This window comes from Stutzerimonas stutzeri (genome assembly GCF_002909485.1).
GTDB classification, from domain to species: Bacteria; Pseudomonadota; Gammaproteobacteria; order Pseudomonadales; family Pseudomonadaceae; genus Stutzerimonas; species Stutzerimonas stutzeri_AH.
Map to the genome: position 1 here is coordinate 282,222 of NZ_PPXG01000005.1, position 57,421 is coordinate 339,642.

The 57,421-nt window shown below is 59.5% G+C and carries 52 protein-coding genes (2 of these 52 only partly in view); 40 read left to right on the top strand and 12 right to left on the bottom strand.

From position 1 onward, the window contains the following. Positions 1-1,834 carry the 5' portion of a DNA mismatch repair protein MutS gene (gene mutS, locus CXK91_RS14030; protein ID WP_103456737.1) on the bottom strand. Its footprint begins 746 nt before the window's first position, so 1,834 of the gene's 2,580 nt are visible here — the first part of the coding sequence; its start codon is at positions 1,832-1,834; its stop codon lies beyond the left edge, outside the window. Positions 1,835-2,323: 489 nt separating this feature from the next. Between mutS and CXK91_RS14035 the strand changes: the two genes are divergently transcribed. The 4 genes from CXK91_RS14035 (at position 2,324) to recX (ending at position 5,637) form a co-directional block, all read left to right on the top strand. Next, positions 2,324-3,436, top strand: coding sequence for an acyltransferase family protein (locus CXK91_RS14035; RefSeq protein WP_103456738.1), 1,113 nt, complete (start codon positions 2,324-2,326; stop codon positions 3,434-3,436). Positions 3,437-3,539: 103 nt separating this feature from the next. After that, positions 3,540-4,037 (top strand): CinA family protein, encoded by a 498-nt coding sequence (locus tag CXK91_RS14040; RefSeq protein ID WP_103456739.1) that lies wholly within the window; start codon positions 3,540-3,542, stop codon positions 4,035-4,037. Between the two features lie 83 nt (positions 4,038-4,120). Continuing rightward, positions 4,121-5,164 carry a recombinase RecA gene (gene recA, locus CXK91_RS14045; protein WP_103456740.1) on the top strand — a complete coding sequence of 348 codons (1,044 nt, stop codon included), beginning with the start codon at positions 4,121-4,123 and terminating at the stop codon, positions 5,162-5,164. A 5-nt stretch (positions 5,165-5,169) separates the two neighbouring features. Further along, complete coding sequence (gene recX / locus CXK91_RS14050) at positions 5,170-5,637, top strand: recombination regulator RecX (protein ID WP_103456741.1); 468 nt, start codon at positions 5,170-5,172, stop codon at positions 5,635-5,637. 82 nt (positions 5,638-5,719) lie between these two features. Here recX and CXK91_RS14055 read toward each other — a convergent pair whose 3' ends face one another. Further along, entirely contained in the window at positions 5,720-6,811 is a 1,092-nt protein-coding gene (locus tag CXK91_RS14055) for a TIGR00730 family Rossman fold protein (RefSeq protein ID WP_103456742.1), read from the bottom strand. 116 nt (positions 6,812-6,927) lie between these two features. Then, positions 6,928-8,337: an MBL fold metallo-hydrolase RNA specificity domain-containing protein gene (locus tag CXK91_RS14060; RefSeq protein ID WP_103456743.1), complete on the bottom strand. Its 1,410-nt coding sequence runs from the start codon at positions 8,335-8,337 to the stop codon at positions 6,928-6,930. Positions 8,338-8,469: 132 nt separating this feature from the next. On the opposite strand from CXK91_RS14060, the gene CXK91_RS14065 reads away from it, so the two are divergent. Further along, positions 8,470-10,884: a xylulose 5-phosphate 3-epimerase gene (locus CXK91_RS14065; RefSeq protein WP_103456744.1), complete on the top strand. Its 2,415-nt coding sequence runs from the start codon at positions 8,470-8,472 to the stop codon at positions 10,882-10,884. Between the two features lie 54 nt (positions 10,885-10,938). On the opposite strand, the gene CXK91_RS14070 is transcribed toward CXK91_RS14065, so the two are convergent. Beyond that, complete coding sequence (locus CXK91_RS14070) at positions 10,939-11,337, bottom strand: PA3611 family quorum-sensing-regulated virulence factor (protein ID WP_103456904.1); 399 nt, start codon at positions 11,335-11,337, stop codon at positions 10,939-10,941. A 127-nt stretch (positions 11,338-11,464) separates the two neighbouring features. Here CXK91_RS14070 and CXK91_RS14075 point away from each other — a divergent pair, with 127 nt between their 5' ends. After that, positions 11,465-12,181, top strand: coding sequence for a tRNA-uridine aminocarboxypropyltransferase (locus tag CXK91_RS14075; protein WP_103456745.1), 717 nt, complete (start codon positions 11,465-11,467; stop codon positions 12,179-12,181). Between the two features lie 12 nt (positions 12,182-12,193). Here CXK91_RS14075 and CXK91_RS14080 read toward each other — a convergent pair whose 3' ends face one another. Then, positions 12,194-13,105, bottom strand: coding sequence for a DMT family transporter (locus CXK91_RS14080; RefSeq protein ID WP_103456746.1), 912 nt, complete (start codon positions 13,103-13,105; stop codon positions 12,194-12,196). Between the two features lie 246 nt (positions 13,106-13,351). Here CXK91_RS14080 and erdR point away from each other — a divergent pair, with 246 nt between their 5' ends. After that, on the top strand, positions 13,352-14,002 hold the full coding sequence (erdR, locus tag CXK91_RS14085; RefSeq protein WP_103456747.1) for a response regulator transcription factor ErdR: 651 nt from the start codon (positions 13,352-13,354) through the stop codon (positions 14,000-14,002). A 28-nt stretch (positions 14,003-14,030) separates the two neighbouring features. Here erdR and CXK91_RS14090 read toward each other — a convergent pair whose 3' ends face one another. Beyond that, positions 14,031-14,957, bottom strand: a complete 927-nt coding sequence (locus CXK91_RS14090) for a LysR family transcriptional regulator (RefSeq protein ID WP_103456748.1) — start codon at positions 14,955-14,957, stop codon at positions 14,031-14,033. Positions 14,958-15,069: 112 nt separating this feature from the next. Between CXK91_RS14090 and fpr the strand changes: the two genes are divergently transcribed. Next, a complete protein-coding gene (gene fpr / locus CXK91_RS14095) occupies positions 15,070-15,846 on the top strand; it encodes a ferredoxin-NADP reductase (protein WP_103456749.1) in 777 nt (258 codons plus the stop codon). Between the two features lie 60 nt (positions 15,847-15,906). On the opposite strand, the gene CXK91_RS14100 is transcribed toward fpr, so the two are convergent. Together CXK91_RS14100 and CXK91_RS14105 are read right to left on the bottom strand one after the other, a co-directional pair. After that, positions 15,907-16,392: a YchJ family protein gene (locus CXK91_RS14100; protein WP_103456750.1), complete on the bottom strand. Its 486-nt coding sequence runs from the start codon at positions 16,390-16,392 to the stop codon at positions 15,907-15,909. A gap of 1 nt (position 16,393) precedes the next feature. Next, positions 16,394-16,891 carry a DUF6231 family protein gene (locus tag CXK91_RS14105; protein ID WP_103456751.1) on the bottom strand — a complete coding sequence of 166 codons (498 nt, stop codon included), beginning with the start codon at positions 16,889-16,891 and terminating at the stop codon, positions 16,394-16,396. 166 nt (positions 16,892-17,057) lie between these two features. On the opposite strand from CXK91_RS14105, the gene CXK91_RS14110 reads away from it, so the two are divergent. After that, positions 17,058-17,660, top strand: a complete 603-nt coding sequence (locus CXK91_RS14110; protein ID WP_103456752.1) for an OmpA family protein — start codon at positions 17,058-17,060, stop codon at positions 17,658-17,660. A gap of 58 nt (positions 17,661-17,718) precedes the next feature. On the opposite strand, the gene CXK91_RS14115 is transcribed toward CXK91_RS14110, so the two are convergent. After that, on the bottom strand, positions 17,719-18,183 hold the full coding sequence (locus CXK91_RS14115) for a CopD family protein (protein WP_103456753.1): 465 nt from the start codon (positions 18,181-18,183) through the stop codon (positions 17,719-17,721). 86 nt (positions 18,184-18,269) lie between these two features. Between CXK91_RS14115 and dinG the strand changes: the two genes are divergently transcribed. The 4 genes from dinG to pdxH all read left to right on the top strand — a co-directional run bounded on the left by dinG (position 18,270) and on the right by pdxH (position 23,270). Next, positions 18,270-20,414: an ATP-dependent DNA helicase DinG gene (gene dinG / locus CXK91_RS14120; protein ID WP_103456754.1), complete on the top strand. Its 2,145-nt coding sequence runs from the start codon at positions 18,270-18,272 to the stop codon at positions 20,412-20,414. Positions 20,415-20,526: 112 nt separating this feature from the next. Next, positions 20,527-21,675, top strand: coding sequence for a serine hydrolase domain-containing protein (locus CXK91_RS14125; RefSeq protein WP_103456755.1), 1,149 nt, complete (start codon positions 20,527-20,529; stop codon positions 21,673-21,675). A 137-nt stretch (positions 21,676-21,812) separates the two neighbouring features. Continuing rightward, a complete protein-coding gene (locus CXK91_RS14130) occupies positions 21,813-22,439 on the top strand; it encodes an OmpA family protein (RefSeq protein ID WP_103456756.1) in 627 nt (208 codons plus the stop codon). A gap of 183 nt (positions 22,440-22,622) precedes the next feature. Continuing rightward, complete coding sequence (pdxH, locus tag CXK91_RS14135; protein WP_103456757.1) at positions 22,623-23,270, top strand: pyridoxamine 5'-phosphate oxidase; 648 nt, start codon at positions 22,623-22,625, stop codon at positions 23,268-23,270. Positions 23,271-23,505: 235 nt separating this feature from the next. On the opposite strand, the gene CXK91_RS14140 is transcribed toward pdxH, so the two are convergent. Continuing rightward, positions 23,506-23,742 (bottom strand): hypothetical protein, encoded by a 237-nt coding sequence (locus CXK91_RS14140; protein WP_103456905.1) that lies wholly within the window; start codon positions 23,740-23,742, stop codon positions 23,506-23,508. A 166-nt stretch (positions 23,743-23,908) separates the two neighbouring features. Between CXK91_RS14140 and CXK91_RS14145 the strand changes: the two genes are divergently transcribed. From CXK91_RS14145 to CXK91_RS14175, 7 genes are all read left to right on the top strand, one after another. Next, on the top strand, positions 23,909-24,370 hold the full coding sequence (locus CXK91_RS14145) for a glycine zipper 2TM domain-containing protein (protein ID WP_103456758.1): 462 nt from the start codon (positions 23,909-23,911) through the stop codon (positions 24,368-24,370). Between the two features lie 217 nt (positions 24,371-24,587). Further along, positions 24,588-27,380 carry a monovalent cation/H+ antiporter subunit A gene (locus CXK91_RS14150; RefSeq protein ID WP_103456759.1) on the top strand — a complete coding sequence of 931 codons (2,793 nt, stop codon included), beginning with the start codon at positions 24,588-24,590 and terminating at the stop codon, positions 27,378-27,380. Beyond that, the gene (locus CXK91_RS14155) at positions 27,380-27,709 is read left to right on the top strand and encodes a Na+/H+ antiporter subunit C (protein ID WP_103456760.1); all 330 of its coding nucleotides are present in this window, start codon (positions 27,380-27,382) and stop codon (positions 27,707-27,709) included. Before CXK91_RS14150 ends, CXK91_RS14155 begins: the two co-directional genes overlap by 1 nt. Then, positions 27,706-29,205, top strand: a complete 1,500-nt coding sequence (locus CXK91_RS14160; RefSeq protein ID WP_103456761.1) for a monovalent cation/H+ antiporter subunit D — start codon at positions 27,706-27,708, stop codon at positions 29,203-29,205. Before CXK91_RS14155 ends, CXK91_RS14160 begins: the two co-directional genes overlap by 4 nt. Next, on the top strand, positions 29,202-29,702 hold the full coding sequence (locus CXK91_RS14165) for a Na+/H+ antiporter subunit E (RefSeq protein WP_003285749.1): 501 nt from the start codon (positions 29,202-29,204) through the stop codon (positions 29,700-29,702). Before CXK91_RS14160 ends, CXK91_RS14165 begins: the two co-directional genes overlap by 4 nt. Continuing rightward, entirely contained in the window at positions 29,687-29,956 is a 270-nt protein-coding gene (locus tag CXK91_RS14170) for a K+/H+ antiporter subunit F (RefSeq protein ID WP_103456762.1), read from the top strand. The genes CXK91_RS14165 and CXK91_RS14170 overlap by 16 nt, the downstream gene beginning before the upstream one ends. Positions 29,957-29,965: 9 nt before the next feature. After that, on the top strand, positions 29,966-30,295 hold the full coding sequence (locus tag CXK91_RS14175; RefSeq protein ID WP_003285752.1) for a Na+/H+ antiporter subunit G: 330 nt from the start codon (positions 29,966-29,968) through the stop codon (positions 30,293-30,295). 43 nt (positions 30,296-30,338) lie between these two features. On the opposite strand, the gene CXK91_RS14180 is transcribed toward CXK91_RS14175, so the two are convergent. Together CXK91_RS14180 and map are read right to left on the bottom strand one after the other, a co-directional pair. After that, the gene (locus CXK91_RS14180) at positions 30,339-33,041 is read right to left on the bottom strand and encodes a [protein-PII] uridylyltransferase (protein WP_103456763.1); all 2,703 of its coding nucleotides are present in this window, start codon (positions 33,039-33,041) and stop codon (positions 30,339-30,341) included. 36 nt (positions 33,042-33,077) lie between these two features. Continuing rightward, entirely contained in the window at positions 33,078-33,860 is a 783-nt protein-coding gene (map, locus tag CXK91_RS14185; protein ID WP_103456764.1) for a type I methionyl aminopeptidase, read from the bottom strand. A gap of 288 nt (positions 33,861-34,148) precedes the next feature. Here map and rpsB point away from each other — a divergent pair, with 288 nt between their 5' ends. The 20 genes from rpsB to kdsA form a co-directional block, all read left to right on the top strand. Beyond that, entirely contained in the window at positions 34,149-34,889 is a 741-nt protein-coding gene (rpsB, locus tag CXK91_RS14190; protein ID WP_038661667.1) for a 30S ribosomal protein S2, read from the top strand. A gap of 127 nt (positions 34,890-35,016) precedes the next feature. Continuing rightward, positions 35,017-35,880 (top strand): translation elongation factor Ts, encoded by an 864-nt coding sequence (gene tsf, locus CXK91_RS14195; protein WP_103456765.1) that lies wholly within the window; start codon positions 35,017-35,019, stop codon positions 35,878-35,880. A 199-nt stretch (positions 35,881-36,079) separates the two neighbouring features. Continuing rightward, positions 36,080-36,823 (top strand): UMP kinase, encoded by a 744-nt coding sequence (pyrH, locus tag CXK91_RS14200; RefSeq protein WP_103456766.1) that lies wholly within the window; start codon positions 36,080-36,082, stop codon positions 36,821-36,823. Then, positions 36,820-37,377 carry a ribosome recycling factor gene (frr, locus tag CXK91_RS14205; RefSeq protein ID WP_003285760.1) on the top strand — a complete coding sequence of 186 codons (558 nt, stop codon included), beginning with the start codon at positions 36,820-36,822 and terminating at the stop codon, positions 37,375-37,377. Before pyrH ends, frr begins: the two co-directional genes overlap by 4 nt. Positions 37,378-37,515: 138 nt before the next feature. Further along, positions 37,516-38,277 (top strand): polyprenyl diphosphate synthase, encoded by a 762-nt coding sequence (gene uppS / locus CXK91_RS14210; protein WP_103456767.1) that lies wholly within the window; start codon positions 37,516-37,518, stop codon positions 38,275-38,277. Further along, the gene (locus CXK91_RS14215; protein ID WP_103456768.1) at positions 38,271-39,086 is read left to right on the top strand and encodes a phosphatidate cytidylyltransferase; all 816 of its coding nucleotides are present in this window, start codon (positions 38,271-38,273) and stop codon (positions 39,084-39,086) included. The genes uppS and CXK91_RS14215 overlap by 7 nt, the downstream gene beginning before the upstream one ends. Then, on the top strand, positions 39,083-40,273 hold the full coding sequence (gene ispC, locus CXK91_RS14220; protein WP_181003959.1) for a 1-deoxy-D-xylulose-5-phosphate reductoisomerase: 1,191 nt from the start codon (positions 39,083-39,085) through the stop codon (positions 40,271-40,273). The genes CXK91_RS14215 and ispC overlap by 4 nt, the downstream gene beginning before the upstream one ends. A 59-nt stretch (positions 40,274-40,332) precedes the next feature. Further along, on the top strand, positions 40,333-41,685 hold the full coding sequence (gene rseP, locus CXK91_RS14225; RefSeq protein ID WP_103456770.1) for an RIP metalloprotease RseP: 1,353 nt from the start codon (positions 40,333-40,335) through the stop codon (positions 41,683-41,685). 69 nt (positions 41,686-41,754) lie between these two features. After that, entirely contained in the window at positions 41,755-44,106 is a 2,352-nt protein-coding gene (gene bamA / locus CXK91_RS14230; RefSeq protein WP_103456771.1) for an outer membrane protein assembly factor BamA, read from the top strand. 48 nt (positions 44,107-44,154) lie between these two features. Then, entirely contained in the window at positions 44,155-44,658 is a 504-nt protein-coding gene (locus CXK91_RS14235; protein ID WP_003285768.1) for an OmpH family outer membrane protein, read from the top strand. 1 nt (position 44,659) lies between these two features. Next, positions 44,660-45,718 (top strand): UDP-3-O-(3-hydroxymyristoyl)glucosamine N-acyltransferase, encoded by a 1,059-nt coding sequence (lpxD, locus tag CXK91_RS14240; protein ID WP_103456772.1) that lies wholly within the window; start codon positions 44,660-44,662, stop codon positions 45,716-45,718. Between the two features lie 103 nt (positions 45,719-45,821). Beyond that, positions 45,822-46,262, top strand: coding sequence for a 3-hydroxyacyl-ACP dehydratase FabZ (gene fabZ / locus CXK91_RS14245; RefSeq protein WP_103456773.1), 441 nt, complete (start codon positions 45,822-45,824; stop codon positions 46,260-46,262). Further along, positions 46,259-47,035: an acyl-ACP--UDP-N-acetylglucosamine O-acyltransferase gene (lpxA, locus tag CXK91_RS14250; RefSeq protein WP_103456774.1), complete on the top strand. Its 777-nt coding sequence runs from the start codon at positions 46,259-46,261 to the stop codon at positions 47,033-47,035. Before fabZ ends, lpxA begins: the two co-directional genes overlap by 4 nt. A gap of 1 nt (position 47,036) precedes the next feature. Next, positions 47,037-48,170: a lipid-A-disaccharide synthase gene (gene lpxB, locus CXK91_RS14255; RefSeq protein WP_103456775.1), complete on the top strand. Its 1,134-nt coding sequence runs from the start codon at positions 47,037-47,039 to the stop codon at positions 48,168-48,170. Continuing rightward, on the top strand, positions 48,170-48,808 hold the full coding sequence (gene rnhB, locus CXK91_RS14260) for a ribonuclease HII (RefSeq protein ID WP_103456776.1): 639 nt from the start codon (positions 48,170-48,172) through the stop codon (positions 48,806-48,808). The genes lpxB and rnhB overlap by 1 nt, the downstream gene beginning before the upstream one ends. A 149-nt stretch (positions 48,809-48,957) precedes the next feature. Next, positions 48,958-52,479: a DNA polymerase III subunit alpha gene (gene dnaE / locus CXK91_RS14265; RefSeq protein ID WP_103456777.1), complete on the top strand. Its 3,522-nt coding sequence runs from the start codon at positions 48,958-48,960 to the stop codon at positions 52,477-52,479. 182 nt (positions 52,480-52,661) lie between these two features. Beyond that, positions 52,662-53,612 (top strand): acetyl-CoA carboxylase carboxyltransferase subunit alpha, encoded by a 951-nt coding sequence (locus CXK91_RS14270; protein ID WP_103456778.1) that lies wholly within the window; start codon positions 52,662-52,664, stop codon positions 53,610-53,612. 138 nt (positions 53,613-53,750) lie between these two features. After that, positions 53,751-55,040: a tRNA lysidine(34) synthetase TilS gene (gene tilS, locus CXK91_RS14275; RefSeq protein WP_103456779.1), complete on the top strand. Its 1,290-nt coding sequence runs from the start codon at positions 53,751-53,753 to the stop codon at positions 55,038-55,040. Positions 55,041-55,209: 169 nt separating this feature from the next. Continuing rightward, on the top strand, positions 55,210-56,841 hold the full coding sequence (locus tag CXK91_RS14280) for a CTP synthase (protein ID WP_103456780.1): 1,632 nt from the start codon (positions 55,210-55,212) through the stop codon (positions 56,839-56,841). Then, positions 56,838-57,421, top strand: partial view of a 3-deoxy-8-phosphooctulonate synthase gene (gene kdsA, locus CXK91_RS14285; protein ID WP_103456781.1) — the 5' portion only. Its footprint extends 262 nt past the window's final position; only the first 584 of its 846 coding nucleotides appear in the window; it begins with the start codon at positions 56,838-56,840; its stop codon lies off the right edge, out of view. Before CXK91_RS14280 ends, kdsA begins: the two co-directional genes overlap by 4 nt.

Consider the following 57,421-nt stretch of genomic DNA (forward strand, 5'->3'; position numbering starts at 1 on the left):
TGCGGGTTGCATCGTCGAGGCCCAGGTCGTTGGCGACGAAGGGCGTCTCCAGTACCTGCTCGACCACCGGATGGCGGCCCTGCTCGATGCGCATGCACGGCTGATCGACGAAGCGCGGACGATTGAGGTCGAGGTTCAGCGCTCGCTCGGCGAGGTTGCTCAGGACGTCCAGCTCGGCCAGCGCGCCGGCGCTTTCCTGCAGCGGCGCCAGGTGGCCAATGAGCATTTCCAGCAGCTCGTCGTAGAGCAGCTTCTCGCGGGCCAGGGCGCGGCTCTTGGCCGACAGTGCCTTGTCTTCGAACTCCTTGAGCTCGGGCGTGATGAAGCGCTCGGCGCCCTTGAGCGTCTGTCGGCGGATGTAATCAGCCGGAGCGGATTCGGCCTGTTTGCTCGGCAGTTCGATGAAATAGCCATGCACACGGTTATAGCCGACCTTGAGGTTGGCCAGGCCGGTACGGGCCTTCTCGCGGGTTTCCAGATCCATCAGGTACTGGCCGGCGTTCTCCGAAAGGGACTGAAGTTCGTCCAGCTCGGCGTCGTAGCCGGTCTTGAGCACACCACCGTCGCGGATCACCGCTGGCGGGTTGTCGATGATGGCGCGGGCCAGCAGCTCGGCCAGCTCCGGATAGGTGCTGATGCTCTTCGCCAGCTCGAGCAGATGCGGTGCCACCAGGTCCTGCATGCCGGTTTGCAGCTGCGGCAGCGCGGCGAGGGCGTCGCGCAGGCGCGCCAGATCACGCGGGCGGGCGTTGCGCAGGCCGATGCGGGCGAGGATGCGCTCCAGATCGCCGATATCCTTGAGTTGCGGCTGCAGCTGCTCGAAGCGGTAATGCTCCAGCAGACAGGTGATCGAGTCCTGGCGCGCTTCGAGAATCTCGCGGTTGCGCAGCGGGCGGTTCAGCCAGCGGGTCAAGAGGCGCGAGCCCATGGCGGTCTGGCAGCGGTCCATGACCGACTGCAGGGTGTTGTCACGACCGCCGGAAAGGTTGACGTCCAGCTCCAGGTTGCGGCGGGTGGCGCCATCGAGAATCACCGTGTCGTCGAGCCGCTCGTGGCGCAGGCTGCGCAGATGGGGCAGGGCGGTGCGCTGGGTTTCCTTGGCATAGCTCAGCAGGCAACCGGCGGCGCCGATGGCCAAGGTCAGGTTCTCGCAACCGAAGCCCTTGAGATCCTGGGTGGTGAACTGCTGGCATAGGCTCTTGAATGCCGAGTCGCGATCAAAATCCCAGGGCGCGCGCCGGCGCACGCCACGCCGTTTCTCCAGCGGAAGACCTTGCGGCCAGTCGTCTGGGATCAAGAGTTCAGCCGGGCTCAGGCGCTCCAACTCGGCGAGCAGGGTTTCCCAGCCCTTGAGTTCCTGCACGCTGAAGCGGCCGCTGGCGATGTCCAGCACCGACAGACCGAACAGGCGCTCATCGCCGACTACTGCGGCCAGCAGGTTGTCGCGGCGCTCGTCGAGTAGCGCCTCGTCGCTCACCGTGCCGGGCGTGATGATGCGCACCACTTGGCGTTCCACCGGCCCTTTGCTGGTGGCCGGGTCGCCGATCTGTTCGCAGATCACCACCGACTCGCCGAGCTTCACCAGTCGCGCCAGGTAACCTTCGGCGGAATGGAAGGGAATGCCCGCCATTGGAATCGCGGTGCCGGCCGACTGACCGCGCGCGGTGAGGGTGATGTCCAGCAGCGCGGCGGCCTTCTTGGCGTCGTCGTAGAACAGCTCGTAGAAGTCGCCCATGCGATAGAACATCAGCTGGTCTGGATGCTCGCGCTTGAGCCTCCAGTATTGCTGCATCATCGGGGTGTGTGCGGAAAGGTCGGCGTTAGGCTTGGTCATCGGCTTGCGGTGCGGCTCGTTGATGGGCGAAAGAACCCCAGGGGTGCGGTCAGGAAACGGCGTTTCGGGGCCGTCTGACGAATAGAGGGTTCCCGCTGAAAGCCGGCAAGGTTAACACGGGGTCGTAGCGATCAGCAGGTCGCACGATGCGTCGTACGCATGGAATGAGCCCAGTGTCATCTGTCGCCCCAGCCGAGGAATGCGTTGACAAGCGAACCGCTGCTGTCGATAACTCTGGCCTGTCGACAGGCTGCCGGTACGCCAAGAGCGTAACTTGCGTTCTACCTCCCGATTCCTCCGATCAATCAAGTGCCCAGGGCCATTCGGCAACTGTTGCGGTAGCTTGCCTGATCATCGTTCTTGCCTCGTCACCGTTCGGTCTGTTCCGCCAGTCGCCGATGGTCAGCGAGCCGTGTGTTTCCCCTCTCGCGTCAGTTCCCTGCAGTAACTCTGGCGACTTCCCCTTTCTGGCCAAAGTGAGCAGAAGACATGTCCCGACTACTCGGACTCGATGCCCTGCGTGGCGTGGCGGCATTGTGTGTCGCCTATTCCCATCTGATCGCAAAAATGAAGCGCGACGGCCATTTCGACGAAATGACCAGTCACCTATTTCTTATCAGCAAGGAGGTATTGGATGTTGGCAAGACCAGCGTGTTGGTGCTGTTTGCGCTGAGCGGCTACTTCGTCGTGGCGGCACTTCACAAGAGCCGCCATCGCTACGAGCGGCCTATCGCGGCCTTCGTCTATCAGCGCTTCTTCAGACTGTTTCCCCTATATTGGTTGTCACTGTTTCTTGGGGTGATGTTCCCTTGGGACGATCCGTCTAAGGTATTTGCTCCGCTCGTCATCGCTATCAACGCGACGATGCTGCAAGGCTTCGTGCTTGTCGAAAACGTGATTGGGCTTTACTGGACGCTGCAGATCGAGCTCACTTTCTACATTGTCTGCATTGCAATGTTTGCGCTGCGGCTAGGCGGCTCGGCCAAACGCGATCTGCTCTTTCTACTCGCCCAGTACGTTTTTACCCTGCTGCTCGCCTTCGTGCGCTACAAGCTGGAGATGAAGTTGCCCGTGGCCCTGCCATTGATGCTGAGCGTTTGTTTTCTCGGCGCGCTGTGGAAAACCACGGACAACGGCCGTGCAGCCGATACAGGGCATTACGCGCGCATCGCGGTAGGGCTGTTCTATTTGTTCCTGCTGCCAATCTGCTTACTTGCCTACTCGCGCGACACGGGTTTCGGCGAAACGTGGTACCGCTACTTCGTTAGCTACGCGGTAGGCGTTGCCGTCTTCATTGCCGCGACGCGTACTAGCGCCAAGGGGTTGGGCTGGATCGCACCGCTTGGCGGGATCGGCTACATCGTCTTCCTGTCTCATCCGTCGGTATTCGCGATTGCCGAGCGCCTTGGTTTCGGCGCTGGCGATGTGGATATTTCGGGCCCGCTGTATATCGTGGCCATGCTGATTCTGCTGACGCTGTTCGGGTTCTTCGTGAAGCGAACCCTTGCAGACCCCATCCAGCGCTATGGCGACGCCGTGGTCGCTCGTCACGGGCGGCGCGTTAGCGATCGCGGCGTTCTGCCGGTTCGCCAGGATGCCTGAAGGGGCTGGTGCCGCTCGGCCAGTCATGATCGAGGCCGGCTGAACTCGACGAGCTGCTGGTGTAGGGTATTGGCCACCTTCTTTCAGATCGTGCGGGGCACTGATGAATCTCACTGAACTGGCGGCGCAGTTAGGCGACGGGCTACAAAAGCTGGGTGCTCAGGTCAGCACTGCCGAATCCTGTACCGGTGGCGGGATTGCCGAGGCCATCACGCGAGTAGCCGGCAGTTCGTCCTGGTTCGAGGCGGGTTACATCACCTATTCCAACGTGCAGAAGACCCGCCAGCTTGGGGTGCCTGCCGAGTTGTTCGAACAGGTTGGCGCGGTCAGCTCGGAAGTCGTCCAGGCCATGGCCCGCGGTGCGCAGCGCAACAGTGAAGCGCGCTTTGCGGTAGCCGTCAGCGGAGTGGCCGGTCCCGCTGGCGGTACGGCTGAGAAGCCGGTGGGCACGGTCTGGATCGCCTGGGCCGATGGCGCTCAGGTATATGCGCGGCGTCACTTGTTCAGCGGTGATCGGCAGGCCGTGCGCGAGCAGACGGTAGCGGCGGCGCTGCAAGGGCTGATCGCACTGACCGCAGGAGAAAAACCAGTTCGGGGCTAGGCGAGCAAATTTGGCTATGTTCTAATACTGGCTACTTATACAGTTGTTGTGGCCTCCGGCCCTCTTGATCAAGTGAGGATTTGATGGACGAGAACAAGAAGCGCGCCTTGGCTGCAGCCCTGGGCCAGATCGAAAAGCAGTTCGGCAAGGGTGCAGTGATGCGCATGGGCGATCACGATCGCCAAGCTATGCCGGCCATTTCCACCGGGTCTCTGGGCCTGGACATCGCGCTTGGTATAGGCGGTTTGCCGAAGGGTCGTATCGTCGAGATCTACGGTCCGGAATCGTCCGGTAAGACCACGCTCACGCTCTCGGTGATCGCCGAAGCTCAGAAGTTGGGTGCCACCTGCGCCTTCGTCGACGCCGAGCACGCGCTGGACCCGGATTACGCTGGCAAGCTGGGCGTCAATGTCGATGATCTACTGGTTTCGCAGCCGGATACCGGTGAGCAAGCGCTGGAAATCACCGACATGCTGGTGCGTTCCAATGCGGTTGACGTGATCATTGTCGACTCCGTCGCGGCTCTGGTGCCCAAGGCTGAGATCGAAGGCGAGATGGGCGATACGCACGTCGGCCTGCAAGCGCGCCTGATGTCCCAGGCACTGCGCAAGATCACCGGTAACATCAAGAATGCCAATTGCCTGGTCATTTTCATCAACCAGATCCGCATGAAGATCGGTGTGATGTTCGGCAGCCCTGAAACCACCACCGGTGGTAATGCGCTCAAGTTCTACGCGTCGGTTCGTCTGGACATCCGCCGTACTGGCGCGGTTAAGGAAGGCGACGAAGTCGTCGGCAGCGAAACCCGCGTCAAGGTGGTGAAGAACAAGGTGGCCCCGCCCTTCCGTCAGGCCGAATTCCAGATCCTCTATGGCAAAGGTATCTATCGCAATGGCGAGGTCATCGATCTCGGCGTGCAGCAGGGGCTGGTCGAGAAGTCGGGTGCCTGGTATGCCTACAAGGGCAACAAGATCGGTCAGGGCAAGGCAAATGCCGCCAAATATCTGGAAGACAATCCGGAAATCGGCCGCGAGATCGAGCAGCAGATTCGTGACAAGTTGCTCATGGCCGCCGGTGGTAGCAAGGCGAACGTGGTCAGCGAAGAGCTGGTTGACGCTGACCTCTGATCCATATGGTTGCCGTGCTCGATAATCCCGTCGCGGTGCGGCGGGCAGCCATGGATCTGTTGGCTCGACGCGAACATGGTCGCGTCGAGCTGACTCGCAAGTTGCGTCAGCGTGGCGCTCCGCCTGACCTAATCGAACCTGCTCTGGATCGCCTCTGCGAACAGGGCCTTTTGTCCGAATCGCGCTATCTCGAAAGCTATGTCAGAAGCCGCGCTAACGCGGGCTATGGTCCCTTGCGTATCCGTGAAGAACTTGCCCAACGCGGGTTGCCTAGAGCGGATATCGAGCAGGCGCTGCGCGACAGTGGGTTCGACTGGACAGAGCAATTGCGTGATCTCTGGCAGCGCAAATTTGCCGGCCAACTGCCCGCAGATGCTCGGGAACGGGCGAAGCAGGGGCGTTTTCTCAGTTATCGGGGTTACTCACTGGAATTGATCAGCCGGTTGTTACGCAGCGGCGGCTCAGACGACTGAAGTCATACATGTCGCGTCGTTTCCGTCGGCGCAAAATAACACCGGCCTGTGCATATGCAACGGCCGTCATTTGATCAGGACATCAATCCTCACTTGCCAACGGTCTTGCCCAGTTCGCCGCCTCATTGACATAGTCGGTGAGCTCCCTCAGGCGACCGTGGTCACGACCATTGAACACGAAGCTCAGTCGTGGAAGGCGCTGTAACTCAGGTTCATCGAGCTCCGACTCGCAGCAGCTTTGCTGCTCGAATACTCCTTTCAGACAGAGGTCGGTGAACTCCGCGTTCAGATACTCCATCGCTTGCCCATTCAGCGCATGGTTCATGCGCAGGACGAAACGATCCTTTAGCCAACGGCTGGAGTGGAAATTGCGATAGAAGTTGGCAATCTCCTTAGCGGCCTCATCGGCGTTATCCACCAGGCGCATCAGACGCATGTCGCTGGGCAGGATGTAGCGGTTCTCCTCCAGCTGGCCACGCATGAATTGCAGCGCGTCTTTCCAGTAGCTGCCACCGGGTTCGTCGAGCAGAACAACCGGAACCAGCGGACTCTTCCCTGTCTGGATCAAGGTCAATACTTCCAGCGCTTCGTCCAGGGTGCCGAAGCCGCCGGGGCATAACACCAACGCATCCGCTTCTTTGATGAAGAACAGTTTGCGGACGAAGAAGAAGTGGAACGACAGCAGGTTGTCAGTACCCCCGACGGTCGGGTTGGGGTGCTGCTCGAAGGGGAGCGTGATGTTCAATCCCAGGCTGTTGTCGCGTCCCGCTCCTTCATGAGCAGCCGCCATGATTCCGCCACCGGCGCCGGTGATGACCATGAAGTTGTAGTGTGCAAGCGTGGCGCCGAGTTCGCGGGCCAGGGCATACAGCGGGTGTTCGATCGGCGTGCGAGCTGAGCCGAACACGGTGACCTTGCGGCGCCGCTTGAACTGGTCGAGGCGGCTGAAGGCATGCTCCATTTCACGCATGGTCTGTAGCAGGATCTTCGCGTCCCAGCGGCTGCGGTCGGCCTGGGCCATACGCAGAACGGTTACCAACATCTCGCGGTAAAGCGGCAGATTAGGGCTGGTCTCGGGGACGACCATGGCGGCAAGCTCGTCGATCTTGCTTTCCAGCTCGGCGCCGCTGGTTTTGAAGTGCCGCGACAGGTAGTCATCCGAATCAAAGGACATACAACATCTCCATGTATGGGCGTCGCGTTCAGGCTATAGGCTGAGGCCAGTGCGCTCAAGCCGGATCAAGGACGAGGGTGACGGCCGAAGCCCTGAAGGGCTTCGGTTGTGCACATTCACAGGGCGATTCGATCACCCGCCTCGGGTATATGGGCTTCCCAGTTGAGGCGGTCGCGCAGCGCTTGTTGCAGCACTCGCATCTTTTCAACCTCACCGTGAACCAGGTAAAGCTCGGGGCGATTTTCGAAGTTGCTCACCCAGTCGATCAACTGGGATTGTCCGGCGTGCGCGGAGAAGCCGCCCAGAGTATGCACCTTTGCATTCACGGCAATACGCTGGTGCAGCAGCTTGACGCTGTCGGCGCCGTCGACGATGGCGCGGCCAAGTGTGCCGCGGGCCTGGAAGCCGGGGATTACCAGGTGGCACTCCTCGCGCCAGAGGTTGTGCTTGAAGTGGTGCAGAATTCGTCCGCCAGTGCACATACCACTGCCGGCGATGATGATCACGCCGCTTTTGAAACGGTTGATCGCCATTGATTCTTCAGGTGTCGGCGTGGATTTGAGGATCGGCAGCCAGCGTTCGGCATACAGCTTACCGCTGGTCGCGCTCAGTGCCGGATCGATGCCGTCGAGATCCAGTTGGTCTTTGTAGTGCGAATAGACGGCGTTGGCGCGGATGGCCATCGGGCTGTCGAGGAACACCGCCTGTTGCGGGAGACGGCCCTCACGATAGAAGCGTCCGAGGTAGTAGATCAGGTCTTGGGTACGTCCGACGGCGAAGGACGGCATCAGCACGTTTCCGCCATCGCGGTGCGCCTGCTGCAAGATGCCAGCGAGCTCCTCGATGGTGTCCTCGTGGCTGCGATGATCGCGGTCCCCGTAGGTGGATTCCATGAGCACTACGTCGGCCTCTTTGAGTACCGCCGGCGGGTGCATCAACGGTGAGCAGTCGTTGCCCAGGTCACCCGAGAAAACCACGCGGCGGGTTCTGCCATGGTCGTGCACGTCCAGCTGTACGATGGACGAGCCGAGGATGTGGCCTGCGTCGTGGAAGCTCACGGCCACACCCGGAGCTACGTCGAATGTCTCACCATAGGGGTGAGGGGCTCGCTGGCTCAGCATGCGTTCGGCGTCGACGCGCGTATAGAGTGGCTGGATCATCGGTTTGCCGATACGCGCGCGCCACTTGTTCTCCCATTCAGCATCCTTTTCCTGGATGTTCGCCGAGTCCAGCAGCATGAGTTCGAGCAGCTCGGCGGTCGCTTCGGTGCAGTGCACCTTGCCGCGGTAGCCCTGCGCGACCAGGCGCGGCAGCAGGCCGCTGTGGTCGATATGTGCATGGGACAAAACCACCGCGTCCAGCGTTTTTGGATCAAAAGGGAATGTGCCGCGGTTTCCGCTTTCCTCCTCTCGGCGACCCTGATGCATGCCGCATTCAAGCAGAACCCTTACGCCATCATGGGTCTCAATCAGGTAGCAAGATCCTGTTACCTGCTGAATGGCGCCGAGAAAACTGAGCAAAGCCATATTGCCTTCCTGTCTGTACGATGATGTCTACATTGCCTGCTCGGCTGTCACGACGTCTTGATACATATCAGAGATAGCAACCCGAGCCCTGCCTAGACTACCGCACAACCCGCTTACCTACGGAGTGATCCCATGAGTCAGCTATTGCCCAGCCTTGTCGAGCTGGATCAACACGCGCAAGCCGAACCGGAATTTGCCACCTGGCGTGGTGGTTTCGGGCCATTCGAGCATGCGCTGGAGACCCAGGCGGCGGTGTTCCGTCTGGCCCATCAGCTGGTACAAGCAGGTCATCAGCCGGATCTGGCGAGTGTGTACCGACTGCTGCAAGCGGTCGACCGCGTTGCCAGCGCCGGCCTCTGGCTGGTCGTTCACATGACCTATGCGCGGCAGGTGCATTTGGATGGTGCTCCGCTGGCGGCGGACGACTTCAAGCGCAATCCTGAAGGGCATACCGGTGGGGCGCTGAACATGGTGCCGGCCTATGCGGGTTACCTGGCCCTCAATGCCTTGACTGGCCGCACTCGTGCCTGGTTGATGGGGCAGGGCCACTGTGTGGCCGCCGTCGACGCGCTCAATCTGCTGACTGGCAATCTGCACCCGGAGCAGGCGCAGGCTTACGGCGGCGGCGAGGCGGGCATGAATCGCCTGTTACAGGACTTCTATGGCTACCAACAGGCCGCCGATGGCAGCCCGCTTGCGCCACTGGGCAGCCACGTCAACCCGCACACCGCCGGTGGCATCGCCGAGGGCGGCTATCTGGGTTTCGCCGAGCTGCAATATGCACATATGCCGCTGCCGGGCGAAACGCTGGTGGCGTTTCTTTCCGATGGCGCTGCCGAGGAGCAGCGCGGCAGCGACTGGGTACCGCGCTGGTGGCGTGCCGAAGATTGCGGTGTAGCGCTTCCGGTGATGATCGCCAACGGGCGACGTATCGAACAGCGCACCGCGCTCGGGACAGAGCAGGGGCTTGAGGACTTCCGTCAACATTTGAGTCAGTGCGGTTTCGATCCGATGCCGTTCGATGGCCGCGATCCCGCTGCTTTCGTCACTACGCTGTGGGAGATGGAACTGCGTCTTGAGCGCCGAGTGGAGGAAAAGGCGCGCGGCATTCTCAACTACCCGCTGCCGATGCCCTACGGCATTGCCGAGACGGTCAAGGGCTTCGGCTTCTATGGGGCAGGCAGCAACGCTGCGCATAACCTGCCGCTGCCCGGAAATCCGAGCCTGGATGAAGAGTCGCGCAACCTGTTCAACGAGCATGCGTTGCGTCTGTTCGTGCCGCAGCAGGAGCTGGATGCCTCGCTGGAACTGTTCGCGCGCAGCCGTCAAGGACGACTGCTTGAACGGGATAATCCGCTGGCGTTGCGCCGACCGCCAGCACCGGCCATGCCGAAGTTGAATTATCGCGACGACGTCTGCTCGCCGATGGCTGCGGTCGATCGTTTCTTTGTCGAGCTGACCGAGGCCAATCCCTCGCTGCGGCCGCGGGTGGGCAACCCGGATGAACTGGCCAGCAACCGGCTGGGCGGCGTACTCAAGGCGCTCAAGCATCGCGTGATCGAGCCGGAAAGCGAACTGGAGGCGGTGGATGGCGCCATCATCACTGCGCTTAACGAGGAGGCCGTTGTGTCCGCCTGTCTCGCCAATCAGGGCGGGTTGAATCTGGTGGCCAGCTACGAGGCCTTCTGCGTGAAGATGCTTGGCGTGGTACGCCAGAGCATCATTTTCTCCCGCCAGCAGAAAGAAATTGGTAGACCGGCCGGCTGGCTCGGCTGGCCGCTGATCGCCACATCGCACACCTGGGAGAACGGCAAGAACCAGCAGTCCCATCAGGACACTACGTTCTGCGAGGCGCTGCTCGGTGAGATGAACGATATGGTTCGGGTGTTATTCCCGGCCGACCACAACAGCACCTTGGCACTGTTGCCATCGATCTATCAGGCGCGTGGCGAACTTGCTTGCCTGGTCATGCCCAAACGAGATCGGCCATGCTATTTCGATCGGGCCCAAGCTGAGCAGTTGGCACGGGACGGCGCCATCGTGGTCGAGGAGCAGCCGGGCAATGAGCCATTGCTGTTGATCGCCAACGGTAGTTATCAGCTGGGTGAGATGCTCCGTGCTGCCAAGCGGCTCAAGGAGGCCGAGTGCGCCTATCGGCTGGTTTATCTCCAGGAGCCGGGCCGTTTCCGCGGGCCGCGCGATCACTGGGAAGTCGAAGCGCGCGCCAGTGAAGGCGTCGCCGAGAGGTTGTTCCCGGATTCGATGGATATGCGCGTGTTGCTCACGCACATGCGTCCCGAGGTGGCTCGCGGCCATCTCTGGCCAATCCTGCCGGACGCCCGCAAATGTTCGGCGCTCGGCTATCGCAACCGTGGAGGTACGCTGGATGAGTTCGGTATGCAGTTTGCCAATCGCGCTAGCTGGGCCAACGTGCTTGCGGCCTGCGCTCGCTTGCGCAATGTGCCGCGTACGGCCTTGCTGACTCGGGACGAAGCGGCTGCGGTGGCGGGTAAGGGTGATCCGCAGATACTGCGAGCTAACGATTAAGAGATAAGCCCGGCGGGAGTCCGGATAGCCGTCCGCTCCCGCCCGCTTGTTTGCCTACAGACCGCAGTCAGAAGCCTTGTAGCGCTCGCTGGCAATAGGCTTGTTGCTCTGATATTCGCTGAAGTCGTAACGCAGTACGGCGCCTTGGCTCATCAGCTTGCGTAGACCTTCATTGCCGCAAACACTGACGGTGAGCTGGCTGCGTACGTCGCCGGGGTTGTCGCGCATCTGTGCCGCATGGCGGGGCTGCACGCTGAGGTGGTTGACCAGCTGGTTGTTCTCAACGGTATAGCCCTGGTCAAGGATGTCTTCGTTGATCGCACGGGGCGTCCCGACACTGCTTTCACGAGCGACCTGATCGAGCAGTTGGCCCAGCTGCTGCTCTTGTAGCGAGGCGGCGTGGGCTACGGGTAAGGCAAGGCTCAAAGCGAGCAGGGTAGTCAGACGATACATGGCGGTCTCCTTATGGCTGCGCTTGTTCGACCGGCAGCCTGGGGCACGGTTCATTTGCCAGGGCTTCGCCGTACTCAGGCGTGCGCTGGTAGACTGCCGCGCTTCGTCGTCATCCTCGAGTCGATCCATGCCCCACGCGGTAGCCCGTCTGCGCAATGAGCGCCTGGCGAAAAGCCTGAAACCCTTCGTCGCCCGTGGCTCCCGTGCCCCTCGGTGCGTGCGCTGTAGGGTGCCGTTCAGTCACTGCCTTTGTCCGTGGCAACCAAAGGTGGACAGCGAGTGTGGCGTTTGCCTGTTGATGCACGATATCGAACCGTTGAAGCCGAGCAACACCGGGTGGCTGATTGCCGATGTGATACCGCGTACCTTCGCCTTCACTTGGCAGCGCACTGGCGTCGATCCGCGCCTGCTGGCGCTACTGGCCGATCCGCAGTGGCAGCCGATGGTGATATTTCCTGGCGAATATGCCGCGCCGCAGCGGGTGACTGAGCAAGTCGAGCGACAGCCTGGCAAGCGCCCGCTGTTCATTTTGCTTGATGCGACATGGACCGAGGCGCGCAAGATGTTTCGCAAAAGCCCCTACCTGGATGGCTTGCCGGTGCTGAGCCTACAGCCCGAAGCGCTTTCCCGTTATCGACTGCGTCGTTCTACCCGTAGCGATCACCTGTGTACCGCCGAAGTCGCTGCGTTGTGTCTGGAGCTGGCCGGGGACTCGGTTGCAGCGAGTACGTTGGATGTCTGGCTCGACGTGTTCACCGAGCATTATCTGGGTGCCAAGTACCATCGCCAGCCGGATCTGTGCAACGCTGCGCACCTGGCACTGCAGGCGCAACCCGCTTCCTGAGCCGTTAGCGCCTCAGGCCTTGGCTGGGGCGCCGCCGACCAGCAGTTCTGGTTTGCGAGGCCACAATTGTGCGGCCAGCATGCCGATAAACATCAGCACGCAGCCCATATAGCCGCGCACAGATAAGCTTTCATCAAGAAACAGCGCACCAGCGATGGCCGCGAATACCGCCTCCAGCGATAGAATGATCGCCGCGTGGGAAGCAATCGCATGCTTTTGCGCAACAACCTGCAGCGTATAGCCGACCGCAACCGCGAACATCCCGCCATAGATAAGCGCGGGGCCGGCGAGCCAGATACTTGCTGGATTGATCTCTTCGAATATTACAGCCAGCACCAGGCTGACTACCGCACAGGTCGCGAACTGCAAAAAAGCCAGTCGAATGGCGTCATGCCGACTGACGAAGAAGCTGACCAGCAACACGTGAACACCCCAGACGAATGCCCCGGCCAGCTGAATCCAGTCGCCGGATGCCACGGTGAAGTCTTCGCCTATGCTAAGCAGCGCCATGCCGGCAACGGCGAGTAAAGCGCCGACCCAGGTCCCAGGCCCGGTTTTTTGACCAATGATCAACCCCAGTAGCGGAACCACGATCACATAGAGGCCGGTAATGAAACCGGAGTTGGTAACGCTGGTGAATAGCAGGCCGACTTGCTGAAGATTGATACCCAAAGTCAGTGCGAGTCCCATGCCCAGGCCGCCTAGCAAAAGGCCGCGTTGCAGGAATGGTTCGTGGCGAGCTTTGGTGCGGCCCTGATAGACCACCAATGGCAGCAGGGCCATCGCGCCAAGCGCGAAGCGCAGGCCGGTGAAAAGAAACGGACCGGTATTATCCATGCCAATGCGCTGCGCGACGAAGGCTGTGCCCCAGATCATCGCGGTGATCAACATCAGAAAGTCGGCGCGGAGGGCTTGGCTACGCATGTTTCGGCTCGTTCGGGAAAAGTCGCAAACTTTGCAACAAAGCGTCGTGCTTGACCACTTATTCATCGGTGGGCATGCTTGCGCCGCTTGATTTGTTGTGGCGGGCGACCGATATTCGGTCTGGCCCGCCGAAATTTCCACATCGGACCATCCCTAAGGCAGCTTCTTGGGGATTTTTGCCGTCATCTTGTCGGCATCGGCTGCTCAAGCCGATGAAAAGCGCCAATAAAAACTACAGGTCTGCCAATGGCTGCTTACGAAATAATCATTGCCGATGATCACCCGCTTTTTCGCAGTGCACTTCAACAAGCGCTCACCATGGGACTTGGGGAGAACGTGCGTCTGGTGGAGGCGGCCAGCATCGCCGAGCTGGAAGGCTTTCTGAACCAGGGCGCCGACTGGGATCTGGTTCTGCTGGATCTGAACATGCCGGGAGCCTATGGGTTTTCCGGTTTGGTGCTGCTGAGGGGGCAGTACCCGCATCTGCCGGTGGTGATGATCTCCGCCCAGGAAGACGCTGCGGTCGTCGCGCGGTCGCGCGAGTTCGGTGCCAGTGGTTTCATTCCCAAGTCCAGCTCTCTGGAAACCATTCAGGAAGCGGTGCGCGCAGTGCTGGACGGTGACGTCTGGTGGCCAACCAACATTCAAGACGTAGCCAACGTCAGTGACGAAGCGAAGGCTGCCAGTGCCGGTCTGGCCAGTCTGACGCCGCAGCAGTTTCGCGTCCTGACGATGGTTTGCGATGGGCTGCTGAACAAGCAGATTGCCTACGAACTTAGCGTGTCGGAGGCAACCATCAAGGCACACGTGACCGCCATCTTTCGCAAGTTGGGTGTACGCACGCGCACCCAGGCAGCGTTACTGCTGCAACAGATGGGATCCATTCCGACCAGTTGAATGGATGCCGCGTCGCGAGGCGCGGCATTCAGGCGATAGATGGCAGTTGAATCTGATCGCTGCGACGCACGCCTGAGGTCAGCGCCCGGCATTGCTCGACGAACTCGAGCATGGCGGCCGTCTGGTACTTGTGCGAGTGCCAGATGAAATAGAACTGGCGGCGCAGATCCAGCTCCGGTGTTGCTACCGGCACCAGGCTGCCGCGTCGAAACGCGTCGCGCAGTGCCAATCGGGAAATACAGCCAATACCAAGCCCGGATTCTACCGCGCGCTTGATGGCTTCGGTGTGTTCCAGCTCCAGCCGCACGTTCAGCTTGCCCGGCCTATGTCGCACGGCCTGTTCGAAGGTCATGCGCGTGCCGGAGCCCTGCTCACGAAGAATCCAGGCTTCATTGGTTAGCTCTTCCAAGTCCACCGCCTCGCGCCCCGCCAGCGGATGTTGCGGCGCGCAGAATACTACCAGCTCGTCCTCGATCCACGGTTGGACTTCTAGATCCGGGTGTTGGCAATCGCCTTCGATCAAACCCAGATCAAGTTCATGCTGTGCGATCTGATGCACGATGTGCGCAGTGTTGTGAACGTGAAGCTTCACCCGGCACTCCGGGTGGCGCTGCATGAAGCTGCCAATCAGCAGCGTCGCGAGGTAGTTGCCGATGGTAAGCGTCGCGCCCACCGCTAGCGAACCAAAGCCGCTTTTGCCGTTTAGCAGGTCCTCTATAGCCCTCGCTTGATCGAGCAGAGCGACCGCTTGTGGCAGCAATTGCTGCCCGAGTGAATTCAGGCTGAGTCGTTTGCCGGCACGGTCGAAGAGCTGGCATCCGGACTGGCGCTCCAGTTCAGCGAGTGAGGTGCTGGTGGCGGATTGGGACAGCGACAGGCTTTCGGCGGCGCGAGACACACTTTCCTGGCGGGCAACGGCAGCGAATACTTCGATCTGGCGGAGAGTGAAATGCATATCTATATAACCGATAACCTATATCTTTATTATCCAGTTAACGAATAAAGCAGCTATCGCTAGACTGCCGAAACGAAACGACATCCGTCGCAGATCATGAGGAATTCGTAGCATGAGCAACCTGAACGTAGAGCGCGTTCTCAGTGTGCACCATTGGAACGACACGCTGTTCAGCTTCAAGACCACCCGCAATGCAGGGCTGCGATTCGAGAACGGTCAGTTCGTCATGATAGGTCTGGAGGTCGAGGGGCGGCCACTCATGCGCGCCTATAGCATCGCCAGCCCGAACTACGAAGAGTATCTGGAGTTCTTCAGCATCAAAGTGCAGAACGGCCCGCTCACCTCCCGACTGCAGCACCTGCAGGAAGGCGATCAGATCATGGTCAGCCGCAAGCCCACCGGAACACTGGTGCTTGACGACCTGTTGCCAGGCAAACACTTATATCTGCTGAGCACCGGCACTGGCCTGGCGCCTTTCATGAGTGTTATCCAGGATCCGGAAACCTACGAGCGTTTCGAAAAGATCGTGCTTGTGCATGGTGTCCGCTACGTCAACGAGGTTGCTTACCGCGAGTTCATCACCGAACACCTTCCGCAGAATGAATTCTTTGGCGAGGCGGTAAAAGAAAAACTGATCTACTACCCGACCGTGACGCGCGAACCCTTCGAGAATCAGGGGCGCCTGACCGAGCTGATGCGCAGCGGCAAGCTGTTTCGGGACATCGGCCTGCCGCCACTCAATCCTCAGGATGACCGCGCGATGATCTGTGGCAGTCCTAGCATGTTGGATGAAACCAGTCAGGTGCTGGACACCTTTGGTCTCAGCGTGTCGCCACGCATGGGCGACCCGGGGCACTACCTGATCGAGCGGGCATTCGTCGAAAAGTAAGGTTTCGCAGGCACTGCCGCGGCGCCACGGCCGCGGTTATCGCTGTTTGAGATCGCTGTATCAGACATAGGCGGCGCAACATCTCTTGAACTTCGAGCCGCTTCCGCAAGGGCAGGGGTCGTTACGCCCCGCTTTGAGCGGTACCGTCGGGTCGATGAAATACCATCGGCCATCACGTTGAACAAAGGCGGAGCGCTCCTGATGGGTGTGCTCGCCTGCCTGGTCGTGCCAGCGTGCAGTGAAGGTTACCAGTGCATGCTCGGGCTTACCGCCAAGTACCGTGCTTTCGTTCACCTCCAGCCCTAGCCAGGTGCTGTCCAGACTCCAGCGCCGCATCTCTTCTACGTCCAGCGCTGCCTGTTGCGTCGGCAGCGTCGTTGCCTGCAGATAATCGACCAGACCCAAAACGTAGGCGCTGTAGCGTGAGCGCATCAGTAGTTCGGCGCTGGGAGCGGGCGTACCCGCATGATAACGACCGCAGCACTGACCAAGTGCATTACCGCTGCCGCAAGGGCAATTGAGCTCGAGTGGTTGTTGTTCGTTCATGTCACCACCAGTACTTGCCGAACATCTCGGGGTTTGCCCAGAACCTTGCGTTCAACCAGTCTGGAACCTGCTTGTATTGGAGCAGGTCGTAGGTGAAGAGCGTCAAGGTCTGTCCGTCGCGCTGAAAGCGTTCGCTGACTTGTAGCGCCAGTGCGTAAAACTCGGTGGTTTGCCATTCGCTCGCGTCGAGATCCACGAGTACAGCCATGCGGCTGGCATTCAGATTTCGAACGCTGCCAAGCAGTTCCAGAGCCTCACGTTTGGGCAAATGCTCCAGACAGTCGACGAACAGGGCCAAATCGTAGCGTTGCGAGGCCAGCTTTTCCGGCAGAGGTGCTGCATCGGCGCGATCAAGCTGGTACTCCGGATGACATTCGGCGTAAGCAGCCAGAGCAGGTTGGTCACTGCGCCCCACGTGCAGAATATGCTGCGGGGCATAGTGTTCCAGCATCGCCGCTAGCGCTTGCTGCGGTGTATGCAGTGCAGGGTTTTCAGTCAATCGAGAATCCTCGTTTCAAAGGTGAAGACTAGCGCGGTGCCGTTTGTCGGCCTAGTCTGAGAGTAACCGGAGCCGCCCCGATTCCCATACGGGGCGCTTTGGCTGAATTTCACACTGGAGGTTTTGATCGATGAGTACCTTACGGACAGCAGTACCCGTTATTGTCATGACCACGTTCCTGGCGGGTTGTGCAGGCGTGCAGAAGCAGGATTGGCCGACATGTGCGGCGGTGGGTGGTGTGACCGGTGCCGCGCTTGGCGCCATTGAAAGCAGCTCCTACGCTGGTTGGGGCGCGCTGATCGGTGGCGGTGTAGCAGCCGCCTATTGTTGGGCCAATGGAACAGAGGAAGAAACCGTCGCGATGGTCGAAACCGTCGAGCCCATGCCTCAGTCTCAGCCGGAACCCGAGCCTGCCGCGGAGGCGGTGCGCGTCGAGCTGGATGTTAAATTCGACTTTGATCGCGACGTAGTCAAGCAGGACAGCTACGGTGACATCCAGAACCTGGCCGACTTCATGAAGGAATACCGCCAGACTACAACCGTACTTGAAGGCCACACCGACTCGGTGGGTACGGATGCTTATAACCAGCGTCTTTCCGAGCGTCGCGCCAATGCGGTTCGCAATGTATTGGTCGATCAGTACGGCGTTGAGAGCGGTCGGGTGAATGCGGTTGGCTACGGGGAATCTCGCCCGGTGGCCGATAACGCCACAGAAGAAGGTCGCGCTATCAACCGTCGCGTAGAGGCCGAAGTCGAAGCTCGTCCTTAAGCAGCGGCGAGTAGCACCAAGCCGGGCCTCGTGCCCGGCTGTTTCATTTCAAGGCCATTCAAAACAGCGGGCGCGCGCTGGCCAAACCAACCACCAGCAGGCCCAGCAGCAGATTGACGCCCACCAACTGGCGAATTTTCCCCAGCACTGCACCACCATCCGGCCATTGCTCAGCAGCCACGGCACGCTTGAGTACAGGCAATTGCAGTAGCTGAATGCGTAGAAATAGCGCCAGCATCACCAGATACAGGCCGGTCATGATATGGACGTAGCGTGGTGCGCTTTCCAGTACGCCGAATTTCATATGCCACATACCGACCCCGCTCAGCGGCAGTATCAGCACTGCAATCCAAACCCAGACGAAAAAGCGGCCAAACACATCCGTCCAGAGCTTTAGTCGCTCCGGCGGTTGAAGCATTGCCACAGCTGCCGGGCGCAGGACCATCCAGGCGAAGAACATGCCGCCGACCCAGATCGTCGCGGCGAGAACGTGCAACGCATAAAGCAAGGCGAAGGGCGTCATGGGCAAATCTCCGGTGGCGGTTGAGCGAACGCGCGCTATCATAGCCGCCCCATTGAAATACTGAAAATATATACAGCTCCGCGCCCATGCTCAGCACCGAACTTAAGTCCCAGATCCAGGGCGCCTACACTCGCTTCCTCGAAGCCAAAGGGCTCAGGGCTCGCTATGGCCAGCGCCTGATGATCGCCGAGGTGGCCAAGGTGCTGGGCACTATCAAGACCGACGATGAAGGGCGCCGCGATAGCGAACCAGCCGTGGTCGCGGTCGAGGCCGGTACTGGTACCGGTAAGACCGTCGCTTACAGCCTTGCTGCAATTCCTACGGCCAAGGCAGCCGGCAAGCGCCTGGTTATCGCCACGGCGACCGTCGCCTTGCAGGAACAGATTGTGTACAAGGACCTGCCGGACCTGATGCGCAATAGCGGCCTGAATTTCAGTTTCGCCTTGGCCAAGGGGCGCGGCCGCTACCTGTGTCTGTCCAAGCTGGACCTGTTGTTGCAAGAAGGCCAGGCGCAAAGCGCCACCGCACAGTTATTCGAAGAAGAAGGTTTTCGCATCGAGGTCGATGAGCGCAGCCAGAAGCTGTTCACCAGCATGATCGAGAAGTTGGCTGGTAATCGCTGGGATGGTGATCGCGACAGCTGGCCCGAGGAATTGGGAGACACCGACTGGTCCCAACTGACCACCGATCATAGTCAGTGCACGGGCCGGCACTGCCCCAATTTTCAGCAGTGCGCATTCTATAAAGCGCGTGAGGGCATGACCAAGGTCGACGTTATCGTCACCAACCATGACATGGTGCTGGCCGACCTTGCGCTCGGCGGGGGAGCCGTACTGCCCGATCCGCGTGACACGATTTACGTTTTCGACGAAGGCCATCATCTGCCGGACAAGGCTATCGGGCATTTCGCGCATTTCACGCGGCTGCGTTCCACGGCGGACTGGCTCGGGCAGGTCGAAAAGAACCTGACCAAGCTGCTTGCCCAGCACCCATTACCTGGCGAGCTCGGCCGACTGGTCGAAGGCATTCCCGAACTCGCACGCGATCTGCGTACCCAGCAGCAATTCATGTTCAGCGCTTGCGAGCAGTTGGCTGACTTCAAAGCAGGCGAAGACATGGAGGGTCGTGAGCGGCCGCGCCATCGCTTCGTGGGCGGTGTGGTGCCCGAGCACCTGATCGAGTTGGGCACCGAGCTGAAGAAGGGCTTTTCCAAGCTGACCGACCTGTTCAGCCGTATCGCCGAGCTGCTCAAGGAAGCGATGGATGGGGAAACTGGCGGCGGGATCGCCAGCCATCAGGCTGAAGAGTGGTACCCACTGTTTGGTAGTCTGCTGACTCGCTCGCAGGGCAACTGGGACTTGTGGACCGCGTTTACTGTTGAGGATCCGGAAGACAGTCCACCAATGGCACGTTGGCTGACGTTGGCAGAGGGTGGCGCGCTGTTCGATATCGAGGTCAATGCCAGCCCTATCCTTGCGGCGGAAACACTGCGGCGCAACCTTTGGAACGTTGCTTTCGGGGCGCTGGTAACCTCGGCGACGCTTACTGCACTGAACAGCTTTGACCGTTACCGGATGCGCGCCGGCTTGCCCAAGGCTGCGGTCACCGCCGTGGTACCGAGCCCGTTTCACCATGCTGATGCCGGTGTGCTCAGGGTTCCGGATTTGAAGGCTGATCCGCGCGATGCCGCCGCACATACGGCCGCCATCATCCGGGAGTTGCCGGCCCTGGTCGAGGGTTCGCGAGGAACACTGGTGTTGTTTTCCTCACGCAAACAGATGCAGGACGTATTCGATGGGCTCGAGCGTGACTGGCGGCGCAGGGTGCTCATTCAGGGCAATCTATCCAAGCAGGAAACCCTGAACAAGCACAAGGCGAGGGTGGATGATGGTGAGTCGAGTGTGCTGTTCGGGCTGGCCAGCTTCGCAGAAGGCGTCGATCTGCCAGGGGCATACTGCGAACATGTGGTGATTGCCAAGATTCCATTCGCCGTGCCGGACGACCCGGTGGAAGCGGCGTTGGCGGAATGGATCGAAGCGCGCGGTGGCAATCCCTTCATGGAAATCTCGGTGCCGGATGCGTCGCTTCGCCTGGTGCAGGCTTGTGGCCGACTGCTACGCACCGAGGAGGATAGGGGAACCATCACATTGCTTGATCGGCGGGTGGTGACCCAGCGATATGGCAAGGCGATTCTCAATGCCCTGCCGCCGTTTCGGCGTGAAATAGGCTAGTTGGCGCCGCCATCATTGAGTGCGATTAGCATCCATCAGCGCGTCGCTTAGCGGTTTCTTTGGCTGGCGGCGATTGCGAGAATGGCCGATACCGAATTCGAGGGGTGACAGCGTGCAGGTTCAGGGATTTTTCGATCTTCGCTTTGAAGCGGTTCGCGACGCGTTCAGCATACTGTTCGACGGAACTCAACAGCGCGGTGCTGCACTCTGCGTTCAGATCGGTGGCGAGACGGTCGTTGATCTCTGGGCAGGTGTTGCAGACAACCAAGGCGAGCACCTCTGGCAAAGCGACACGCTGGTCAATTTGTTTTCCTGCACCAAGACCTTCACCGCGTTAGCAGCGCTGCAGCTGGTGGAGGAGGGGAAGTTGCAGCTGGATGAGCCCATCGCACGTATCTGGCCGGAGTTCGCAGTTAACGGCAAAGCAGCAATCACCCTTCGACATTTGCTGTGCCACCGAGCCGGGTTGCCCGCGATACGCCAGTCGCTGGATGCGGAGGCGCTGTACGACTGGGCGAGCATGACCGATGCGCTGGCGGCAGAGCAGCCCTGGTGGGAGCCGGGGGCAGATCAGGGCTACGGCGCGATGACCTACGGCTGGCTGGTCGGAGAGCTGCTTCGCCGTCTCGATGGCTGCGATGCTGGAGCGTCGATCGTTCGACGCACGGCAGCGCCGCTCGGGTTGGACTTTCATATCGGTTTGGATGATAGCCAAGCCCACCGCGTCGCTTACCTTACTCGGACCAAGAACGACTTCGGCGATGCGTCTGCGCAGCGCCTGTTCAAAGCGCTGATGAGCGAGCCGGACTCCATTAGTGCCAGGGCTTTCAACAACCCGCCGTCCATCATGAGTAGCGGCAACAAGCCCGAATGGCGACGAATGGCGCAGCCGGCTGCCAACGGCCACGGTAATGCTCGCTCGATGGCAGGTTTCTATATGGGGCTATTGCAAGGCAAACTGCTGGATAAGGTCTTGTTAGGGGAAATGACGCGCGAACAAAGCGCTGGTGAAGATCGTACGCTGTTGGCCTCTACCCGCTTCGGACTGGGATGTTGGCTGGATCAGCCGGACGTGGCCAACGCCACCTTTGGCATAGGAGAGCGGACGTTCGGCCATCCCGGTGCTGGCGGCAGTATCGGTTTTGCTGATCCTGATCGAGAGCTGGCATTCGGCTTTGTGACCAATACCCTTGGCCCGTACGTGTTAATGGATCCGCGTGCGCAATCGTTGGCCCGTTGCGTTGCCGCATGCCTGCGTTGAACCACTCGTCACTTCTGGGCGCACAGGCTTTTCAAAAGAAGGACTTGCGTCCACAATTTCAACTCGAACTCAATAGTGGCCCATCACCTTGATGGTCGCACCCTCCTAGAATGCTTCTGGTTGACGGAACCTTGCTCATGAACCTGCTGAAGAGCGCCTCCCTGATTTTCTGCATGATGGTCGTTGCCGGCTGTAGCTCGAAGAGCGAGAAGCCGAGTGAGGTGGCAGCCCCGACTGCGGTCAAGGTTGATTCTGCCTGGCTTGATGAGTATGAACCGCAACTGCGCGATGCCCTCGTGGGTAGTCGTTTCGAAGTGGAGCGTCGTGACAGCGTGCTTGTCGTGACAGCTCCGGTGGACTCTTCCTTCAATCCGGATCGTCCTGGCATGCTGCTGCCGGTCACCCTTGGGCCGATCACTCGTGTAGCCAAGCTGGTCGAAAAGGATGACAAGACTGCAGTGGTCGTGCTCGGTCATGCCGATAGTACCGGCCCTGAAGACAACAATCGCACCATCAGTCGCGAACGCGCCGGTGCGGTGGCGGCCATTTTCCGTCTCAGTGGCCTCAAGCACGACCGCTTGCGTATTCGCGGCCTGGGCTCCGACATGCCACGTGCGGCGAATGACAGCGTGGAAGGCCGTGCGCTCAATCGCCGGGTCGAGATGGTGCTTGCGCCGCAAACGACGATGTTGGCGCTGATTGCCAAATATGAGCAGCCTGCACCGCCAGCAACTCAGGTAGCGCAAGCTGAAGTTGCCAAGTAGCCCGCTGGGCGCGACACAGACAGGCCCGCATGCGGGCCTGTTTTCGTTGAGCATGGTTGCCTTGAATCAAGCGCAACGAGCGTGAACGCAGCTACTCTTTGCCTCCGCAGGTCTGCTCGGCGCCCTGTTGCGAGGCGCTTGGCAAGCTGAAGGCCTGCCTATTCCATGACGAGGAGCCATGCGATGATCCAGACTCTGGCCGATATGCGCCGTGATTACACCCGTGACGGCCTCAGTGAGGCCAATGCTCCCACTGAGCCGTTCGGTCTGTTCCATCAGTGGTTCACTGAGGCGACTAAGACAGAACAGGCACCTGTGGAGCCTAATGCGATGACCCTGGCGACGGTTGACGCAGAGGGTCGTCCCCATTGCCGAGTCCTTCTGCTCAAGGCGCTGGACGAGCGTGGCTTTACCTTCTTCACCAACTACGACAGTGCCAAGGGCGAGCAACTCGAGGGAACACCGTATGCGGCCATGACATTTTTCTGGCCGACGCTTGAGCGCCAGGTGCGTATCGAAGGGCGTGTGGAGAAGGTGACGCAGGGTGAGTCGGATGCCTATTTCCAGGTGCGTCCGTTAGGGAGTCGCCTTGGTGCCTGGGCATCACCACAAAGCCGAGTGATTCGGGACAGGGCAGAGTTGGAGCGTTTGCTCGCAGAAACGGAGCAGCGATTCCTCGACAAAGCACCACACTGCCCACCGCACTGGGGGGGCTATCGCTTGCTACCGGAACGCATCGAGTTCTGGCAAGGGCGGGCCAGCCGTCTGCATGATCGACTCGACTATCGCCTGGTTGCCAACAGCTGGCAGCGAGAGCGCCTCGCGCCCTAACCAAGTGCCGTCCTATGGCCGGGGTAGTGTCGCTCGTTCGGCGGTTCGCTCCCCGGCGCCTAAACGCTCGTTTCGGGTTCGATTGGATGCGGGTTGATCCGCCTCAAAGGTCGGTACGAGTCAGCGATCTGCTGTAACCTGCAGCCGTAGGTAGCGACCTAGCGATGGCTGTTTTAGCGTCCTTATAGTCAAGGCAGGCATTAATGCGCCAAGACGACTGATGAGCACAGGAGCGTCACCCTTCCGGGTAATTCTGTACCTGTTGTTCCAGCCAGCCCTGCAGATCTTGGCGTTTTATTTTCCGCGCTTTCGCCTCGGCAAGCCGTTGTAACATCCAGCTACGTCTGTCTGGGTCGCTGCCGGCAATGGACAATGCAAGATCCCGATCACCCCAGCGTCGGATGCGTATGATCAGCCAAGCGTGAAAAGCAAGGCCTGCCACGGTGGTGACGACTATGATGAAGTAATCCATGGTTAGCCTCGCTGCAAGGAACCCGGGACGCCAGGTTCGACTCGCATATGTATGCTTCGGGGATGGTAAATGCTGAGTCAGGACAGCGAAGTTGCCAAGCGCTATTTCGTCGCTGGTGCTCGGCACCATCCACCCGAATGAAACAGTTGTCTCCAGGAGAATTTCAATGCGTAAGTCCATTTTTGTCGCATCCTTCACTGCCCTGGCGCTGACCTTGGGCGGCTGCGCCTCAAGTCTGACCGGAGATACCTACTCCAGAGATGAAGCGCGTGCTGTTCAAACCGTGCGGTATGGCACCATCGAGTCCCTTCGTCCGGTGAAGATCGAGGGAACCAAGACCCCGATCGGTACCGGTGCAGGCGCGGTTGTGGGCGGAGTGGCTGGCAGTGGCGTCGGCGGGGGGCGCGGTAGTGCGGTTGCCGCAGTCATCGGAGCGGTGGCCGGCGGGATGCTGGGCGCGGCGGCCGAGGAGGGGATCACCCGCACTCAGGGCGTAGAGATCACGGTGCGCGAGGACGACGGCAACATGCGCGCTTATGTGCAAGCGGTTGAGCCTAACCAGGTCTTCCGGGTTGGTCAGCGGGTTCGTATCATGACTGTCAGTGGCACCAGTCGCGTGGCGCCTTGATCATCGCCGTAGCTATCGCACACTGAAGTCAAGGCGCTGCCATCCGTTCCTATAAGGGTGCGGAGGCAGCGCCTTTTTGTTTTTGAAATACATGAATTCATGACGCCGGCATCATCCATATGGATAATCGGGCGCACATTTGTGTGCTGTTTCAGGCAGTTGCTGTGCCTGCAGGGATAAAAATGCCTCCGACTAGGTGGCCTAAGGGGTCTTGTTCATGGCGCTCGCGCTGATCATCGCTTTGCCATTTCTGGGCATCTTTCTGCCCTTGTTGCTCGAGCGCTTTGGTCGTTCGGCCTGCGCATTTGGCGCCGGGGTAGCGCCATTAACGGCGCTGGTTCTATTGCTCTCCAAGCGCGCCGAGGTCTTCGCCGGTGAGACGGAGATCATCCACTACAGCTGGTTGCCAGAGTTGGGGTTGAATATCAGCCTGCGTCTCGATGGCTTAGGCTTCCTGTTCGCTCTGTTGATCCTCGGCATTGGCCTGCTGGTCATTCTCTACGCGCGCTATTACCTGTCGAAGAAAGACCCGATGGGGCGCTTCTTCGGATTCTTCCTGTTGTTCATGGGCGCCATGCTAGGCGTAGTGCTATCCGAGAACCTGCTGCTGATGCTGATGTTCTGGGAGCTGACGAGTCTGTCGTCATTCCTGCTAATCGGCTATTGGAACCATCGGGCAGATGCTCGGCAGGGTGCTCGAATGGCGCTAGCCATCACCGGTGGCGGTGGTCTGGCGCTGCTTGCGGGAATTCTGTTGATCGGTCATATCGTCGGCAGCTTCGAGCTTACGGCAGTGCTGGCTTCGGGCGACCTGATTCGCGCCAACGCCCTATATCCGTTGACGTTGATTCTTGTGCTGCTTGGCGTGTTCACCAAGTCTGCGCAGTTTCCATTCCACTTCTGGTTGCCGCAGGCGATGGCCGCTCCCACGCCTGTGTCGGCGTTTCTGCATTCGGCGACCATGGTCAAGGCAGGAGTATTCCTGTTGGCTCGTCTGTATCCGGCGTTGGCGGATTCAGAGTGGTGGTTCTATCTGGTCAGCATCACTGGCTTGACCACCTTGCTGTTGGGCGCTGTGATGGCGTTGTTCCAGCACGATCTCAAAGGCCTGCTGGCCTATTCGACGATCAGTCACCTGGGATTGATCACTCTGCTGTTCGGGCTGGACTCTCGTTTGGCGGCCGTGGCAGCGATCTTTCACATCATCAATCATGCGACCTTCAAGGCCTCGTTGTTCATGGCCGCCGGGATCATCGATCACGAGACCGGGACTCGCGACATGCGGCGAATCAATGGCATGTGGAAGTACATGCCACACACCGCGGCGCTTGCCATGGTGGCATCCCTGGCAATGGCCGGTGTGCCACTGCTTAACGGTTTCCTGAGTAAGGAAATGTTCTTCGCCGAAACTCTCGATCAGCATCTGTTAGGCAGTTTCTACTGGACGATCCCGGCGGTGGCTACGCTTGCAAGCGCGTTCTCCGTGGCTTACTCGCTGCGCTTCGTGCACGACGTGTTCTTCAACGGCGAGCCAGTCGATCTACCCAAGTACCCGCCGCACGAACCGGCGCGCTACATGAAGATACCGGTAGAAATCCTCGTGCTGCTTTGTCTGCTGGTGGGCATGCTGCCCGCGCTTACAGTGGGGCCGTTGCTCGCGGCGGCAGTTTCCGGAACGCTGAATGGCAACGTGCCCGAATACAGCCTGGCTATCTGGCATGGTTTCAACCTGCCGCTGGCCATGAGTTTGGTGGCGCTGGTCGGTGGCATCTTGATTTACTCGATGCGCAAGTGGGCGTTCCGCTGGTACGAGGGTTTGCCTTCAGTTGATTCGCTGGAGGTGTTCGAGCGGATCATGGGCGGCCTTACTCTTGGGGCACGCTACATTACTGGGATGCTGGAAAACGGTTCGTTGCAACGCTACATCGCGTTGATGCTCATCAGCACGCTAGTGCTGGTGGTTTATGCGCTGACGCCGCTGGAAACCCTGCATGGCCCCGTGGCGCTGACACCACTGGACGGTATCACCGTTGCCGGCATGGCGATTCTCGCACTGACGTCGCTGCTTACCGTGCTGTTCCATCGTCGGCGTCTGGTGGCGCTTATCGTACTCAGCGTGGTCGGTTTGATGGTCGCGCTGGCATTCGCCCGCTATTCGGCCCCTGATCTAGCGCTGACCCAGCTATCGGTGGAGGTCGTGACGATCATCCTGCTGATCCTCGCGCTGTTCTTCATGCCCGACCGCACGCCGGCTGAGTCGAGCAGTTTGCGGGGTTTCCGTGATTTCCTGCTTGCCGGAGGGTGCGGCACCATGGTGGCGTTGCTCGCCTATACGGTGCTCACCCGCCCATATGACAGCATCGCCACGTACTTCCTTGAGAACAGCGTCTCTGGCGGCGGTGGCACTAACGTCGTGAACGTGATCCTGGTGGACTTCCGCGGATTCGATACCCTGGGTGAAATCGCGGTGCTGGCCATCGCTGGCGTAGGCATCTACGGGTTGCTCAACGGCCTGCGACTGCCTCACCCAATCCGGGACCCCGGCGGGCGGCTCTGGTCCGTAGACAAGCACCCGATGGTGCTGGATGCGCTAGCGCGCGCATTGCTGCCGATGGCGTTGCTGATATCTGCGTTCATTTTCCTTCGTGGGCACAACCTGCCAGGCGGTGGCTTCATCGCCGGCCTTATTACCGCCGTCGCGCTGATTCTTCAGTACATCGCGCACGGGGTCAGCTGGGCTCAGGCGCGCCAGCCACTGAGTTATCACTCCTTGTGCGGTGCCGGCTTACTGATTGCGGGAGCGACCGGGCTGGGTAGTTTGCTGTTCGGTCACCCGTTCCTCACGTCCGCATTCGACCATTTCCATTTGCCGCTCATTGGTGAGTTCGAGCTGGCCACTGCAATGCTGTTCGATCTGGGCGTTTATCTGGTGGTTGTGGGGGCGACGTTGCTGATCCTTTCCAATATCGGCCAGGTCCGGCAGGACGATTCCAACATGGAGGTGCTGTAATGGAGGCCGTATTTGCGGTTACGCTCGGGATCATGACGGCCAGCGGCGTCTATCTGCTTTTGCGCGCTCGGATCTTCCCGGTAGTGATGGGACTGACGCTGATCTCCTATGCAGTCAACTTGTTTATCTTTTCCATGGGGCGATTGGCTACAGGCGTTCCGGCGGTAATCGGCAAGAGCACTGAATATGGCGATCCGCTGCCCCAGGCTCTGGTGCTCACGGCTATCGTCATCGGCTTCGCAATGACCGCATTCGTGGTGGTATTGGCGTTGCGTAGCATTGGTGAGCTACGTACCGACCATGTAGATGGGCAGGAGCCGCGTATATGAACCATGCGTTGATCCTTCCCCTATTGCTGCCCTTGTTCGTGGGCGCGCTGCTGCTGCTTGGTCACCGGATGGGCAAACCAACCAAGCGCGTACTGTCGCTAGCGGCTACATGGTCGCTGGTCCCGATTGCAGCATGCCTGGTTCTGCTTGCTGATGATGGCCAGCTGCGTATCTACGCTCTGGGCAGCTGGCAGCCACCATTCGGCATCATCCTCATGCTCGATCGGTTGAGTGCGCTCATGCTGCTGGTGACGGCGGTGCTGGCAGGATTCGCGGCGTTGTACGCCTGTCGAGGTGATGATGAGCGTGGTCCTAATTTCCACGCGCTCTATCAGTTTCAGCTGCTCGGTATTAACGGTGCCTTTCTCACTGGCGATCTGTTCAACCTGTTTGTTTTCTTCGAGATCCTGCTGATTTCCTCATACGCCTTACTGCTGCATGGACATGGGCAGAGACGGGTGCGTTCGGGCATGCACTATGTGGTGTTGAACCTGCTTGGCTCATCGCTGTTCCTGATCGGTGTCAGCATGCTGTACGGCCTGTTGGGTACGTTGAATATTGCTGATATGGCGGCTCGGGTAAGCGCCGCCGACCCGGCTGATGCGCCGTTGCTCGCCGCCGCGGGCTACCTGCTGTTGGTCGTCTTTGCTTTGAAGGGCGCGATCCTGCCGCTTTACTTCTGGCTGCCTCGGGCCTACGCATCGGCCACGGCCCCGGTTGCCGCGCTGTTCGCGATCATGACCAAGGTCGGGCTGTACGCAATCATCCGGGTATTTACGCTGGTGTTTGGCAGCGAGGCGGGGGAGCTGAGCCACATGGTTGAGTTCTGGCTATGGCCGCTGGCGTTGCTAACGCTGGGCGCCGCTGTAGTAGGTGCCCTGGCTGCGCGTAACTTGCAGGTGCTGCTGGCGTACCTGGTTGTGGTTTCAGTGGGCACGCTGCTGGCGGGCGTAGCGCTAGGCACCGAGGTAGGCCTGGCAGCAGCGCTGTATTACTTGGTGCACAGTACGCTGGTTGCAGGTGGACTTTTCCTGCTGGCGGATCTGATCGCGCGCCAGCGTGGCGATCTAGGGACCGATCTGATATCTGCACCCGCATTGCGGCAGCCGTTAATGCTCGGATCGCTGTTCTTCGTTGGGGCGATTTCCGTCGCCGGCTTACCGCCGTTCTCTGGTTTTCTTGGCAAGGTAATGCTGTTGCGTGCCATCGAACTGGGCCCTGAAGCGATTGCGCTGTGGGCTGTGGTTTTGGTTGGTGGGTTGGGCATGCTGATCGCATTGAGTCGCGCCGGCAGCTTGGTATTCTGGCGTTCCTCCTCGGAGGCGACCGGGCGGGTGGCCGATCCGATTCGTGTCATCGCAACAGTCGGCCTGCTTCTCGGTAGCGTGGTCCTGGTGGCTGCGGCTGGGCCTTTGCAGGAGTTCATGCAGGCTACTGCTGCGCAGTTGCTGGATGTCGCACCCTATCTGCAGATTATTCAGGGAGGTGCGGCATGAGGGCGCGTTGGTTACCAAGTCCTGCGCTGACAGTGTTCCTGGCGCTGCTTTGGCTGTTGCTTCATAACACGCTCAGTTTCGGACAGGTTCTGCTCGGGCTTTTCCTTGGCTGGGGCATTCCGCTTCTTGTTCGCGGCTTCCTCATCGAGGTACCGCGCATACGTAAGCCGCTTAAGCTCTGCCTGTTCACGCTCAAAGTGATCTATGACATCGTCGTGGCTAATGTGCAGGTCGCCAAGCTGGTGCTTGGGCCTAAGAAGAGCCTGCGGCCAGCGTTCATCGAGGTGCCCATGGCGATCGAGAACGAGTTTGCTCTGGCGACTCTCACAAGCATCATCTCGCTGACGCCTGGCACGGTGTCGGCCTGCCTGAGTCAGGATCGCCGAATGCTGATGGTGCATGCGCTGGATGCGCCAGATGTTGATGCGCTGATCGCTGACGTCAAACGTAATTATGAAGCGCCGCTGTTGGAGATCTTCGAATGCTCGCCTACGTGATTCCGCTCTGCATGGCCGTGCTCGGGTTGGCGGCTGTGTTGAACGTGGTGCGCCTGGTCCAGGGACCGGACATGCCTGATCGAGTGCTCGCGCTCGATACGCTCTACATCAATGCGCTCGCCCTCATCGTGTTGTTCGGCATATGGCTCGCCTCGGATTTGTTTTTCGAGGCCGCATTGCTGATTGCCGTTATGGGCTTCGTCAGTACCGTGGCAGTGGGCAAACACCTTCTGCACGGCGACATCATCGATTGAGGGGCTAACATGCCATTTTGGATTGAAGTGCTTGTAAGCGTGTTCCTGATCATCGGTAGTCTGTTCGCCCTGATTGGTGCGATCGGACTCTACCGGCTGCCGGATTTCTACACGCGTCTGCACGGCCCAACCAAGGCGACGACGCTCGGTGTAGGCGGCATCGTCATTGCATCGATGATCTTCTTCAGTACCCGAAACGGCGGTCTGAGCCTACACGAGCTGCTGATCACGCTATTCCTCTTCCTCACGGCGCCGGTCAGTGCGCACATACTCGCCAAGGCCGCCATGCAACAAAAGCTGCCAGCTGTCGAGCAGACGCAGGGCAAACCCTGGGATTGAGCCCCTGCCCGCTGCGTTGGCGCGCAACGGGCAGGACTAGGCGTCAGATGAGGATGCTGCTCGGTGAGGGCAGCTGCTCATTCTCCTGTTGCAGTTCCTTGACCAGCGCCTGTTGCAGGCGCAGGCAGAATTGCGGATCGGAAAGCGGCTGATTGTGAGCATCGGTCACGAAGAAGACGTCTTCTACTCGCTCGCCGAGCGTCGCGATCTTCGCGTTCTGTACCGATAGGTCGAAGTCCAGAAAGAGCTGCCCTACGCGGGCCAGTAGCCCAGGCCGATCCGGTGCAATGATCTCCAGAATGGTCTGTGGTCGCTGGGTATCGTTGTGAATCGTGACCTGTGGCGGGAACGCAAAGTGTTTGAGCTGCCGAGGTACGCGGCGCTGGATGATATTCAAGTAGTCATCCGGATTGCGCAGTGCGGTAATTAGGCCTCTGCGAATCTCCTCTATACGTTCGGGGTTATTGCCGATAGGGCTGCCATCGACGTCCAGCACAATATAGGTGTCCAGGGTGAACTGGCTGCTGGATGTAAGAATGCGCGCGTCATGAATGTTTAGATTGAGCTGATCCATGGCGGCCACCGTTACCGCAAAGAAATCGTGCTGGTCTGGCGCGTAGATGAATATCTGGGTGCCGCCCTCGAATTCCCGCTGTGTGGTTTCCTTGATCAGTACCAGCGGTCCGCCATTGGCCGGATGCTCGATGATCGCGTCGGTATGCCAGGCGACATCGGTCGCGGTATGCCGCAGAAAATAGTCGTCGCCCAGTTGCGCCCAGAGCTGCTCGGCATCGTCCGGATCGGTGCCGTGGCGGACCAGATCATCGAGCGCGGCGCGTTGGGTCTGGCGGATCTGCTCCTCGCGTCCCAGGGGGTTTTCCAGTCCGCGTTTCAACGCCCGCTTGGTTTCGGTGTATAGCTGCCGCAACAGGCTCGCGCGCCAGGAATTCCACAGTGTCGGGTTGGTGGCGTTGATGTCGGCGACCGTGAGTACGTAGAGGTAGTCCAGATGAGTTTCGTCGCCAACCAGTTGGGCGAAATCGTTTATCACTTGTGGGTCGGATAGATCCTTGCGCTGGGCAGTGGTGGACATGACTAAATGGTTTTCCACAAGCCAGACCACCAGTCGAGTGTCCCAGGCCGGCAACTTGTGTCGGCTACAGAATTGCTCGGCATCGACCGCGCCCAGCTCTGAATGGTCGCCACCACGCCCTTTGGCGATGTCGTGATAGAGCCCGGCGATGTAAATCAGCTCGGGCTTGGGCAGCTTTTCCACCAGCTTGCTGGCCAGCGGGTACTTCTCGGCAACGCCTGGTTTAGTCAGTTTGCGCAGGTACTTGATGACGTTCAGGGTGTGCGCATCGACGGTGTAGATGTGGAAGAGGTCGTGCTGCATCTGGCCTACGATATGGCCGAACTCTGGAAGATAGCGACCGAGGATGCCGTAGCGGTTCATTCGCCGCAGGTTGCGGTGGATGCCTTCCTTGCACTTGAACAGCTCGATAAACAGGCTGGTGTTGCGCAGGTCCTGGCGGAAGGCGTCGTCGATCAGATAGCGATGGTCGCGTAGCAGGCGGATCGTGTCGGATCGCACACCCTGGATGTCGGGGTGTTGGGCAAGCAGTACGAAGGTTTCCAGGATGGCGAACGGAGTGCGCTTGAATATCGCCGGGCTGGTGACCTCCAGATAACCATCTCGTATTTGGAATCGACTGTTAAGCGGTACGGTAGGCCCGGATTCGCCTTCCCAGAGGATGACCTCGGCGAAATGCTGGCCAACGAGGTCGCTGAGCTCGGCAATGCTCATGACTACTCGGTAGTACTTCTGCATGAAACGTTCGATGGCCAACTTGGCATCGTTATCTTCATAGCCCAGCATCGCAGCGAGGCTGCGCTGATGGTCGAACAGCAGTCGATCCTCGGCGCGCCCGGCGAGCATATGCAGGCCATAGCGTACTTTCCAGATGAACTCCTGCGAGGCAGTCAGCAGGCTGTGTTCCCCTTCGGTGAGGAAACCCTGATCGACCATCGCTTGCAGATTCAGCGTGCCGAACTCCCGCCGTGCAATCCACAGAATGGTCTGGATGTCGCGCAGTCCCCCAGGAGAGCCCTTCACGTTAGGCTCCAGGTTGTACTCGGTGTTGTTGTACTTGGCGTGCCTGGCGCGCTGTTCGTTGCGCTTAGCCAGGAAAAACTCTTTGCTAGGCCACATTTCCTGCGCACTGGTGACCCGCAGCATGGCCTGGCGTAGGTGTTCAGGGCCGGCAATGGTCCTGCTTTCCATGAGATTGGTAATGACCGTCAGGTCGGCGCGCGCTTCTTCGGCGCATTCCGCCACCGACCGCACCGCCTGGCCGACTTCCAGTCCGATATCCCAGAGCAGGGTGAGGAAGCCTTCAATCGCGTCGCGGAAGATTTCCTGGTCGCTTTCATCGAGCAGGATCAACAGGTCGATGTCGGAGTAAGGGTGCAGTTCACCTCGACCATAGCCTCCCACGGCGACCAGAGCGATATCGGCACCTTTGTCCCAGTCGAAGCGATCCCAGGCCGAGCGCAGAATCTGATCGACGAACCAGGCTCGATCCTGAATCAATTGCCGAATGCTCCGGCCGCTCTTGAAGCGCTCGTCCAGCACCTGTCGCGCCTGGCGTATGGCCTTCTTGTATGCGGCGATGGGGCTGGCCTTGAGTGCCAGCTCCGCTTGAAACTGGCTGCGATCAAACAGCTCCGGGTCAACCTGGGGCATGCGAACGTCCTCCCATGGTGCTGCGGCTGGGGAATCTCAGGCAGAAGTGCGGGCGATGGTGTCGTCGCTACGCAGCGTGAATATCTCGTAACCATCTGCGGTAACCAGAATGGTGTGCTCCCACTGGGCAGAAAGCTTGCGGTCCTTGGTGATCGCGGTCCAGCCGTCACCCAGCAGGCGGGTTTCCGAGCGCCCCTGGTTGATCATTGGTTCAATGGTGAAGGTCATACCTTCCTTGAGTTCCATGCCGGTGCCGGCGCGTCCGTAATGCAGAACTTGCGGCTCTTCGTGGAAGACCTTGCCGATGCCGTGGCCACAGTATTCACGCACTACGGAAAAACCATTCTTTTCGGCGTGCTTCTGGATTGCTTCGCCGATGTCGCCAAGACGGGTTCCCGGACGAACCAGTTCGATGCCTTTATATAGGCATTCCTGGGTGACCTGGCAGAGCCGCTCGGCCCATTCAGGTGTTTTACCCACCATGAACATCTTGCTTGTGTCGCCGTGATAGCCGTCCTTGATCACCGTGATGTCGATGTTGAGGATATCGCCATCCTTCAGGGGCTTGTCGTTAGGGATGCCGTGGCAGACGACGTGGTTGATCGAGGTGCAGATCGACTTGGGGAAACCCTTGTAATTGAGCGGTGCGGGGATCGCCTGCTGAACATTGACGATATGGTCGTGGCAGAGGCGATTGAGTTCTTCGGTAGTGACTCCCGGTTTGACGTGCTCACCGATCATCTCGAGTACCTCGGCGGCGAGGCGCCCGGCGACACGCATCTTTTCGATATCTTCGGGCGTCTTGATCGTAACTGTCATGCAAACCTCTTTATGCGCCCACAGGCGAAGGCAAGAACGGAAAGGGGCGATGATAAACCAAAGCACCTACTGCCTACAGGTCAGGGGCCTGGGTGAGTCTGGAGCGCACCGCTGTGGTTGCTCAAATCAGTAGCCTCTCGATGGTCGTTGTGCTATAAAACGCGCCGCTCAACGGGTAGACCCGTTGTGCTTAACCCCACACACGTGTCGACACGGTATCCTGGGTGCTCGCAAGAGTTGGATATCGGGACGCGTGGAGGCCTAACCCGACTTATTCGAGGACTTAACATGTCTCAAGTCACTATGCGCGATATGCTGAAGGCCGGTGTGCACTTCGGCCACCAGACCCGTTACTGGAACCCGAAAATGGATAAGTACATTTTCGGCGCGCGTAACAAGATCCATATCATCAACTTGGAAAAAACCCTGCCGATGTTCAACGACGCCCTGCGTTTCGTTGAAAAGCTGGCTGCAGGCAAGAACAAGATTCTGTTCGTCGGCACCAAGCGTTCCGCTGGCAAGATCGTTCGCGAAGAAGCTGCTCGTTGCGGCTCGCCGTATGTCGATCATCGCTGGTTGGGCGGCATGCTGACCAACTACAAAACCATTCGCGCCTCGATCAAGCGTCTGCGTGAGCTGGAAGTGCAGTCTCAGGACGGCACTTTCGACAAGCTGACCAAGAAAGAAGCGCTGATGCGCACCCGTGATCTGGAAAAACTGGATCGCAGCCTGGGTGGTATCAAGGATATGGGCGGCCTGCCGGACGCCATGTTCGTAGTCGACGTCGATCACGAGCGCATCGCCATCTCCGAAGCCAACAAGCTGGGTATCCCGGTTATCGGTATCGTCGATACCAACAGCAGCCCGGAAGGTGTCGATTACATCATTCCCGGTAATGATGACGCCATCCGTGCCGTGCAACTCTATCTCGGCTCCATGGCTGATGCTGTTCTGCGCGGTCGCCAGAATGGCGCAGGTGGCGCTGACGAGTTCGTCGAGGAAGTAGCTTCCGAAGCGGCTCAGGGCTGAGTGCGGCGCACTGCAGCGTGACACCCGATGAACAAAAAGGGGGCTAGGCCCCCTTTTTGTCTCTTGCGAATTGATCACCCGCGTCTTGGGTGAGTGGTTTAGAAACCAAATCGAGAGGATTCCCAACATGGCAGAAATCACTGCAGCCTTGGTCAAAGAACTGCGCGAGCGCACCGGTCAGGGCATGATGGAATGCAAGAAGGCTCTGGTTGCCGCTGAAGGCGACATCGAGAAGGCCATCGACGACATGCGTGCTTCCGGCGCCATCAAGGCTGCCAAGAAGTCAGGCAACATCGCTGCCGAAGGCTCGATCGCCGTTCGCGTCGAAGGTGGCCGTGGTCTGATCATCGAAGTCAACTCGCAGACCGACTTCCTGGCTCTGCAGGATGATTTCAAAGCCTTCGTCAAGGAAAGCCTGGACGAAGCTTTCGAGCAGAAGCTGAATGACGTCGCTCCGCTGGTCGCTTCTCGCGAATCCGCTCGCGAGGCGCTGGTCGCCAAGTGCGGCGAGAACGTGAACATCCGTCGCCTTACCGCTGTGGAAGGCGAAGTTGTCGGTGCATATCTGCACGGTCATCGCATTGGCGTCCTGGTCACCCTCAAGGGTGGTGATGCCGAGCTGGCCAAGGATATCGCGATGCACGTGGCAGCCAGCAATCCGGCCGTTCTGAGCCCGACCGATGTTTCCGAAGAGCTGATCGCCAAGGAAAAGGAAATTTTCTTGCAGCTCAACGCTGACAAGATCTCCGGCAAGCCGGAGAACATTGTTGAGAACATGGTAAAAGGCCGCATCAACAAGTTCCTCGCCGAGGCGAGCTTGGTCGAGCAGGCTTTCGTCAAGAACCCTGAGGTCAAGGTTGGCGAACTGGCCAAGAAAGCTGGTGCCGAGATCGTTTCCTTCGTTCGCTACGAAGTGGGCGAGGGCATCGAGAAGGCTGAGGTCGACTTCGCTGCTGAAGTTGCTGCCCAGGTAGCTGCGACCAAGAAGTAATGCCATTTCGGTGGTTGTGATAAGAGGCTGCCCGCTCACGCGCGCGGCCTCTTTGTCGAATTGGGCAGCGGAATAGTTTTTTTGTCACGATATAGTCACGGCTTGGCACAAAGCCGCGCTTGCGCTGTCAAAGCGCAGATATTTTTAGTCTGATCCGATCAGGCTCCAGTCACAGTACGCCGCAGGAGATAACACGCCAATGGCTCAGCAGATGAGTGCACGCAATCCTCGCTATAAACGCATTCTGCTCAAATTAAGCGGCGAAGCCCTGATGGGCTCCGAAGATTTCGGCATCGATCCCAAGGTTCTCGATCGCATGGCTTTGGAAGTCGGCCAATTGGTTGGCATCGGCGTCGAGGTCGGTCTGGTTATTGGTGGCGGTAATCTATTCCGTGGCGCTGCACTTTCGGCAGCAGGTATGGATCGGGTGACCGGCGACCATATGGGCATGCTGGCCACGGTGATGAACTCGCTGGCGATGCGCGACGCGCTAGAGCGCTCGAATATCCCGGCGCTGGTGATGTCGGCCATCTCCATGGTTGGTGTCACTGACCATTACGATCGTCGCAAAGCTATGCGTCATCTCAAGACTGGCGAAGTGGTCATCTTTTCAGCCGGCACCGGCAACCCGTTCTTCACCACCGATTCGGCTGCCTGCCTGCGTGCAATCGAAATTCAGGCCGATGTCGTGCTCAAGGCCACCAAGGTTGACGGCGTTTATACCGCGGATCCGTTCAAGGACCCCAATGCAGAAAAATTCGCCGAGCTTACGTATGACGAAGTGCTCGATCGCAAGCTTGGTGTGATGGATCTGACAGCCATCTGCCTGTGTCGCGATCATAAAATGCCGCTTCGGGTTTTCAACATGAACAAGCCCGGTGCCCTGCTCAATATCGTGCTGGGCGGCGCCGAAGGAACACTGATCGAGGAATCGAACGAATGATCAACGAGATCAAGCAAGACGCGCAGGAGCGCATGAAGAAAACTCTGGAATCGCTGGACCATGCCTTCGCCAAGATTCGTACTGGTCGGGCGCATCCCAGCATTCTCGACAGCGTGATGGTCTCGTACTACGGTGTCGACACACCGCTGCGTCAGGTGGCCAACGTGATCGCCGAAGACTCCCGCACCCTAGCGCTGACCGTCTTCGACAAGGGCATGATCCAGGCGGTTGAGAAGGCGATCATGACTTCGGACCTGGGCCTGAATCCGGCCACCGCAGGCACCACCATTCGTGTGCCGATGCCCGCTTTGACCGAGGAAACTCGTAAGGGCTACACGAAGCAGGCTCGCGCTGAAGCCGAGAATGCCCGCGTTGCCGTTCGTAACATCCGTCGTGATGCGATTGCGCAGCTGAAGGATCTGGTCAAGGAAAAGGAAATCAGCGAGGACGAGGAACGTCGTGGTCAGGATGACGTCCAGAAGCTAACCGACAAGCACGTTGCCGAGATCGACAAGGCTCTCGAAGCCAAAGAAGGCGACCTGATGGCCGTATAAGGCCGGCATCGAATCGTAGTCGCGTCCTTGGGCCGGTGAAAGCTGGCCCTTGGCGCGACGGCACGAGATGCCATCGAGCTGTTGCTTGCAGCTTTTTCTTTTGGTTCGCAGCGTGTTTTAGCGCAAGTAGAGTTGTTCATGGAAAAGGTCAGGCAGTTCGCCGGGCGGAACGTACCCCGTCATGTGGCGATCATCATGGATGGCAACAACCGCTGGGCGAAGAGGCGTTTGCTGCCCGGTGTGGCCGGACACAAGGCTGGGGTTGACGCGGTTAGAGCCGTGATTGAGGTCTGTGCCGATTCCGGTGTCGAGGTGCTGACGCTCTTCGCGTTCTCCAGTGAGAACTGGCAGCGGCCTGCGGACGAGGTTGGAGCGCTGATGGAGCTATTTCTCTCTGCGCTACGGCGTGAGGCACGCAAGCTAGATGAAAATGGCATCCGGTTGCGCATCATCGGCGACCGCTCGCGCTTTCATCCCGAGTTGCAGGCGGCAATGCTGGAAGTCGAGGAAATGACTGCTGCAAACCATCGCTTCGTGCTCCAGGTTGCGGCCAACTATGGTGGCCAATGGGACATTCTTCAGGCTGCTCAGCATCTGGCCTCTGAGGCTCAGGCGGGGCGTCTCAATCCTGCCGAGATTACGCCCGCCCTGTTCCAGAGCTATCTGGCGACGGGGGACATGCCGTTACCGGACCTGTGTATCCGCACCGGCGGTGAGCGGCGTATCAGTAATTTTCTGCTCTGGCAGCTTGCTTACGCAGAATTGTATTTCTCTGACCTGTATTGGCCGGATTTCAAGCAAGTCGCCATGCGCAAGGCGCTGGCCGACTTCGCGACGCGCCAGCGGCGGTTTGGCAAGACTGGCGAGCAGGTTGAAAACGAGGTAAAGGCCGAATGCTGAAGCAGCGAATCATCACCGCGGCGATCCTTCTGCCTGTCGCGATTATTGGGTTTTTCCTCCTTCACGGTCTCGCCTTCGCAATCTTCATCGGTCTGGTCGTATCGCTAGGTGCCTGGGAATGGGCGCGCCTGGCTGGTTTTGACAGTCAGCCGGCGCGAGTCGGTTACGCAGTGCTGGTCGTGGTGCTGCTTGGCGTGCTTTATCAGCTTCCGGTGTTGGCTCCATGGCTGTTGGCGCTTGCCGTGCTCTGGTGGCTCGTTGCGACCTACCTCGTGTTGACCTATCCGCAGAGCAGTCAGCTTTGGGGTGGCTCGCTCGGCAGTCTGGTGATTGGCTTGCTGATCCTGCTTCCCTCATGGCAATCCCTGATTGTCCTCAAGCAATGGGAGCTGGGCAATTGGTTGATTCTGGCGGTGATGATCCTGGTTTGGGCTGCAGATATCGGCGCGTATTTCTCGGGCAAGGCCTTCGGCAAGCGTAAGCTCGCGCCGCAGGTGAGTCCTGGTAAGAGCTGGGAGGGCCTGTTCGGTGGCCTTCTGACCAGTCTGCTGATTACCCTCGCTGTAGGGGTCTACCGCGGCTGGTCGGCTAGGGAGCTGATTCTCGGGCTCCTGGGGGCCGCGGTTGTGGTTCTGATCTCGGTGATCGGCGATCTCACTGAAAGCATGTTCAAGCGCAGTTCGGGCATCAAGGACAGCAGCCAGCTGCTGCCTGGGCATGGCGGTGTGATGGACCGCATCGACAGCCTTACCGCGGCTATTCCCGTCTTTGCGGTGCTGTTGTGGCTTGCAGGTTGGGGCGCATTGTGACCCGACCCTTGCAGATAACCGTACTGGGTGCGACCGGCTCGATTGGGTTAAGCACCCTGGATGTCGTTTCCCGTCATCCGGAACGCTATAGCGTTTTTGCCTTGACCGGCTTTAGTCGCCTTGCCGAACTGCGGACGCTCTGCGTCCAGCATCGACCGCGCTACGCCGTCGTAAGCGATGAGACGCAGTCGCTGGTCCTGCAGGACCAATTGCAGCGCGACGGCCTGGCCACTCGGGTGCTGAGTGGGGAGGGGGGGCTAAGCGAAGTGGCGGCTCACCCTGAGGTTGATGTGGTGATGGCGGCCATCGTCGGCGCTGCCGGGCTGAAACCTACCCTTGCTGCAGTGCGGTCCGACAAGCGTGTACTCCTGGCGAACAAAGAGGCGTTGGTAATGTCTGGCGCCTTGTTCATGCAGGCGCTGCGTGACAGTGCTGCAGTGCTGTTGCCAATCGATAGCGAACACAACGCGATTTTTCAGTGTTTGCCACCCAACTATTCCCGGGGGTTGGCTGCGGTTGGCGTGCGTCGAGTGTTGCTCACCGCGTCCGGCGGACCGTTTCGCGATCTGGCCCCCGAGTTTTTAGCGGATGTCACGCCTGAACAGGCTTGTGCTCATCCAAATTGGTCCATGGGTCGAAAGATTTCCGTGGATTCAGCGAGCATGATGAACAAGGGGCTTGAGCTCATCGAAGCTTGTTGGCTGTTCGACGCGCGCCCCCATCAGGTGGAGGTGGTAATTCACCCGCAAAGTGTCATCCACTCCATGGTGGATTATGTGGATGGCTCAGTGCTTGCCCAGCTCGGCAATCCCGACATGCGCACACCCATCGCTCATGCGCTGGCGTGGCCTGAACGCATCGACTCCGGTGTTTCGGCACTGGATCTGCTGCAGATCGGACGGCTGGATTTCCAGGCGCCCGATGACCTGCGTTTCCCTTGCCTGCGGCTTGCTCGACTGGCGGCGGAGAACGGAGGGACGGCACCGGCGATGCTAAACGCCGCGAACGAGGTGGCGGTCGATGCGTTTCTCAATCGGCGCATCCGCTTTACCGAGATCGCGAGTATCATCGACGACGTATTGAACCGTGAGGCATCGGTTCCAACCGATTGTCTCGAAGATGTGTTGGCGGCGGACAGGCAGGCACGAGAAATTGCCGGGGCCTGGCTTAGCCGTAACGGGCGATAGGGTTTGCTGGTCGCGAGGCTTGCAGCGAAACGTCAACAGACCCACCCCCGGAGGAAATTATGAGCGCGCTCTACATGATCATCGGTACCCTCGTTGCGCTCGGGGTGCTGGTTACCTTCCATGAATTTGGTCATTTCTGGGTCGCGCGACGCTGCGGTGTGAAAGTGCTGCGCTTCTCCGTCGGGTTCGGCACTCCATTGGTACGCTGGCATGACCGTCAGGGGACCGAGTTCGTCGTCGCCGCTATCCCGCTAGGCGGATACGTCAAGATGCTTGACGAGCGAGAGGGTGACGTTCCGCCCGCGCTACTGGAAAGCGCCTTCAATCGAAAGACTGTTCGCCAACGTTTCGCCATTGTCGCTGCCGGTCCTCTGGCCAATTTTCTGTTGGCTCTGGTTTTCTTCTGGCTTATCGCGATGCTTGGGAGCGAGCAGATTCGTCCCGTGGTTGGTGCGGTCGAGCCCGGCAGTCTTGCCGCGCAGGCTGGGCTGGTGGTCGATCAGGAGATCGTCGCAGTCAATGGAAAGCCCGTCAGTGGTTGGTCCGAAGTCAATCTCCAGTTGGTGCGTCGGTTGGGCGAAAGCGGGCAATTGGATCTGACGGTGCGTGACCTCGGCAGTTCTGGTGAAAGGCAACTACAGATTCCGTTGCAGAGCTGGCTCAAGGGCGTGGAGGAGCCTGATCCAATCTCATCGCTTGGCATCAGGCCATGGCGTCCGCAGATAGACCCGGTAATCGCTCAGCTGGATCCCGAAGGGCCTGCGCAAGCGGCAGGAATACTGCTCGGTGACCGCTTGCTCGGTCTGGATCAAAACCCACTGAACGATTGGCAGCAGGTGATCGATACGGTCAAGGAGCTACCCGATGAGCGGGTTACCTTGCAGATCGAGCGAGACGGTCAGCGCCTAGATGTGCCCCTCACGCTCGCGGCGCGCGGTGAGGGTGACGCGCGGCGTGGCTATCTGGGCGCGGGCGTCGAAGCCGGCGCGTGGCCGGCGGAGATGCTGCGCGAGGTTAGCTTCGGGCCAATCGAGGCGGTGGTCGAAGGGGCAAAGCGCACCTGGACCATGAGCCTGCTGACCCTCGACTCGCTAAAGAAAATGCTCTTCGGGGAGCTCTCGGTAAAAAACTTGAGCGGCCCGATAACCATTGCTAAAGTGGCGGGCGCTTCTGCCCAGTCTGGCCTGGGGGATTTCCTCAATTTCCTTGCCTATCTGAGCATTAGTCTGGGGGTTCTCAATCTATTACCTATCCCGGTGCTCGACGGTGGGCATCTGCTCTTCTATCTCGTCGAGTGGGTTCGCGGGCGTCCTCTGTCGGAGCGGGTGCAGGGATGGGGAGTACAGATCGGCATCAGCTTGGTGGTAGGGGTGATGCTGCTTGCGCTGGTCAATGATATTGGCCGTCTGTAATGCCGAATCCGTAGTGTCGCCGTGCCGAATTGCCGGTTCATTTATCAGGTTTGAATAAGAAAGGACTTCATGAAACGTCTGCTGCTACCTGCGGTTATTTCCGCATTGATGATTGCCGAAGTTCACGCTGAGTCCTTCACTATCTCCGATATCCGGGTCAACGGCCTGCAGCGGGTTTCCGCCGGCAGCGTATTCGGCGCGCTACCTCTGAACGTTGGCGAGCCTGCCGATGACACTCGTCTGGTCGATGCCACTCGTGCGCTCTTCCGTACCGGCTTTTTTCAAGACATACAGCTCGGCCGCGATGGCGACGTGCTGGTCATCAGCGTAGTCGAGCGCCCGTCCATTTCCGGTATCGAGATCGAGGGCAACAAGGCGATCAAGACCGAAGACTTGCTATCGGGCTTGCAGCAGTCTGGCCTGGCTGAAGGGGAAATCTTCCAGCAAGCCACGCTCGAAGGCGTACGCAACGAGCTCCAGCGCCAGTACGTGGCTCAAGGTCGCTACTCCGCCACCATCGAAACCGAAGTCGTTGCGCAGCCGCGTAACCGGGTGGCATTGAAGATCAAGATCAATGAAGGCTCGGTTGCCGCCATCAAGCACGTCAACGTCGTAGGCAATTCGGTGTTCCCGGATGAAGATCTGGTCGACCTGTTCGAGCTGAAAACCACCAACTGGCTTTCCTTCTTCCGTAATGACGACAAATACGCGCGCGAAAAACTGTCCGGGGACCTGGAGCGTCTGCGCTCCTATTACCTGGATCGCGGCTATATCAACATGGATATCACCTCGACCCAGGTATCCATTACACCGGACAAGAAGCACGTCTACGTCACGGTGAACATCGACGAAGGTGAGCGCTATACCGTTCGCGACGTCAAGCTTAGTGGCGATCTCAAAGTTCCACAGGAAGAGATCGAAGCGCTGCTGCTGGCCAAGGAAGGACAGGTATTCTCGCGTAAGGTCATGACATCCACATCCGAGCTGATCACCCGCAGGCTTGGTAACGAAGGCTATACCTTCGCCAACGTCAACGGCGTTCCGGAAGCCCACGACGAAGACAACACGGTGTCCATTACCTTCGTTGTCGATCCTGGTAAGCGTGCCTACGTCAATCGCGTGAATTTCCGCGGCAACACCAAGACCGAAGACGAAGTGCTGCGTCGTGAGATGCGCCAGATGGAAGGTGGTTGGGCGTCGACCTACCTGATCGACCAGTCGAAAACCCGCCTCGAGCGCCTCGGCTTCTTCAAGGAAGTGAACGTAGAAACGCCCCAGGTGCCTGGTACCGATGATCAGATCGACGTCAACTACAGCGTAGAAGAGCAGCCTTCCGGTTCGATCATGGCCAGCATCGGCTTTGCGCAAAACGCAGGTCTGATTCTTGGTGGCTCGATCAGCCAGAACAACTTCCTTGGCACCGGTAATCGCGTTTCGCTGGGCCTGACCCGCAGTGAATACCAGTCGCGTTACAACTTCGGCTTCGTGGACCCCTACTGGACCGAAGATGGTGTGAGCCTCGGCTACAACGCCTTCTATCGCACCACTGACTACGATGAACTGGATTACGACGTCTCCAGCTACTCGGTGGACAGTTTGGGTGGCGGGGTCAACATTGGCTATCCGATCAGTGAGACATCTCGTCTGTCGTTCGGCCTGACCGTCCAACAGGATGATCTGGATACCGGCCGCTATACCGTAGACGAGATCTTTGACTTCATGGAGGAGGAGGGCGACAGCTTCCTCAACTTCAAGGCGTCGGTGGGCTGGTCGGAGTCGACTCTCAACCGTGGCGTACTGGCGACGCGTGGTCATTCCCAGAGCCTGGTCTTCGAGACCACCATTCCGGGTAGTGACCTGTCGTTCTACAAGCTCGATTACAACGGCCAGCTATTCGTGCCTGTGAGCAAGGATTACACCCTGCGCATGCACACGCGCCTCGGTTACGGCGATGCCTATGGTTCGACTTCGAGGCTGCCGTTCTATGAAAATTATTATGCGGGTGGCTTCAACTCCGTGCGTGGCTTCGAGGACAGCAGCCTAGGTCCACGCAGCACCCCGAGTGACGGTACTCGGCCGGGAACCATTGCCGACCCGGATCAGGATCCGTTGCCCTTCGGCGGTAACGTGCTGATCCAGGGTGGTCTGGAAGTGCTATTCCCGATGCCGTTCGTCAAGGATCAGCGGTCGCTGCGTACCTCCGTGTTCTGGGATGTTGGTAATGTGTTCGATACCAATTGTCCGTCGGGCGCGGCTAATTGTAGCGATATTGATTTCGGTGACATGGCCAGTTCGGTCGGCGTTGGCTTGACCTGGATCACCGCGATGGGCCCGCTGAGCTTCAGCCTGGCGATGCCGGTAGTCAAACCGGACGATGCCGATACTCAGGTATTCCAGTTCTCGCTGGGACAAACGTTCTAACATTGCGGCGTTATGCTTCAGTGTTTTCTTTCAGGAGTGGTGTTTACCGTGCGTAAGTTGACTCAACTGTTTCTCGTCGTTGCCGCGCTGGTGGCGACCCCCGCTTTTGCCGAGATGAAGATCGCTGTCATGAATTACCAGATGGCGCTGCTTGAGTCAGACGCGGCCAAGCGCTATGCGGTCGATGCAGAGAAGAAGTTCGGCCCGCAGCTGAGCAAGCTCAAGACGCTGGAAAGCGATGCCAAGCGCATCCAGGATCGTCTGGTCAAGGACGGCGACAAGATGCAGCAAGCAGAGCGCGAGCGCCTGGAGCTTGAATTCAAACAGAAGGCGCGTGACTTCCAGTTCCAATCCAAGGAGCTGAATGAGTCGAAAGCGGTGGCTGATCGCGAAATGCTCAAGCAGCTTAAGCCGAAGCTGGATCAGGCGGTCGAAGAAGTCATCAAGAAGGGCAACTACGACTTGGTGTTCGAGCGCGGTGCCGTGGTGGATGTCAAACCTCAGTTCGATATCACCCGCCAGGTCATCGAGCGTATGAATCAGACGCGCTGATATGACGGTCGCAGTCTTTACGCTCGGCCAGTTGGCCGAGGAGCTAGGTGGCAGCCTGCGTGGTGATGCTACCCAGACTGTCAATGGGCTCGCCACGTTACAGGAAGCGGGCCCAACGCAGTTGAGCTTCCTGGCGAACGCCCAGTATCGCAAACACCTGGCGGCTACTCAGGCTGCTGCGGTGTTGCTGTCCCCTGGCGATGCCGAAGGCTATGACGGCTCGGTGATCATTGTCAGCGATCCCTACCTTGCGTATGCGCGCGCGTCGCACCTGTTTGAAACTCGTCCGGTAACCGCTAGTGGCATTCATCCAACGGCGGTGGTGGCCACTGACGCGACGATCCATCCCTCAGCCAGCATCGGCGCCTATGTGGTGATCGAGTCCGGCGCATGTATCGCAGCAGATGTGGTGGTCGGTGCACAATCGTTCATCGGTGCTCGCAGCCGGATCGGAGAAGGCGGGCGTCTGGCTCCACGTGTCACGTTGTATCACGACGTGGTGATCGGAAAACGGGTGGTCATTCAGTCGGGCGCCGTGATCGGTGGTGAGGGTTTCGGTTTCGCCAAGGAGCAAGGGGCCTGGCAGAAGATCGCCCAGATCGGTGGAGTACACATCGGTGACGATGTCGAGATCGGCTCCAATACCACCATCGACCGTGGCGCGCTATCCGATACGCTGATTGGCAACGGCGTGAAGCTGGACAACCAGATCATGATTGCGCACAACGTTCAGGTGGGCGACAACACGGCAATGGCCGGTTGCGCAGGTATCTCCGGGAGCACCAAGATCGGCCGCAATTGCATGATCGCCGGTGGCGTCGGCATGGTTGGGCACATCGAGGTTTGCGACAACGTATTCGTGACCGGCATGACCATGGTCACGCGCTCCATTACTGAACCTGGTAGCTATTCCTCCGGCACTGCGATGCAACACGCTGCCGATTGGAGAAAGAGCGCGGCGCGCATTCGTCAGCTGGACGATATGGCTCGTCGGCTGCAACAGCTGGAGAAAAGCCTGGCCGCCGTGACTCGGGTTCAGAATCCGGCTTCTGATGCCTGAGCTTACCGTCTGATCCGGTTTTTTTCGGGGTTACCGCCTGTCAGTGCTCGCGCACGCTTTCAGCGCAGGCTGTCCCATACTTTTTTACAGGCTCTTCCCTGACATGATGGATATCAACGAGATTCGCGAATATTTGCCTCACCGCTACCCGTTCCTGCTGGTGGATCGCGTAACGGAACTGGACGTCGAGGCTAAGCGCGTTCGTGCGTACAAGAACGTGACCATCAATGAGCCGTTCTTCAATGGGCACTTTCCACAGCATCCGATCATGCCGGGTGTGCTGATCATCGAGGCCATGGCGCAGGCTGCCGGCCTGCTCGGGTTCAAGATGATGGGTGTCAAGCCAGCCGATGGCACACTTTACTATTTCGTCGGCTCTGACAAGCTGCGCTTTCGTCAGCCAGTCGTTCCAGGCGATCAGTTGATCCTGGAGGCTTCGTTCATCAGCGCCAAGCGCGGCATCTGGAAGTTCGATTGCCGCGCAACCGTCGAAGGCAAACCGGTCTGCTCGGCCGAAATTATCTGCGCGGAACAGAAGATATGAGTTTGATCGACCCTCGCGCCATCATCGACCCTGCGGCCCGGCTGGCGGATGACGTCCAGGTGGGGCCCTGGTCGATCATTGGCCCGGATGTCGAGATCGGCGAGGGTACGGTGATTGCCTCGCACGTGGTCATCAAAGGGCCGACCCGCATAGGTCGGCACAATCGCATCTACCAGTTCTCCTCGATTGGCGAAGATACGCCGGACCTGAAGTACAAGGGCGAGCCTACCCGCCTGGTGATTGGTGACCACAACGTAATTCGTGAGGGTGTCACCATCCATCGCGGCACGGTCCAGGATCGCTCTGAAACAACCCTTGGTGATCACAATCTCATCATGGCTTATGCACACATCGGCCATGACAGCGTGATCGCCAATCATTGCATTCTGGTCAACAACACTGCATTGGCTGGTCATGTCCATGTTGGCGATTGGGCGATTCTCTCCGGTTACACGCTGGTACATCAGTTCTGCCATATCGGTGCTCATAGCTTTTCCGGTATGGGCACGGCGATTGGCAAGGATGTCCCTGCATTCGTGACTGTGTTCGGCAATCCTGCAGAAGCGCGCAGCATGAATTTCGAAGGCATGCGGCGGCGTGGTTTCAGCGCTGAGGCCGTGCATGCCCTGCGCAGTGCTTACAAGATCGTCTACCGCAAGGGGCTTACCGTAGAAGCCGCGCTCACCGAGTTGGCTGAAAGCGCTGCGACATTCCCAGAAGTCGCCATCTTCCGCGACTCCATCCAGGCTTCCACCCGTGGCATCACCCGCTGAAATGAACCGGCCGCTGAGGGTAGCCTTGGTCGCTGGTGAGTCATCCGGTGACATCCTCGGGGCAGGCCTGATGCAGGCGCTGAAGGCCCTGCATGCAGATGTCGAGTTCGTAGGTGTTGGCGGTCCGCGAATGCAGGCTGAGGGCCTGAAACCGTATTTCCCGCTTGAGCGTCTGGCAGTAATGGGGCTGGTCGAAGTGCTCGGCCGATTGCCCGAGCTGCTCGCACGACGCAGGCGTCTGGTGCAGACGCTGACCCAGCTTCGGCCCGATGTCTTCATCGGTATTGATGCGCCAGATTTCAATCTGGGACTAGAGCTGAAGCTGCGCCGCGCGGGCATCAAGACCGTGCATTACGTCAGTCCCTCGGTCTGGGCCTGGCGGCAGAAGCGAGTGCTGAAGATTCGTGAGGCCTGCGATCTGATGCTTACGCTGTTTCCGTTCGAAGCTAAATTCTACGATGAGCATCAGGTGCCGGTGCGGTTTGTCGGTCACCCCCTTGCTGACACCATTCCGCTGTGCGCTGATCGTGCTGCTGCAAGAGAGGTGCTCGGGCTACCGTCGGATGGACTGGTCGTCGCGCTGATGCCGGGCAGTCGGGGAGGGGAGGTTGCTCGACTCGGCGATCTGTTCCTTTCCGCCGCCGAGCGATTGCGCGCCATGCGCCCCGGAATTCGTTTCGTCATGCCCTGCGCCAGCCCAGAGCGTCGGCTGCAGCTTGAGCAGATGCTGGCCACGCGCGATCTGCCGCTGACGCTGCTTGATGGTCGTTCCCATGACGCACTGGCGGCCTGTAACGCCGTCCTGATCGCCTCCGGTACAGCGACGCTTGAGGCACTGCTGTTCAAGCGGCCGATGGTGGTGGCCTACAGCGTGGCGCCGATGACTTACCGCATTCTTCGGCGGTTGGTGAAGAGTCCTTATGTTGCGCTTCCCAATCTGCTGGCCCAGCGTCTGCTGGTTCCCGAACTGCTGCAGGATGCGGCGACTCCCGAAGCGCTTGCGCAGTCGTTGTCGCCGTTGCTGGATGATGGTGATGTGCAGACTGAGGGCTTCGACAGTATTCACCGTACCCTGCGCTGCGACGCTTCGAGTCAGGCGGCCGACGCGGTGCTGCGCTTGGTCGGGGTGCGCTGATGCAGTTCGGGCTCGATTTCAATTTGGTCGAAGAGCTGGTTGCTGGCGTCGATGAGGTGGGGCGCGGACCGCTGTGCGGTCCGGTGGTCACCGCCGCGGTGATCCTTGATCCCTCCCGGCCGATCAGGGGCCTCAATGATTCGAAGAAGCTGACCGAGGCTCGTCGTGAGGCTCTGTTCGACGAGATTCGCGAGAAGGCAGTCGCTTGGTGCATTGCGCGAGCAGAGGTTGAAGAGATCGACCGGCTGAATATTCTCCACGCGACGATGCTCGCCATGCAGCGTGCGGTTAATGGGTTGAGCGTTACTCCGCGGCTGGCCCTGATCGACGGAAATCGCTGTCCTCAGCTCAACGTACCCAGCGCACCGGTGATTCAGGGTGACGGTCAGGTGCCGGCAATCGCCGCTGCATCCATCCTGGCCAAGGTCAGTCGCGACCGCGAAATGCAAGCCCTGGATCTCTGTTATCCAGGTTATGGCCTCGCCGGGCACAAGGGCTATCCTACCCCTAGCCATCTGGAAGCCCTTCGCCGGCTCGGGCCGACGCCCATACATCGTCGCTCCTTTGCGCCCGTGCGGGCGATGCTCGAGCAGGCTGGCGTCGAAGCCGAGGTTCCGGTCAGCGTGTTGCTGGTCTAGCCTGCCCGGCAAGGAAGCCGAGCTCCTCATCAGGCCTGGCACGGTCAGGCCTGCGTTCTTATGGTTGATGCCGTTCGCCCGGTCCCCAGCCTGTCGGTGCTTTCCGGTACAATCGCGCGCTTGTCGTTCTGCCAGCTCAAGGTCTGTTCATGCCTGTTTCCTTCGTCCATCTACGTCTGCATACCGAGTACTCGCTGGTCGATGGGCTGGTTCGGGTCAAACCGCTGATCAAGACGGTTGCGGCAGCCGGGATGCCGGCGGTAGCGGTGACCGACATGAGCAACATGTGCTCGCTGGTGAAGTTTTACAAAGCTGCGCAGGGCGCGGGTATCAAGCCGATTTGTGGCGCCGATATCTGGATGGCAGGTTGCGACGAAGATGGCCCGCTCAGCCGTTTGACCCTGTTGGCGATGAATCCCAAGGGGTACCGCAATCTCACCGAGCTGGTTTCTCGAGGCTGGACCGAAGGCCAGCGCAACGATCTGGTGATCATCGAGCGCGACTGGGTCAAGCAGGCAGCAGAAGGCGTGATTGCGTTGTCCGGCGCCAAGGAAGGGGAAGTCGGCCAGGCGTTGCTCAATGGCGACGAAGCGTTGGCCGAATCCCGTCTGGCCGAATGGCGCGATGTGTTTGCCGATCGTTTTTACCTGGAAATTCAGCGTACCAGCCGGGTCAATGACGAAGAGCACCTGCACGCCGCCGTAGCCCTCGCCGCACGCAGCGGCACGCCGCTGGTCGCGACTAACGATGTGCGCTTCCTCAAGCAGGAGGATTACGAGGCTCACGAGACCCGCGTATGCATCGGCGAAGGCCGCGCCCTGGACGATCCGCGGCGGCTGCGAACCTATTCCGATCAGCAGTATCTGAAAACGCCAGAAGAGATGGCAGAGCTGTTTTCCGATCTGCCCGAAGCGCTGGAAAATACCGTCGAGATTGCCAAACGCTGCAATATCGAGGTTCAGCTAGGCACGTACTTCCTACCGGACTTCCCGGTGCCGGACGGCATGACCATGGATGAGTACTTCCGCAAGGTCTCGTTCGATGGCCTCGAGGAACGACTCGAAGTGCTGCTGCCACGTGACACGCCGGACTACGACGCGAAGAAGCAGGTCTACGTCGACCGGCTAAACTTCGAGCTCGACATCATCATTCAGATGGGCTTTCCTGGCTATTTCCTGATCGTCATGGACTTCATCCAGTGGGCGAAGAGCAACGGTGTGCCGGTTGGGCCGGGCCGGGGCTCGGGTGCCGGTTCGCTGGTAGCCTATGTGCAAAAGATCACCGACCTCGACCCGCTGGCCTATGACCTGCTGTTCGAGCGCTTCCTCAATCCCGAGCGGGTATCCATGCCCGACTTCGACGTCGACTTCTGCATGGACGGCCGTGATCGGGTCATCGACTACGTAGCCGAGAAGTACGGGCGTAATGCGGTCAGCCAGATCATCACCTTCGGTACCATGGCGGCCAAGGCTGTGGTGCGCGACGTGGCGCGTGTGCAGGGTAAGTCCTACGGCCTGGCCGACCGGCTGTCGAAGATGATTCCCTTCGAAGTCGGCATGACCCTGGAAAAAGCCTACGAGATGGAGGAGCCGCTGCGCGACTTCCTCGCCGTGGACGAGGATGCCCGGGAAATCTGGGAGATGGCGCTCAAGCTTGAAGGCATCACTCGTGGTACCGGCAAGCACGCCGGTGGTGTGGTGATCGCGCCGACCAAGCTGACCGACTTTGCGCCGATCGCCTGTGACGAGGAGGGCGGCGGTCTGGTGACCCAGTTCGACAAGGACGATGTCGAATCCGCCGGACTGGTGAAGTTCGACTTCCTTGGCCTGCGCACGCTGACGATCATCAAGTGGGCGCTGGAAACCATCAATCGCGAGCAGGCCAAGAAAGGCCTGGAGCCGATCAATATCGACTTCATCCCCCTGGATGACAAGCCGACCTACCAGCTGCTGCAGAAGGCCGAGACCACCGCGGTATTCCAGCTCGAATCCCGCGGCATGAAGGAGCTGATCAAGAAGCTCAAGCCCGACTGCCTCGAAGATCTCATCGCACTGGTGGCGCTGTTCCGCCCGGGCCCGCTCCAGTCGGGCATGGTGGACGACTTCATCAACCGCAAGCACGGGCGTGCGGAAGTCTCATATCCGCACCCGGACTACCAGTACGCCGGCCTCGAGCCAGTACTCAAGCCAACCTACGGCATCATCCTGTATCAGGAACAGGTGATGCAGATTGCACAGGTCATGGCCGGCTATACCCTTGGCGGTGCCGACATGCTGCGCCGTGCCATGGGTAAGAAAAAGCCCGAGGAAATGGCCAAGCAGCGCGGCGGCTTCATTGAGGGCTGCTCCAACAATGGCATCGACAAAGAACTCTCAGGCAACATCTTCGACCTGGTAGAGAAGTTCGCCGGTTACGGTTTCAACAAGTCTCACTCGGCGGCCTACGGTCTGGTTTCCTACCAGACGGCCTGGCTCAAGGCGCATTACCCGTCGCCATTCATGGCCGCGGTGCTGTCGGCGGACATGCATAACACTGACAAGGTGGTGATCCTCATCGAGGAATGCCGCAGCATGAAGCTGCGCATCGACCCACCAGATGTGAACGTTTCCGAGTTCAAGTTCACCGTCAACGATGACGGCCGTATCGTTTACGGACTGGGTGCAGTCAAAGGTGTTGGCGAGGGGCCGGTCGAAGCCATCGCCGAATGCCGCGCCGAAGGCGGGCCATTCAAGGACTTGTTCGATTTCTGCGCGCGGATCGACCTCAAGCGAATAAACAAGCGTACCCTCGAAGCGTTGATCCGCTCCGGTGCACTGGACCGGCTCGGCCCATACTTTTTCGAGGAGGCCAAAGCCTATCAGGCCAACATCGACCGCAATCGGGCGGTGTTGCTGGCAGCTATGGAGGAGGCGGTGCAGTCCGCCGAGCAGACTGCCCGCAGCCTCGACAGTGGTCACATGGATCTGTTCGGTGGCTTGTTTGCCGAACCCGAAGCGGATGTCTATGCCAACCACCGCAACGCACGTGATCTGTCGCTCAAGGAACGCCTCAAGGGCGAGAAGGATACGCTCGGGCTTTATCTGACCGGTCATCCGATCGACGAATACGAAGGTGAAGTGCGGCGTTTTGCCCGCCAGCGGATCATAGATCTGCGGCCCGCGCGTGGTGAGCAGACCATTGCCGGACTGATCGTCAACCTGCGAGTGATGAAGAACAAGAAAGGCGACAAGATGGGTTTCATCACGCTGGACGACCGCTCCGGCCGTATCGAAGCGTCGCTGTTCGCTGAAGCGTTCAATACCGCTCAAGCGTTGCTGCAGACCGATGCGCTGGTGGTGGTGGAAGGGGAGGTGAGTAACGATGACTTTTCCGGTGGTCTGCGCCTGCGTGCCAAACGGGTGATGAGTCTGGAAGAGGCGCGCACGGGTTTGGCCGAAAGCCTGCGGGTGAAGGTTGCTGGTGAGGCGCTCAAAGGCGAACGTATGCGCTGGCTGGCCGAGGTGTGTGGCCGCCATCGAGGAGCGTGCCCGATCACCCTGGAGTACACCGGTCGTGATGCGCGGGCCTTGCTGCAATTTGGTGAGGCTTGGCGGATCGATCCTGCCGACAACTTGATTCAGGCATTGCGTGACCAGTTCGGGCGCGACAACGTCTTTCTGCAATACCGATAGAGGGCCTAGCTCGGATAGCGGCAGATGCGCGCTTTCCGAGCTAGGCCCGAACGGCCCGGTGTCAACCGGGTCATGGTTCAGAACAATTTTTGTTCGACCTGAATGCGCCCGTCCCGTAAGGTAAGGCGCAAAAAACGGAACAGCCTCCCGGCCGCCTGGCCGTCGACGCATGACGGATGCCTATGAACCCGAATTTCCTGGATTTCGAACAGCCGATCGCCGACCTGCAAGCCAAGATCGAAGAACTGCGCCTGGTTGGTAACGATAACTCGCTGAATATCGGCGATGAGATTGCCCGCCTGCAGGACAAGAGCGAATCGCTCACCGAGAGCATTTTCGGCAATCTGACCAGCTGGCAGATCGCTCGCCTGGCCCGCCACCCGCAACGGCCCTATACCCTCGATTACATCAATCACCTGTTCACCGAGTTCGAAGAGCTGCACGGTGATCGGCACTTCACCGATGATGCGGCGATCGTTGGCGGCACTGCGCGTCTGGACGGTCAGCCGGTAATGATCATCGGCCACCAGAAGGGCCGCGATGTGCGTGAAAAGGTTCGCCGCAATTTCGGCATGCCGCGCCCTGAAGGTTACCGCAAGGCCTGCCGACTGATGGAGATGGCCGAGCGTTTCAAGATGCCGATCCTGACCTTTATCGATACACCCGGTGCCTACCCAGGTATCGACGCTGAGGAGCGTAACCAGAGCGAAGCCATCGCCTGGAACCTGCGCGTCATGGCGCGGCTGAAGACCCCGATTATCGCTACCGTGATCGGCGAGGGCGGTTCTGGCGGCGCGCTGGCCATCGGTGTCTGTGACCAGCTGAACATGCTGCAATACTCTACGTACGCGGTAATTTCTCCGGAAGGCTGTGCCTCGATTCTCTGGCGCACCGCCGAGAAAGCACCTGAAGCTGCGGAGGCCATGGGTGTTACAGCTGATCGCCTCAAGGACCTCGGTATTGTCGACAAGGTGATTCCGGAGCCGCTGGGTGGCGCGCACCGCAATCCGGCCGTCATGGCCGCCGCCATGCGTGAGCAGCTGAACAGCCAGTTGCATATGCTCAAGTCGCTGGATACCGATGCACTGCTCACCCGTCGCTATGAGCGTCTGATGAGCTACGGGATCGCCTGACCCTTCGCACCTGACGCACGCCCGATTCGGCTACGCTGAATCGGGCGTGTAGGCCGCGGGCTAATTGCCCCGTCCTCTCGCCGATGCTGCTGCCGAGCTTTATGCTTGCCGGCAACGCCAGCTATCGATAGCGCTCGCATGTCCCTCGATTCCTTCCTGCTTTCCGCGCTTGCGCCCTGGCGTAGCTCACCTACGTGGTGGGTGGCGTTTTCTGGTGGCCTTGATTCGACTGTCTTGTTGCATGTGCTCGCGCGGCTGGCCGAGCGGCATGAGCTACCTGCGATTCGTGCGTTGCACGTGCATCACGGTATGCAACTCGTTGCCGATAATTGGCCGACGCACTGTCAGGCGATCTGCGACGGTTTGGGTATTCCCTTGGAAGTAACTCGGGTGCAGGTTGTGCCGGGCGGCAGCGTGGAGCGCGCTGCGCGTGAGGCTCGCTATGGTGCATTCGCTGGCCAGTTGGGCAGAGGCGAGCTGTTGCTGACTGCCCAGCACCGCGACGATCAGGCAGAAACGGTCCTGTTTCGTCTGCTGCGCGGCGCTGGGGTGCGAGGGCTTGCGGCGATGCCGCGGGAACGATCATTGGGCCTTGGACGGCTGGTGCGGCCGTTGCTCGATGTTTCGCGCGCAGAGCTTGAGGAGTACGCCCGCGACAACGCCTTGGTCTGGGTAGAGGATCCAAGTAATCAAAACCATGGATATTCGCGAAATTTCCTACGCCGCGAGGTTATGCCGCTCCTGCAGCAGCGCTGGCCGCAGGCCACATCGAGCATGGCTCGTGCGGCGTCCCATATGGCCGAAGCGCAGCAGCTGCTGGACGAGTTGGCGCAACAGGATCTCATTGCTGCTAACGCCGCCAGCGGGTTCGAATGGCTGCGCTTGCCCTGTCTCGCTTTGCCGGCGTTGCGTGCACTGACGCCAGCTCGCCGCCGCAACGCTTTGCGTTATTGGCTAGCTGATCTGACGCTGGCTCCAGACGAGGATCATTGGGCTGGTCTGGTGTCTTTGCTGGACGCCAAACCTGATGCCACGCCTCGATGGCGCTTGGCGGGGGGCGAGCTGCAGCGCAGTGGAGATCGGGTCTGGTGGCTACCCGATGGCTGGCTGGCGCCCGTTGTCGAGTCTGTGGAATGGCTGGACCCGGATGTCAGCCTTGCTCTGCCCGGCAATGGCACGCTTCAACTGGCGGGGAGAGTTCCTGCCGGCAAACTCCAGGTCCGCTATCGGCAGGGCGGTGAGGTGCTCCGGGTGTCTGGCCGCGGCCGGCGTAATCTCAAACGCGTGTTGAACGAAGCTGGGGTCCCCCCGTTCGTGCGTGTGCGGCTTCCGTTGCTTTACTGCGGTGATGAACTGATCGCTGTGGCTGGCCTGCCACCACTAGGTGAGGAGTATCCTGCCCTGTATTGGTGCGCGCCGGACTTCTAAGTGGTTTGAGCTGATAACGCCTTTCCAGTAGACTACGCTCCCGTCTCAATACAGCTTCTGCGGTTTCTCCGAATCCGTGGCAGTTGCGCTATTGCCGCCTAGGGCGCAATGGCATCTTCGCTTTCCCCCGGCGGCGCTAGCCGCTTAACGCAGACTTCTAGGGTTTTTCATGACGCGCTACATCTTCGTCACGGGTGGTGTTGTTTCTTCATTGGGGAAAGGCATCGCCTCGGCTTCATTGGCGGCCATCCTGGAGGCGCGGGGCCTGAAGGTCACGATGCTCAAGCTGGACCCTTACATCAACGTCGATCCGGGCACCATGAGCCCGTTCCAGCATGGTGAGGTGTTCGTCACCCATGACGGCGCCGAGACCGATCTCGATCTGGGCCATTACGAGCGGTTCATCCGCACCCGCATGACCCAGAACAACAACTTCACCACCGGCCGCGTCTACGAAGACGTGCTGCGTCGTGAACGCCGTGGCGACTATTTGGGTGCGACTATCCAGGTGATCCCGCATATCACCGATGAGATCAAACGTCGCATCATCAAGGGTGCCGGCGACGCCGAAGTGGCTCTGGTGGAAGTCGGCGGCACCGTCGGTGACATCGAGTCGCAGCCGTTTCTGGAGGCGATTCGCCAGTTGCGTGTGGAAGTGGGCGCCAAGCGCGCCATGCTGATGCACCTGACGCTGGTGCCCTATATCGCCACTGCCGGCGAAACCAAGACCAAGCCCACACAGCATTCGGTGAAGGAGCTGCGCTCCATCGGCCTGCAGCCTGACGTACTGGTCTGCCGCTCGGATCGGGCAATCGACGTTTCCTCGCGCCGCAAGATCGCGCTGTTCACCAACGTCGAAGAGCGCGCAGTGATCAGCCTGCCGGACGCCGATACGATCTACAAAATTCCCGGCATCCTGCATGCGCAGGGCTTGGACGACTACGTTGTAGAGCGCTTCGGCCTTGAATGCGGTGGCGCCGATCTATCCGAGTGGGATCGGGTGGTCGATGCCAAGCTGCACCCAGAGAAAGAAGTCACTATCGCCATGGTCGGCAAGTACATGGAACTTCTGGACGCTTACAAATCTCTGATCGAGGCGATGAGCCACGCTGGCATCCAGAGCCGTACCAAAGTGAACTTGCGCTATATCGACTCCGAAGACATCGAGAATCAGGGCACCAGCCTGCTGGAAGGTGTCGACGCCATTCTCGTGCCGGGCGGCTTCGGTTTGCGCGGGGTCGAGGGCAAGATCGCGACAGTGCGTTATGCCCGTGAAAACAAGATTCCGTATCTGGGCATCTGTCTGGGTATGCAGGTCGCAGTGATCGAGTTCGCCCGCGATGTACTGGGCTGGTCCGACGCCAACTCCACCGAGTTCGACAAGGACAGTGGGCATCCGGTAGTTGGCCTGATCACCGAATGGGAAGACGCCAGCGGTGCCGTGGAAACTCGCAGCGATAACTCTGACCTAGGCGGCACCATGCGTCTTGGCGCTCAGGAATGCGGCCTTGAAGCCGGCTCCAAGGTGTTCGAGTGCTACGGCCAGGAACGTATTGTCGAGCGTCATCGCCACCGTTATGAAGTGAACAATAACCTGTTGCCGCAACTGCAGGCGGCAGGTCTGAAGGTTACCGGGCGTTCCGGCGACGGCGCGCTGGTGGAAGTGGTCGAGGCTCCGGATCATCCCTGGTTCGTTGCTTGTCAGTTCCACCCTGAATTTACTTCCACGCCGCGCGACGGTCATCCGCTGTTTAGCGGTTTCGTCAAGGCGGCGCTGGAGCACAAGGCGAAAAAGGCATGAGTCAGAAGACCATCCGCGTAGGCAACATCGAGATCGCTAACGACAGGCCGTTCGTGCTGTTCGGTGGCATCAACGTGCTGGAGTCCCGTGACCTGGCCATGCAGGCCTGTGAAGAGTATGTGCGGGTCACCGAAAAGCTCGGCATTCCGTATGTGTTCAAGGCCAGCTTTGACAAGGCCAACCGCTCCTCCGTGACCTCCTTCCGCGGTCCAGGCCTGGAGGAGGGCATGAAGATCTTCGAGGAAGTGAAGAAGACCTTTGGCGTGCCGGTCATCACCGATGTGCACGAGCCATGGCAAGCGCAGCCCGTCGCGGACGTCTGCGACATCATCCAGCTCCCGGCCTTCCTCTCCCGGCAGACCGATCTGGTTGTGGCAATGGCCAAGACCGGCGCAGTAATCAATATCAAGAAGGCCCAGTTCCTGGCACCTCAGGAAATGAAGCACATCCTGCGCAAGTGTGAGGAAGCCGGGAACGATCAGCTGATCCTCTGCGAGCGTGGCTCGTCCTTTGGCTACAACAATCTGGTCGTCGACATGCTTGGCTTCGACATCATGAAGCAGTTCGAGTATCCAGTGTT

Coding starts and splice junctions, on each gene's coding strand:
- CXK91_RS14035 (WP_103456738.1), top strand. CDS start 2,324: ATGTCCCGACTACTCGGACTCGATGCCCTGCGTGGCGTGGCGGCATTG.
- CXK91_RS14040 (WP_103456739.1), top strand. CDS start 3,540: ATGAATCTCACTGAACTGGCGGCGCAGTTAGGCGACGGGCTACAAAAG.
- recA (WP_103456740.1), top strand. CDS start 4,121: ATGGACGAGAACAAGAAGCGCGCCTTGGCTGCAGCCCTGGGCCAGATC.
- recX (WP_103456741.1), top strand. CDS start 5,170: ATGGTTGCCGTGCTCGATAATCCCGTCGCGGTGCGGCGGGCAGCCATG.
- CXK91_RS14055 (WP_103456742.1), bottom strand. CDS start 6,811: ATGTCCTTTGATTCGGATGACTACCTGTCGCGGCACTTCAAAACCAGC.
- CXK91_RS14060 (WP_103456743.1), bottom strand. CDS start 8,337: ATGGCTTTGCTCAGTTTTCTCGGCGCCATTCAGCAGGTAACAGGATCT.
- CXK91_RS14065 (WP_103456744.1), top strand. CDS start 8,470: ATGAGTCAGCTATTGCCCAGCCTTGTCGAGCTGGATCAACACGCGCAA.
- CXK91_RS14070 (WP_103456904.1), bottom strand. CDS start 11,337: ATGTATCGTCTGACTACCCTGCTCGCTTTGAGCCTTGCCTTACCCGTA.
- CXK91_RS14075 (WP_103456745.1), top strand. CDS start 11,465: ATGCCCCACGCGGTAGCCCGTCTGCGCAATGAGCGCCTGGCGAAAAGC.
- CXK91_RS14080 (WP_103456746.1), bottom strand. CDS start 13,105: ATGCGTAGCCAAGCCCTCCGCGCCGACTTTCTGATGTTGATCACCGCG.
- erdR (WP_103456747.1), top strand. CDS start 13,352: ATGGCTGCTTACGAAATAATCATTGCCGATGATCACCCGCTTTTTCGC.
- CXK91_RS14090 (WP_103456748.1), bottom strand. CDS start 14,957: ATGCATTTCACTCTCCGCCAGATCGAAGTATTCGCTGCCGTTGCCCGC.
- fpr (WP_103456749.1), top strand. CDS start 15,070: ATGAGCAACCTGAACGTAGAGCGCGTTCTCAGTGTGCACCATTGGAAC.
- CXK91_RS14100 (WP_103456750.1), bottom strand. CDS start 16,392: ATGAACGAACAACAACCACTCGAGCTCAATTGCCCTTGCGGCAGCGGT.
- CXK91_RS14110 (WP_103456752.1), top strand. CDS start 17,058: ATGACCACGTTCCTGGCGGGTTGTGCAGGCGTGCAGAAGCAGGATTGG.
- CXK91_RS14115 (WP_103456753.1), bottom strand. CDS start 18,183: ATGACGCCCTTCGCCTTGCTTTATGCGTTGCACGTTCTCGCCGCGACG.
- dinG (WP_103456754.1), top strand. CDS start 18,270: ATGCTCAGCACCGAACTTAAGTCCCAGATCCAGGGCGCCTACACTCGC.
- CXK91_RS14130 (WP_103456756.1), top strand. CDS start 21,813: ATGAACCTGCTGAAGAGCGCCTCCCTGATTTTCTGCATGATGGTCGTT.
- pdxH (WP_103456757.1), top strand. CDS start 22,623: ATGATCCAGACTCTGGCCGATATGCGCCGTGATTACACCCGTGACGGC.
- CXK91_RS14140 (WP_103456905.1), bottom strand. CDS start 23,742: ATGGATTACTTCATCATAGTCGTCACCACCGTGGCAGGCCTTGCTTTT.
- CXK91_RS14145 (WP_103456758.1), top strand. CDS start 23,909: ATGCGTAAGTCCATTTTTGTCGCATCCTTCACTGCCCTGGCGCTGACC.
- CXK91_RS14150 (WP_103456759.1), top strand. CDS start 24,588: ATGGCGCTCGCGCTGATCATCGCTTTGCCATTTCTGGGCATCTTTCTG.
- CXK91_RS14155 (WP_103456760.1), top strand. CDS start 27,380: ATGGAGGCCGTATTTGCGGTTACGCTCGGGATCATGACGGCCAGCGGC.
- CXK91_RS14160 (WP_103456761.1), top strand. CDS start 27,706: ATGAACCATGCGTTGATCCTTCCCCTATTGCTGCCCTTGTTCGTGGGC.
- CXK91_RS14165 (WP_003285749.1), top strand. CDS start 29,202: ATGAGGGCGCGTTGGTTACCAAGTCCTGCGCTGACAGTGTTCCTGGCG.
- CXK91_RS14170 (WP_103456762.1), top strand. CDS start 29,687: ATGCTCGCCTACGTGATTCCGCTCTGCATGGCCGTGCTCGGGTTGGCG.
- CXK91_RS14175 (WP_003285752.1), top strand. CDS start 29,966: ATGCCATTTTGGATTGAAGTGCTTGTAAGCGTGTTCCTGATCATCGGT.
- CXK91_RS14180 (WP_103456763.1), bottom strand. CDS start 33,041: ATGCCCCAGGTTGACCCGGAGCTGTTTGATCGCAGCCAGTTTCAAGCG.
- map (WP_103456764.1), bottom strand. CDS start 33,860: ATGACAGTTACGATCAAGACGCCCGAAGATATCGAAAAGATGCGTGTC.
- rpsB (WP_038661667.1), top strand. CDS start 34,149: ATGTCTCAAGTCACTATGCGCGATATGCTGAAGGCCGGTGTGCACTTC.
- tsf (WP_103456765.1), top strand. CDS start 35,017: ATGGCAGAAATCACTGCAGCCTTGGTCAAAGAACTGCGCGAGCGCACC.
- pyrH (WP_103456766.1), top strand. CDS start 36,080: ATGGCTCAGCAGATGAGTGCACGCAATCCTCGCTATAAACGCATTCTG.
- frr (WP_003285760.1), top strand. CDS start 36,820: ATGATCAACGAGATCAAGCAAGACGCGCAGGAGCGCATGAAGAAAACT.
- uppS (WP_103456767.1), top strand. CDS start 37,516: ATGGAAAAGGTCAGGCAGTTCGCCGGGCGGAACGTACCCCGTCATGTG.
- CXK91_RS14215 (WP_103456768.1), top strand. CDS start 38,271: ATGCTGAAGCAGCGAATCATCACCGCGGCGATCCTTCTGCCTGTCGCG.
- rseP (WP_103456770.1), top strand. CDS start 40,333: ATGAGCGCGCTCTACATGATCATCGGTACCCTCGTTGCGCTCGGGGTG.
- bamA (WP_103456771.1), top strand. CDS start 41,755: ATGAAACGTCTGCTGCTACCTGCGGTTATTTCCGCATTGATGATTGCC.
- lpxD (WP_103456772.1), top strand. CDS start 44,660: ATGACGGTCGCAGTCTTTACGCTCGGCCAGTTGGCCGAGGAGCTAGGT.
- fabZ (WP_103456773.1), top strand. CDS start 45,822: ATGATGGATATCAACGAGATTCGCGAATATTTGCCTCACCGCTACCCG.
- lpxA (WP_103456774.1), top strand. CDS start 46,259: ATGAGTTTGATCGACCCTCGCGCCATCATCGACCCTGCGGCCCGGCTG.
- lpxB (WP_103456775.1), top strand. CDS start 47,037: ATGAACCGGCCGCTGAGGGTAGCCTTGGTCGCTGGTGAGTCATCCGGT.
- rnhB (WP_103456776.1), top strand. CDS start 48,170: ATGCAGTTCGGGCTCGATTTCAATTTGGTCGAAGAGCTGGTTGCTGGC.
- dnaE (WP_103456777.1), top strand. CDS start 48,958: ATGCCTGTTTCCTTCGTCCATCTACGTCTGCATACCGAGTACTCGCTG.
- CXK91_RS14270 (WP_103456778.1), top strand. CDS start 52,662: ATGAACCCGAATTTCCTGGATTTCGAACAGCCGATCGCCGACCTGCAA.
- tilS (WP_103456779.1), top strand. CDS start 53,751: ATGTCCCTCGATTCCTTCCTGCTTTCCGCGCTTGCGCCCTGGCGTAGC.
- CXK91_RS14280 (WP_103456780.1), top strand. CDS start 55,210: ATGACGCGCTACATCTTCGTCACGGGTGGTGTTGTTTCTTCATTGGGG.